Source organism: Sporosarcina sp. SAFN-010, assembly GCF_059415065.1.
In genome coordinates this window covers 57,672-115,342 of record NZ_JBPFDS010000007.1, presented here as the reverse complement: position 1 = coordinate 115,342, position 57,671 = coordinate 57,672, and the positions used below count along the sequence as shown (strand labels likewise).

Sequence of the window (57,671 nt, the reverse complement as noted above, 5' to 3'; positions counted from 1 at the left end):
TAAAATATTCAACTAAATTCTCATCAGGTCCTTTAACCTTGAAGAACGGAATGTTTTTTGTTCTATCTTCATAAAAGTCCTCCCAAAATTGTTTAGGTTCTCGAAGTTCTTCATCTAACATTTCCAATAAGTCTTCATAATTTAAAATACTTTCCCCCACAAATACCCCTCCAATTTGACTAACCTATTCATTCCTTTAATTTGGCCCTATTGTTGAACGGCTATGTTCCATAATCGCTCCCTATTCTAGAACAATTTAGACCACAGATAATTGGATAGGTTTCCTTTATAAGCTAACCAAAAGTGAATTAAATTTTCTTTATAACCTCGTCTACATTATCCCATTCATAAATTAGTTCCTGTAATATCTTCCCACCAATTTTTATTTGAGCTGTTTTAACTAACCTTGCTCCATAATATTCATAGAAAAATCGAGTTTTATTTTCCTCAAGAACTTCAACTAAGACTTTTTCATAACCCATTTGTTTAAAATGATTAAATAATTCCTTTAACAACTTCTTTCCAATTCCATTTCCTTGATACTTTTCAAGTAAATAAATCGAGGTCAAGTCACCGGACTTTTCTGTTAGATTATCTTCTCTCTTCCAAGCATCTGCAAAGCCTATAATTTCACCTTCACTATTCTCGGCAATAAAAACATAATCATCTTCTCTTTCAATATTCTTTTTCCATAATTGTGTGCGTTGCTCATAAGACAAATTATTTAAAAAATCATCCGGGATAATGCCTTTATAAGTCGTTCTCCAACTATCTACATGAACTTTTGCAATACCTTGTGCATCATCTAAATTTGCTGTTCTTATTTGCATTTAAACACCCCGTTACTAGTTTTTTTTACTCCGTTAAATCACTGTCACTCATTCAATCAAATGGCCCGTTTGAGGCACTAACCTTCTTCCGTTAAAGCCCCCGATCGTAGTATGTTACCTATCTCTTTTTATTGCTAAAATTAAAAAAATATTCCTATTAATGCCGATAAAATTGCAGGGTAATTCCTTCCGTTAACGCTTAGTATGACATTTATCTTTGTATAATGGCACATTTTTTCTTCCTACAACTAGTTTTACTTCCCCTGAAAAAAAATAAGAGTGACCTAAGTCACTCTTAATTATTCTTGAGACAAATATATTAAATTATCTAAATCCAATCCTGAAATATCATGGTTTGAATTTATTGCCATTAACATTTTTTTATAGTCTTCTATTTCTAAATCTAATGGAAAGTCCTCAAACAATTGTTCATCAATAGTGTAATTTATCTTAACTGCACAAAAGTCTTTTCTATCTACCAAGTCCAATGCAAATTCTCGGAAGATTTCTTTATCATCATCATTTAAGGTTTCGTCTGATAAAATATCAACTTTGATTACATTGCGATAGATTTCAATATCTTCTGCATCCATTTGTTTATATGGATACAATTCAAGCTCTTCTTTCCCTATAGGTCTTCTTAGATCTTCAATAATTAAATACCCCATAGATGTACTATCTTTATATAAAAGATAGATTTCCAAATCTCTTAATCTTACTTTCCTCTGATATGAAATCATAATATACCTCCAAATTCACCCAAATATAAATGTTTTCCATTTCGCCATAGAAAGTGCATAAAAAGATATCCCGATAACTCCTGCTATTACAATTATCGGAGCAGGATTAAATACCAACTGCGTCCATGACATCTTTTTAGCACTTGCCTTTGCTTTATCTAATTCCTTCTGCTTTGCTATACCTTTTTTAAATTCGGCAGAAGCCTTAACCTTTTTTTGTACAGATTGAGGAACTCCGGATTTATCCAATGTAGTTTTATGACTCACTTTTCCATCTACAGTTTCTGCACCCTTCACAACTTTTTTACCTACTTTCCCTTCTACATGTACATGATACTTACCTTCGGAACCACCATCAGATAAAGGAGCGTCTACTCTATATTTCCATTGCTTATCGAGTGTTACCCATTGACCAAACCCAGCTGCAGATGCAGATTTTGTTGATGTGATTACGTAGGTAGTTACTAATAAAGAAAAAATCATAGTAACTTTAAATAAAAATGATAAACTATGCTTAATAGAAAAATTCAATATTAAAGCCCCCAGTCAATAACGTGAATTTTGTGATATTTATATAATATACCGCAAAAATACAATTATTTCAAATTCAACCTTCACCATCACGTTTTTTTACCAATCAATTGTTGATCCAAATCTTTTTCCTATGCCGTAGATCCGTTTGTTTTTCTATTTTGTTGAAAGCCCAATAATCCTATTATTAAAAGAATTAAAGCTAGAACCAAACTAATTTTTCATCTTTATCATTCCATTTTAGAATCAGATGAATCTCCTAAGATTTCGTTTCGAGAATATATATTCAATTACATCGTTAACTGAATTAATTGGCCCGTTTGGTGCACTGTCCTTATCACGCAAACGCACCCTATTGCAGAAGAAGGCTTTATTTTTCAAACCTTACTAACGTCTTTTCAGGCAACTCAATTTTCTCAATGTCAAAATTACTGATTGGAAGGGATATTTCACCTTCTCGCTTTTCACCTTCGTCACCCACCCAACAACTATACAGTTCGAAATACTCTCCTTTTTCAAGAAAACTATCCATAATTTCACATAGCACAATTAGCTTCTCTTTCGATTCAGCATACATTTTTTTGTCCATGTATTCTGTAATCTCGATTCCCCAGTCACTTGATACTTCATATACAAAAGGCGTCGAAAATTGATTTTCTCTAACTGCTTGTCGGTTTGACTCGTCTGAGAAGCAATTGCCAATAATAATCAAACTGTCGGATTCTTCATCACTTAGGGGGATTTCTACATTACATCCTATATAACTTGCTAAACTCATATTCACTTTCTCCTTTTGCCCTAACTATTATTTATACTTTCATCAATTTGGCCCGTTTGTGGCATAAAGACTTTATTACAAATTTGCCGAGATTATATAGCAAGATTTGCATTTACATTTCTAAAAAGTATATTTATTAACATTGATTATCCTGAAGGTATGAAGCGGTAAAGGTATTGTCAATCACTGGTACACTTTATGTCACCTGGTGGTAAAAAACATGTCACGTGTGGTACATTTCATTGGCCGTAATCCCCCTCCATCATTTACTTCGAAAAAAATTATTCAGTCCATATATCCATTATCTCATCTTCTAAAGGAAACTCATACCTTCAACAGTCATATCTAAGTTCCTCAGATAACGAATCACAAAATATACCTTTTTGATAAATTCGTACCAACGCTAGTACGTTTCATTGGCTACAATTTAATTGAAATCAAAGTTCATACGCCCATTCTTCCTTCAAAATCAGGTAAAGAATAAGGAGCGTATTTTCCAATTCTAAATTACTTTTCCCTGAGACTTCTAAGCCGAATTTCGGAAGTAAGAGATTTGCTACTTTTTCCGTAAGCTCAGAGCGTTCGTTTTCGGACAATTGAGTGAGTCGATTGCTGTACGTCTCAATAAGTTTCCAATCTTTTTGTCCAATTGACCTTAAAGCCCAATCTTCAATAACAAGATCCTCTTTTGCAAGTTGCTTCATAGCAATTTCTTTTTCAATAGGAGTTTGTTTGTTTTGTTTTTTTGTTTGTCGTTCATGTACAACAATCGTTCCTGCAACTAAATCTCCAATTCTTTTATGTTTCGAATGAAAGAAAATGAGCACAATTCCCAAAAAATATCCAGCAGGTAAAGAATCAATAACTCTAAGAAAATTGCGGATAAAGCTTGATAGTAGTGTTAAGCTATGCCCATTTTCTTGGATTGCTCGAATGCCGAGCAATCTTTTACCAATAGTTTTTCCTCCTGAAAAGTACTCCATAATTACAAAATACCCTGTGTTGACGATAAAAAGACCGAGAATTGCAAGACCCAATATAAGCGAGTCCATTCCCGCAAAGGCAAAAAAATCTATATCTCTCGTGTAAAAAATGGCCAAAACAATGAGAACTGAAATATTAACAACCGTTAAAATAAGTTGATCAATAATAAATGCCGCGCTTCTGCTACCGAGTCCTGCGAGCTGAAACTGAAGAGATACGAATTCTGGTGTTTTGATACCAATTCGTTCGTCATTCATAGTATTTCACCACTTTCAATATGTAGTTTCATCCATAAATTTCTAAGTATCTGCTATACTGTATATTCGGAACACACGTAAAATTGCACTCATACCACAAGAAGAAGGTGTAAAAATGAACATCAATCAATTTGTGAAATCGCATCGTGAAGATTGGAGTAAACTGGAAAAATTAGCGTCTGAATTGCATAAAGGTAAATCTAATTTAACAGGTGAAAGAATTGATCAGTTTTATGAATTCTATCAAAAGTCTGCTCAAAATCTTTCCTACGCTCAAACGTACTTTCCAAATGAAGAAGTAACGGTTTACTTAAATGAACTTGTATCAAAATCACATAATGTGTTATATAAAGATCAAATATCGAGTATAAAACAAGTTGGTAACTTTTTAAGCACAACATTTATTCGTTTGTTTTTAGAACAATGGAAGTTTATTTTTGTCGCATTTCTTTTGTTTACACTTGGTGCTTTAGGTAGCTTCTTTGCTGTTCTCAACGACCCTCAATCGATGTATGCTATACTGCCTGCAGAAGTGGCTCAAGGAGTAAATCCCGATCAGCTTGGTAGCGATGAAATGGAAGTAAATTCTTCCGTAATGTCTTCCACTATTATGACAAACAATATTCAAGTAGGGATACTCGCTTTTGCCGGAGGTATCACATTCGGGTTATTAACTGTATATGTCCTCATTTATAATGGTATTTTGGTTGGAGCCTTGGCTGCTTTATTCTTTCACTACGATAAATCGTATGAGTTTTGGGCATTTATCGTACCACATGGAATGATTGAGCTTACAGCCATATTTATAGCAGGTGGAGCAGGTCTATTAATGGGTTATAAGCTCTTTGTCCCCGGCAAGTTCTCAAGAGGCTACCAATTGAAAACTCAGGCAAAGCGATCTGTTCAGTTACTAATTGGTACGATTCCATTATTCATCATTGCCGGATTAATTGAAGGCTTCATCACTCCAGCATCAATACCATTAGGAGCAAAATATGCAGTTGCATTCATTACTGTGATTGGTTTACTTGTGTACGTGTTGATTGGAAAAGTTTTTCTAGACAGAAGAGAATCTAAATTAAGTTCCGATTCATAATATCAATATAATGGGAAACAGCTGCTACTGCTAAGTTTTCTTCACGGGCCTCAATCATTTGAAGGCCTTTTTTTTCCCATTTCAATTTCCTTTTTTTCTTAAGAAGCAGTTGTTGTTGAGCAATACTTTTTACCATTGCGGTTTGTACATCCACTGGTTCTTCATTGATGCGATTATAAAGGGCAGTGTCCTCAATGCCAATCATCAAAAACATATGGCGTCTTCTAAGTCTTTGCAAATAGGCTAGCGCACTTTCCTCATGAAGAAATGAGCGAACATCACTAAAGAGTAATAGTAGACTTCTTTTCTTTTGCATGGTTTCTAAATAAGTGAGAACAGCAGCATAATTCGACTCGGCAGCACCCACTTCAAGAGAGTAAATTGCGTGGAGAATTGTTTGCAAATGAGCTATTCCTTTTGCGGGTGGTACAAATACTTGTACTTCTTTTGAAAAGGCTAGAACAGAAACGTAATCTCCTTTTTGTAAAGCTGCCGCCGCAACAGTTAAAGAGGCTTCCAATACTTTTTCAAGACGATTTCCGTTCGTTAATTCCGCACCCATCATTCTTCCACAATCGATTAAAATGGTTACATATTTTCCATGTTCAGGCTCATATTCATTGGTCATCACTTCTTGTAGTTTCGCAGATTGTCGCCAGTTAATCATTCTTGGGTCATCGCCGACTCCGTAGTTTCGAATCTGTGCAAATTCTCCTATTCCGCGTTGTTGTTTACGAATTTTTGAACCCTCATATAACAGAAACCGTTGAGCATTGCCCAAATAGCTTTTCGTTTCAGTTAAGTCTGGAATAACTTTAACGAAATCCACCAACGAAACTGTTTTTTGCTTTGCCCAAAGACCTAACTTGCTTGTATAACGGCAGTGGAGTTGCTCAATTTCATAGTTTCCGCGAACAGAAGCGTTTGTTTCATAACGTACTTGTACTGCAGTCTCTTTTGCTATTTCTCCTTTAATTGGAAATGAGCTTTTAAAAGATTGTGGAATTCCATCTACAAGAAGAAAATTGAAGGCATGCTCTGAAGTATTTTCCACTTCAATATCGACTGTATAGGAAAGGTTTCTTTCCAGTTCTTTCACAATTGTACGTTTGAAATGAATTTGGTTTTTCTTTGGCGAATACAACAAGTCCAACAAACTTCCAAATAGAATAAGAAGATTCATGACAATGAGAAAGCCCCAATCCATTTCCAAGAGACTTCCGAGCGTGATTAAAGCAACAGATAGTACGAGAAAAATAATGAGTAATCGTTTCGTTGGTACGATTCCACTACCTTGGAATAGGAATCGCCCCCACAAGTTCTTCGATGATTTGGTCAACAGCCGTTCCCTCCAATTCTACATGTGGAGATAATTGAATTCTATGTCTCAAAGATGGTTTGGCAACAATTTTAACGTCGTCAGGTGTTACGTAATCACGACCTTCTAAGTAAGCCCATGCTTGCGCAGCTTTACCAATTGAAATACCTGCACGAGTACTTGCTCCAAAACGAATGGATTCTGTTTCTCTCGTTTTTCGTACAATCTGCATAACATAATCAATCACACCATCACCGAGTGTTACTTGTTCAATTTCACGCTGGATTGTTAAAAACACTTCCATGTCGAGAATTGAAGAAATTGATTTTCCTTCAAAACTTTTTTCAATTATTTGTTTTAATATGTCTTTTTCCTCATCGAACGAAGGAAAGTCAATCAGAAGTTTAAACAAGAACCGATCTTGTTGTGCTTCTGGTAATGGGTAAGTACCTTCAAATTCAATTGGGTTTTGTGTGGCTACTACGAAAAAAACATCGGGTAACGGATACGTTTTCCCTTGGATGGTAACTTGTTTTTCTTCCATTGCTTCTAGAAGTGCTGCTTGTGTTTTTGCGGGTGTTCGGTTAATTTCATCAGCTAAAAGGACATTCGTGAAAATCGGTCCTTTTAACGTTTCAAAAGAACCTTCTTTCATGTTGTAAATCATGCTTCCTGTAATGTCACTTGGTAATAAGTCTGGGGTGAATTGTATTCGTCTAAAATCACCACCGAGTAAACTTGCCAATGTTTTAACCATTTGCGTTTTTCCAGTTCCCGGCACCCCTTCTAGTAATACATGCCCACCTGACAAAACAGCAGATAATAGAAGTCTAAGTGTAGTACTTTGGCCCAAGACTCGTTCTTCATACTTTTCCAATAAGGTTAATAAATGCATTCTCATCTCATCTCTACCTCTTTCCGAATGGTCTCTAGCTTTTTCGACCAATATAAATAGTCATGTTTGCTTACTTTTTCTTTACTTAGCATTGGAGTTACCCCCATGAGCATCTCCCGTATTTCATCTTTGTGCAGATGAGGGCATTTTTGCTTGAAGTGATCCGTCAGGTTTTCCCATTCCATTGTATACGGAATCCCCCAACGCTCTTGTAACAACGTTTTTACATAATCAGCTTGAATGACCAATGAGTCATGATAACGACGCCCCTTGAGGTACCAAGCAGCTAATGCTCGAAGGCCTTCATCACTGAAACGAACTGTTTCTTCTCTAGGAATAAAAATCGGTCCGAATCGTTTTCCAATAGCCCATAACCATAGGAGGGTAAACAATATTCCTTGTACCAGTAAAAGTAAAAACCAACGAGGATAGATTGTGAAAAAAGTCGATGCACTATCGCTACTATGTATATATTCGTCAAACAAAATCGTTTTAGAATCCACTTCATTTACAAGTGTTAGAATAAGGGCTAGGTGGTCATCTGTTAAAAGTTCACTATTCATCATCCAGCTTGGCGAATTTGCAACAATTAAATTTCCCTTACCGAAAGAACGCTGCAGTGCAATAGTTCCCAAGTCGTCTGAAAGTAAAACTTCATCATCCGTTTGTTCAAGAAGTCGAAAGGATTCAAGGAGTTCAGCTGAATAGGCATGGTCTACTTTATCGACTATAAGACCTTCGTTTGTATCGACAGGCTCGGTTTCCAGTTCGAACATTCCTTTTGGGTTTTGTTTAAATAAAAGAATGGTATTTCCAGAATTCATGAATTCTTTGTATGCACCAAGTTCTTCAGTAGTTGGAATGAAGTAAGGCTCCAACATAATAAGTAACTGGTTTTCAGATGTTGTAGATAAATCACTTGGAGATTCTGTCCATCTTTTGACGCTTTCATTACTCTTCTCTAAGTACGTATAGAATGCTTTTACTCCTGTGGGAGAAGGGGAGTCAGAAGCGAAAATTGGAAACTCTTTTAGTTGGTCTTGCACTAGAAGGTATCGAGAGAAGAGCAGGACAATTAAAAAAAGTGACAGTCCGATCCAAGTTTTTGGGGTCAATCTTTTTTTCTGCAAACTAATTTCCCCTCCTTTCTCATAAACAATTTTTATTCAACGGATTCGCCTAAAGCCTCCATTACCTTTATCCGAAATTGTTGATATTCATCTATTTGAACTTCTCGTTCTCCATACGTAACTTCATCAAAGAATCGAGCGATATGATAGAATTGATTGGCAGATTGCCGATTTACTTTTTTGAGCTCTTCATAATACTCCCAGTTGGTCTTCCAAATACGTGCTTCCACCCATTGTTTTCCATGAAAATAAAGAAGGATTGCTAAAAACATATGGCGAGTTGCTGGGGTGAGCCTATTCAGCTCTTCTTGTTTATTAGCTTCAGATAAATGCATCTGAAAAGACCAATCGATCTCCTTCATAGATTGTAGAGGTTTTTTAGAGTGATGTATTTGTCTGCGCTTTCGTTTACGAACAAAATAAACCAAGGCAATGGCAATGAGAATAAGCATGACGGTAATAACAATCGCCAAAATGGGTCCAGCAAGCATGCTCGTCTTCTCCATAGACGGAAAAAGACGCTCCAAAAATTCAACAAACCAAGCTTTAATCTTCTCCCATAAAGCCGTGAAGAAATTCGTTTCCTGGTCTGTATAAACTGTATACTCTTTCTTACTTAAAATGTTTTCCAGTTCGTCTTTTACGTTCTGTACATTAGCCATAGAAGATCATCCTTATAGAGTTCATGATTGAACCACTGCATACTCATCAATCAGTTCTTTTAAATCCTCTGCATCATGTCTTACTTTTAAATCGAAGTACATCACTGCAAAACCAACAGCAAATATTAATGTTGTGACAATATTTACGAGCGATAGAATCATAGAAAGCAAAACACTATTGCCTAAGAACAACCCAAATGTAAGTTCAAAAGCACTGCTGACAATTGAGATGAGTAGAAAGAAGATTATGTACAGTCCTACTAACTTCCACCCCTGCGTGCGGGTCAGTCTCCAACTTCTTGTAAATCCTGGAGTCCCTTCTCCAAGTACTGCAGATCCAAAATAAAAGCTCCAACGGGTAAGTAAATATCCAATCGCGATAGTAAAAGCTAAGAATAGTAGTACTCCTACAATAATACCAACTACAGGAAGCGTTGCTATACCAAGTACGAAAACTAATGCGATAAACATGATAGGCAATAGAATTAATCCCGTAACCATGAGTGTAAATAAAAGCGTACTCCCAATAATTGCACCGTATCTAGCAAAGGCTTTCTTAACGACCGAGCCAATTGTATATGCTTCATTTTTTCGTATATGATCGACAACCAATAAAGTTGCTGCAGTAGCAACAGGAAATATGAACAAGCTAACCATGCCTAGTAGTATCACGCCTATGTCGGCACCTAGACTGGTTGTTTCCTCCATTTCTAAAGTCGCGGCAATATTTTCATACCAAGTCCCGCCTACAGAAACCTCTCTGAAAAAATTGACGCCAGACACGAGTTTTATCAATGCTTCAATCAGATAGACGGGTCCCATAAATAGCAGAGAAATAAAGAAAAAGATTTTAAAATTATTTTTACTTAAGCTAAAGGTCAAATCAAGTATTTCCCCAAATCTCTTTGGTCTGTTGAGTCGCTCATTCATACCATTCATCTCCTAATTAATAATCATATAAGTCATTCTAACACTATTCAAATAATTGGTGTACACCTGAAAGAAAAAAGCGAAGTCCACTTCCCATCTAAAGGCTAGGAAGTCGGCTTCGCTTTGTATTTTTTCAGCTTCTTTTTAAAGTTATAATGATAGATAAACTTATAGGTATGTTAGTCAGCTTTTTCAAATGGCTACCAAACAATGTAAGGTGACTGTGTAAGAATTTTTCATATTTGTTTAAACATTAATGAATGTTTCGCGCACAGGCACCTACTTTTATAGGCATCATCCTGATTAGCGGGCAGGACATATACGTATTTAGATGCATGGCATTCTATTGTTTTTCACACAGGCATCATTACAAGAAGAAAAGTTAAAGCAGCATCCGCAAATGAGATTCAAAGTTTACACCGGCAACTGTTGGAATATGCTCTTCTGAGGTCGACTGGATTGCGGCAGATAAAAACTTTTCTGCGAGCTGCATGGTCTCTACCAGATTTTGACCGCGCATCATACCGCCCATCAGGACTGAGGCAATTAAATCACCCGTTCCGGAATAACTCTTACCGTTATATTCTTGAAGACTGTGATACGAGCTGGAGTCATCCATATACATGTTGCCGACAAATTTTGTTTCTGAAAGGGCCGGCGGATTCAAACCGGTAATGATAATCTTGGCTTTTGTTTCTGACTGCAGCTGCCGGCCAGCCTCCTCAATGGCGGCAACATAATCCTCACTCGTCTGGTACATTTGCAGTTTGTCATACGACAGACCTGTTAGTAAACAGCATTCTGTCACGTTTGGTGTAATGACATCTGCACGCTTCACCAGCTCCTTCATATAGCCAATTAACTCCCTAGTAAACACATCATATAGCTGTCCCCTGTCGCCCATGACCGGGTCCACGAGAAGCATTGTCTCTTCCTTGTAGAACGTACGTAAAAAAGAAAAGATATTTTCAATTTGCTCTTTTCCTGTCACGAAACCTGTATGTATACCATCAAATTCAACGCCCATCTTGCTCCACTCGTCTGTAAAATGAGTCATCCTCGACGTTAAGTCTTCACAAAAATAGCTCGGGTATTCTGTCTGAGACGTCAAAATAGCAGTTGGCAGAGGGACTGCCTGCACCCCCATGACAGATAATACTGGAATGGCTGCTGTGAGCGAGCATTTTCCAAATGAAGACATATCTTGGATGATCGCAACTTTTTTCAATAGAACTCCCCCTCTCACTCTTCAGTACTTGCACTTCTTCCATCGTACCATAAGTAAGGGTAAGCAAGAATATATAGAATCTCCATTTCTTCCTCTCATAACTGACCTCTAACAATTTAATAAAACTGGCACTGTTTCAATGGTCAGCCATTCAGTAAACTAAAAAGTATCAACATTCTATAAAGCAAGGAGATGAATGTCCGTATGCAAACGGTACAACACCAAACATCGACTCAGTTACGTACAAAAACAATGGATCTAGTGTTGACAGCCATTCTGTCGACCATCGTATTAGTGTCCACTGTCTTCATTAACATCAAGCTTCCGATTGGACAAGGGGGCCTCATCCATTTAGGCACAGGCGCACTGTTCATCGCCGCGATTCTTTTCGGCCCGAAAAAGGGAGCGCTGGCCGGAGCGATCGGCATGGGTTTGTTCGATATCTTCGGCGGCTGGATCATCTGGGCGCCCACGACTATCATCGCGAGGGCTCTGCAAGGCTATATCGTGGGGAAAATTGCATGGTCGAATGGCCACCGGGGAGATAATAGTAAACTCAACATCCTGGCAGGCGTCGCCTCCACACCGGTCATGCTCGCAGTGTACTACATCGGGCAAGCCATCATGTATAACAACTGGGCGGCACCACTGGCATCTGTACCAGGGGACCTCATTCAAAGCGCAGTCGGTCTGCTAATTGCCATCCCTCTGTGTATCACTTTGAAGAAAACACCATTCTTTCGGAATAGATTTTAATGCAACAAGCATCGAAGTGAACCACATTATAATTACCGGGATGCCGTTCGTTCTTGTCATCTTCTTTCGTAATGGATTAAGCGTACATTAACTCTTGTCTCATTTTCAGCCATCCCGTCTAATTATTGTAGTTTTTTATCATATAAAAGTAATAAAAAAGGAGTAGATAAATGTACTTACTCCTTCCTGCTGACTTTCACTACTTCACTAACTTATCCTCTTTTCTTGCTCATGCAATCGCCGTTGAAGCACGAGAGCCGAACTAGCGAAGATAGTCATTGCTGTTGCAGCAATGACTATCTTCAATCTATTACCTATGGGCACGTTGAGTAACAAGTATTAGGTGTCTGTGCAAGAAAAATTCATGATTGTTCGCGCACAGGCACCTACTTTTAGAGGATGTCCTACGTAGATATCGGTCGGGGGTTCGAATCCCTCCTGGGACGTAATGTAAAGTGAAAACACTTCTGTGCACTGTATAACTCAAAAAAATATCGAATCGTTTCTGATGTTAAGGCGTGCACTTTTTCATGTTTTTATGTCAATTAAATCGAATTCATGCATCCACCTAGTAACGCTATGACATACAAACTTTAAGGAGATTAGTGTTAGGCGCCTGCGGAAGAAATTTTCATGTTTGTTTAAACATTCATGATTGTTCCGTGCACCTAATTCTCTCTATTTATTGGTATTAAAAAAACGTCCGATGAGGACGTTTTAGTAACTGTGAAAGGTGTCATCCCTAAAATACTTATGAACTGACCACTTGTCAGTAATATTTCTTGGATGTCTTGGTTTAATACCTTTTTCATCTTGGAAACAATAAACCTTGTCAGAATATCTTCTTATTATTAATTCTACTTCTTTGACTCTATTTTTGTTTTCCCCTCTTACCCATCCTACAAAAATACTGTCAGCATTTTCACATGCCTCTAAAATGAATTTATCATTTTCCTTTTTAAAATCTTCTTTATGCCCTACTAGATTTTTGGGGGAAGTTGCCATAAGCGGGAATAAGTTAACAACGGTCATACTACCGAAGTCCTTATCAATTAAATAATTCATAGTATTAGTGATTGTCATATCACTCTTCAACAAATTCGCTTTACTTGGATTTAACATAATAAGAGTCGCATTTTTTTTGCTCTCATCCCAAACTCTTTTTAAAAGAAACCTGTATCTTTCATCATCTGATAAAACTGCGGATTGTGTAATAGATTTGTGAATCTCCTTCATACTTTTCACCTCAATTCCCAATTCAACAAAAGAGGAAGAATTCCTTTAATTTTCATTTCGACGCATTATGGTCTGAATGCGCAAGAAAACCCCGCCAAAATGGCGAGGTTCAATCTAAGCGTCTTCATTTTTAATCAAATATCAATTTGTAGCGTTTGTCCAAACACCAGCATTATAGATAGCAGTTGTCGCAGAATAAAGTGGATTTCTATCTGCATCGAATTTATTTTCTTTGCTGAATACACCCCTGTCACCATCTTGTGAAGTGATTGAAAGTGTGACGACAACCTCATGATTAGTATCATCCCATACAGCGGAAAAGTTTGTTACATCAGTTGAAGATGACGATAGGAAATGACTCACAATATAAGTGTTCGGTGCCTGTGCAAGAAACTTTCATGTTTGTATAAACATTCATAATTGTTCTGCGCACATGTCATACATGCTGTCACCCACCTCAACTTTTGTGATATCTCACCCCACGACCCCTTTTATCTGTTTTTGGGTAAACAAAAAGAACACCCGTTTGGACGTTCTTTAGATAATCAACCAAAATAATTCAATAGTGTTTCTAGCTTCCTTACGTCTTTGTATCTATTTTGATATTCTATTTGAACTTTTTCTTTTCTTTCGTTTAGGTTATCGCGTGTCCCTTCTTTGGTTTCAATATACTTTAAAAGAGTAGATATTACTTCACGCTCTAACAACAATTTTCGTGCTTCTTCTTTAGCTACTATCAATTTTGCATTAACCATTCTTACGATAGAATTCTTCAAGTGATCTTTACCTTCACTACTAAGAATCTCAAGTTCAGTACCTTCCTGAAAAAAGTCTTCTTCATCATATACTGATGATAGGAAATACTCTACCGAATTAGTAATCAGTTCATCTAAACTTATTTCCTGCACATTTATCACCTCCCCATATGTCACAACTTTCGACAAAAAGAGAGGAAAATCCTGCCTACCTAATATTAGGTGCCTGTGCAACAAACTTTCATGTTTGTTTAAAAATTCATGATTATTCTGCGCACAGGCACCTACTTTTACTTCATTTAGTTTTCATCCTAAATAAATACTTGGAAATTAAATTGGGGCTTGTCAACACTAAATCGGACAATTTATATAAGGTCCCTAATCGGTACTCAATAGGCGTTAGATAATCTAGCGTTCCGTGGGTCCGAACCCTATTAGTGTTAGGTGACTGTGCAAGAAGCTTTCATGATTGCTTCGCGCACAGACACCTACTTTTTGTCTTCTGATTTGTTGCTTTGTTGCTTTGGTCTCTTCTCGAATTTCTTTGAACGTTTTTGCCATTCCGTCCCCTCCGAAGTTCTTTTCCTTATGACATCCAAATTGGGATTAAAACCTTATCAGGTAGTAAAGTATTTTCAAAGCTACTCCCAAAAAAAAATCGACCTAACTAATAATCAAAATCTGTACCTTTGTATTATTCCATCACTGTATTTAGTTGTTTAAGTTTCTTCAGAATCGTCTATTTCTGGATTTTCGTCTATTTGTTCCATATCTTCAATTATCGTTTCCGTAGCATCAGGAAGCAATTTCATTTTAGTATCTATAAAGTTTCTAATTTCCTTCTCATCAGGATAAGCATCCTTAACTTCTAGGGGAGCATTTAGTGCAGTATGAACTTCCGCTCCTTCATGAATTAATTCAGCTAAAGCTTGAATTGAATGAGTTAAACCATTTTCATACTCTTGTTGATTAGCGGTTATTTCAAATTCTTCAGTGATAACTTTTGCATGCAACCTGGCTTGAGTCTTTATAGTATCTTCTAAGGCCTTTAAAACTAGCTCCTTAGCCGATTGTTCTATATTCGTATTATCAATTTTGCTTTTTGTAATTCTCCACTGCATATATTCTTCTCTTACATAACTAAGTGTATGTTTGACAATAGAACCGAATAATACAACTGCATCAGTATTTTGTAGTACTACTTCTATCCAATTCGAACCTGAATCAAAGTTCTGAAGTTTCACAGTACTCTTATATTTCCCTACTAAACTCTGACTTAGAATATTATTAATCTTCTTAATTGAATCTGACACTTTTACTAAGTCAATTGAGTTTGGTAGTTTTATACTTACAGAATTCTGGCTTTGTTCTGGTATTGCATCACGAATAGCAAAAATAACGGCCTTGACCTTCATAATAATGTTATTCACAATGCTTTCAAAATGTCTAAAAGTTGAATCTTCAACAATAATTTTATCATTTTTATTATTGAATACACTAGGTATGTTTTCTAATTTCTTTATTTCTTCTTCTAAGAAATTGAACTCAGCCAAATTCATCACGCTTACATAAATTTTGTGAACATCTGTAATTTCATTGGTACCCTTTTGAGCATCCCTTTTGTATTTTATTTCTAAATTAAAAATATTCTCTTCCAAAATCTTTTTTATTTCTCTAAGTCTCACAGATATCTCCCTCCTTCAAATGTCACTATTCGACATAAAAGAAGAAAGTCCTTTGAAATTCCCAAAAGAAAACCATCCACAATAAAGTGAGTGATCCGTTCAGTGGAATCTACACGCAATGGCGTAGGTGTCTCTTATGGAAGTTAGTGTTTGGTGCCAGTGCAAGAAACTTTCATGTTTGTTTAAACATTCATGATTGTTCAGCACACAGCACCTACTTTTGATCGTTCTGGTCATGTGTTTCAACTTGTGAATTCAGGAAACATGCATACGTGGTATCATGAGGTAAGAAGCAGTTCATAAGGAGCGAAAAATGTGAGGTTGAATCAATATATTAGTTCCTCTGGATTCTGTTCCAGAAGACAAGCTGAGCGATTTATTACTGCTGAGAAAGTTTTAGTGAATGGCGAGATTGCACGTCATGTATGTTTTATTGAGGAGAACGATGTAGTCGAAGTAAACAGTCACAGAATTAAACACACATCCGAGAAAATCTATTTGAAGTTTAACAAACCAAGCGGGATTATTTGTACAGCCTCACCTACTATTGAAAATAATATTATTGACTATATAGCCTATCCAGAACGTATTTTCCCGGTCGGACGTCTAGACAAAGAAACCGAAGGCCTTATTCTATTAACAAACGACGGAAGCGTTGTAAATAAGTTAATGAAAGAAGAAAACAATGAGGAAAAAGAGTATCTAGTAACCGTTGACAAAAGGATTACAGAGTCTTTTCTAGTCGGTTTATCAAACGGTGTGGATATTTACAATCCTAGAAGAAAAGGCATTTCCAGAACCAATGCTTGCTCTGTACTTCAGCTTGATGATTATACGTTTCGGATAACACTCTCCCAAGGATTAAATCGACAAATCCGTAGAATGTGCAGACATTTTCAGTATACTGTCAGACACTTAAAGAGAGTTCGAATTAAGCATATTCAGCTCGGATCACTAGAGATCGGCCAATGGAGCAGCTTGACTGAAGAAGAAATAGTAGATTTACTTAGGTAGCCATTGCATTTCACCTCACTACAGCTATCATGTTGTCTACTTTGACATGATAGACAGCTCATAGTCAGTGCAGATACATATTTCTGATCATTTACTGTGACCTATGTGTTCCTCTCACGTAAATACTTTAGTGAAGGAACAACCATAGGGATGGTCTAATGCCACTTTCATCTGTTTCCATGCAGTGTAGTGTTATATGCCTGTGCAAGAAACTTTCATGTCTGTTTAAACATTGATAATTTTTCCGCGCACCTACTTTTAAATTGGTAGCTTATTTTACAGGTTCGTTTCTATTTTGACGACACGCGGTCGGATGGCACAATGTTTTTTACTCAGACACGCTTCCTTAAAATTGAGAATACATAACAGTTGAGAAAGAAGGAGCTAAGAATGTACTGGAATTATAGAATATTGAAGTTAACCAATTCGTTTGACGAGCCATACTTCGAAATACACGAAGTCCATTATGACGAGAATAATACTCCTTACGCATGGGCGGAAAGCCATAATCTATTAGTTGATGATACAGTGGAGGAATTGAAAGAGTCTTATGAATACATGAGCTCAGCCTTTAAAATGCCTGTATTGAAAGTAGTCGAAGATAAATTAGTTGAACTTATAGAAGATGAATCAGAATAATCGCCGCCTGTGTATCACCAACTCGAACACCAATTTGAATACTTCTGGAGTTGTGTCCTGCACAGCTCTCTTTAGAACACAAAAAAACACCGAATCTGTTATCCATCAACAGATTCGGTGTTTTCACTTTCTATTACGTCCCAGGAGGGATTCGAACCCCCGACCGATGCCTTAGAAGGGCATTGCTCTATCCAGCTGAGCTACTGAGACAACTGCGTCAAATTCATAAATGATTTGAACGACAGGTTTTATTATATGCAAAAAATGAATAGAAGTCAACAGGTTTTTAATTTGTTGTGAAAATAACTTTTTCTACCGCTTCTCCAGTGTCTGGACTGCGGAAAGTCACCTTGAGCGAATCCTCTTGTTCGATAACTGCATACGTTGCCACTCGTCCACCTCTAGGAAGTAACGTACTCCCTGGATTCACGTAGAGCACACCATCTTGCAATTCCGCTCCATATAGGTGCGAGTGCCCAAACAGGACGATGTTGGCGTTTACTTGCTCTGCAGCGTATTTCAGCTGCATGAGCGATTGTTTCACGCCATGTTGGTGACCGTGGACCATCAAGACTTTTTGAGTGTCCACTTCAGCAACCACTGATTCAGGAAACGCGGCGTTCCAGTCACAGTTGCCTTGAACGATTTCCATGCCTTGTAAGATGTCCGCATCTACCGCCAATTCACTATCCCCACAGTGGAAAAATGCATCTGCACCGGTTTCCCGGTTGCGGATTGCTTGAATCGTTTCCTGATCACTGTGTGAATCGCTCATTACGATCAGTTTCATGCGTTCATCCCCGCCTCGCCAATCAGATTCGGAAGTTCTTTTTCGAATTTGCGCATCGCTACGCCACGGTGTGAAATCGCTGCTTTTTCAGCTGGCGTCAACTCCGCCATCGCTTTTCCTTCTGAAGGTACGAAGAAAATCGGATCGTACCCGAAGCCATTCTCCCCATGACGTTCAAAAAGAATTGAACCATCACAACTTCCAGAAAACGTTTTTGTTTCGATTCCAGGTCCTGCAATAGCTAACACGCAACGGAAGCGTGCGTCTCTAGAGCCTTCAGGAACGTCTTTAAGGCCGTTTAACGCTTTATCGATATTGGCCTCATCGTCTTTCGGTTCCCCTGCATAACGGGCCGAGTAGACCCCTGGTTCGCCGTTTAATGCATCAATCTCAAGACCACTGTCATCTGAAATGACCCATTTACCTAGAATCTTCGCAGTTTCCTCTGCTTTCAGAATTGCATTCTCTTCGAAAGTCGTTCCTGTTTCCTCGACATCGATCGGCTCGTCCAAATCTTTCAGAGAAATCACTTCGATACCATGAGGTTTGAACAACTGTTCAAAGTCTCTCACTTTCCCTTTATTGTTCGTTGCGACTAAAATTTGTTTCATTGTGCAGCCTCCTCTTTAGATTCGATCATGTCACAAATCGGTCCGAGTGCTAGTTTTTGTAGGTCGATCAATTGTTGGATTCCGTTTTCAGCAAGGTCTAGTAATCCATTCATCTCTTTGCGTGTAAATGTAGACTCTTCTCCTGTACCTTGTAACTCAACAAACTCACCATTGCTCGTCATGACAACGTTCATGTCTACTGCTGCAGAGGAATCTTCGATGTAATCCAAATCGAGGATAAGTTCGTCTTGTTCTGATTTCCCGACACTCGTTGCAGCTAAGTATTGATTAATTGGGAATTTAGGTAATTTCTTTTGCTCCACAATGCCTGCAGTCGCTAGCGCCATCGCAACAAACGCGCCTGTAATAGACGCTGTACGTGTTCCACCGTCAGCTTGGATGACGTCACAGTCAATCCAAATCGTACGCTCTCCAAGTGCCTCTAGGTCAATTACGGCACGTAGCGCTCTTCCGATCAAACGCTGGATTTCCATTGTACGGCCACCGATTTTCCCCTTCGTTGCTTCACGTTGTGTCCGTTGCCCCGTTGCTCTTGGCAGCATTGAATATTCTGCAGTAACCCAACCTTTTCCGCTTCCACGCAAAAATGGGGGTACCCTGTCTTCAACAGATGCGTTACAAATCACCTTTGTATTCCCAACTGTGATCAGAACCGATCCCTCGGGATGAAGTAAATAATCTTTTTCAATCTGCACATTTCTTAGTGCGTTAACTGCTCGTCCATCATGTCTCATTCATATATTCCCTCTTTCTTTTCATCCATCCATCTTATCATATCTATTCAAACCCACGCAAAAACCCGGCAACCAGCACGCCGGGTTAGTGAATTTGATAGCTACTACACGTTAAAGAACTAGCTTCTCCACAACTGGATCCGCTATATGTAACCAATCTTTTACGATTAACGCAAAATGAGCTGGGTTTCCCGTCGTATAGAACGTAGAAATTCGTTTCGTCGACGCTTCCCGGTGAAGCTGTAACTCATCCAAAATATGAATTGCCGTATCCGCTGTTGCAGACCCCGAAGTAATGAGCTCTGTTTCTGCAGGTAAGTGCTTTCGTATGAAATGCGACAACAAAGGAAAATGCGTACAACCTAAAATCACGGCATCGAACGTCTCGGAAGATAGTGGCGCAAGCGTCTTCTCGACGACTTGATCTGCCTCTGCCAACTTATATACGCCCCGTTCCACAATTGGAACAAATTCAGGACACGCAAGCCCATGAACGCATGCATCCGGTGACAATGCTAAAATCGCATGGTCATATGCCTGGCTTTTCACAGTCCCACTTGTCCCGAGAACGACAATCTGTTTTGACACGGATTTTTTAACCGCTGTACGTGCCCCTGGTTCAATAACACCGATAATTGGAAAGTTGAACATAGGTTGTACGTGTTCCAACGCAAATGCGGTCGCCGTGTTACAAGCGATGACTACCATTTTAACGCCGAACTCGTTGAGGGCACTGATTAATTCTTGAGTGAACTTGACGACTTCTTGTGGAGACCGGTTGCCATACGGGCAGCGGGCGTCATCTCCTATGTATAGAAATTGTTCGTTCGGCATCCGATTCAGGAGCTCGTCCATCACTGTAAGGCCGCCCACTCCTGAGTCGATAATGCCGATTGGTAAATCTGAGAATTCTTTCATGTTATTCTGTGCTCATTTCCACGTGTAGTTTTGATAGTAGTTCAGTAAACGTTGACAATTCTTCTGGGTTAAAATCTTTCACGACATCTTGTAAGTAGTCACGTCGCTTATCGATTACTTCTTCGATTACGCGCTCGCCTTCTGCTAATAAATGAATCCGTACGACACGACGATCTTTTTCGTCACGTACTCGTTTCACCAATTCATTCTTTTCCATTCGATCGACTAAATCAGTTGTCGTACTGAATGCTAAAAACATTTTGTTCGACAGATCCCCAATGGTCATATCTCCATGCTCAAACAACCATTGTAGTGCGATGAATTGAGGAGGTGTAATGGTATAATTACTTAGTATCTGACGCCCTTGTTGTTTAATAATCGCTGCAATGTAACGCAAATCTTTCTCCATTTGGTGAATTTCTTCAAGATTCGCTGTGACTTTTTTTGTCAATGATACCAGCTCCAAATCATGAGTTTGCTTATTATTTTCCTCTTTAATCTTCAAAAATGCAATACATAACTAATCGCCGGAATAGTCAATGCACCACTTAGAAGGCTTGACTCCACGAGATTGTCACATTTTAAAGATTCGACAATGCCAGATGCACTCATCCATCACCTACTTATTATACTTCTTTGACAACTGTTCTTGCATAGGAATCATGTGGTAATATTTCCCCACTGCTTTTTTCAAACTCTTGGCGATTCCTAATGAACTGAAACGTACTGAAAGTATCACGATAGAACGTTCTTTTTATAATCTGATTGGTGCTCAAATCGGACCCATTTTCCCTTTCCAATACCAATCCCATTTTCTTATAGCCGACAGTTTGTCCACTTCTAAGTAGTTGAGCACATTCGAGAGTACACGCGACAACGGATGGCGTCACGAGAGCATGAATTGCTTCATTCTTCACCTTTTTTCGGAGAAAGTATTCAGCCACGCCTACTACGGCAGTGGATATCGCCAAGTCAATGAAATATGCCTTCGTCCGTTTTTTAGTAATCGATTTCATCACCTATTCCTCCTTTTAAATGCGTTCGTTAAAATCTTGATATAGATTTAGTTTAGCACAACCTATTGGATCCTACCGCCTCACAAATTACAATGTAAATGAATGACAAAGAAAAAAAGGTTGCAAAAATCTCCGCAACCTTTTTAATAGCGTACAGATACTAATTCAAACTGAGCTCGCCGAGTCTAAGCAATTCTATCATCGCTTGTGCTCGACCAGAAACGCCAAGCTTTTGAATTGTATTTGAAATGTGATTGCGGACAGTTTTTTCACTAATCCCAAGCTTTCCCGCAATTTCTTTCGTTGTATGATCGGCTATGAGCAATGTGAAAATTTCACGTTCCCTACCAGTGAGAACAGATCGGTTGTTTAACTCCTCCATCAAGACGCGCCCCTCCTATTCGGTTTCCCTTTACAGTATTCCAAGTAGGGAGAGGCTGTGCCGGCTTAATTCCTAGTTCTTTCGTAGAACAAATCCTTTTCCTCTTCTGTCCAAGCGACACCCGAGCCCGTCTTCTTCGAGATTTGCACCATCGCACCCCGTCCAGTGAACACGACGTCACCCTTCGCATTCTTCGCCATATAATGAATATCGACGGAACTCTTCCCAATCGACTCCGCTTTCACATACACATCAATTGATTCATCAAAAAACACTTGCTTCATATAATCACACTGTAGGTCCGCCACAACCGGAATGCGTTCCCCCTGCGGATCCAGCCAATCATTCATCAATCCCAAACTTTTTAAATAGTCAATCCGCGCCTGCTCAAAATAAGCAAACGTCACCGTATTATTCAGATGCCCAAACATATCCGTCTCCGAAAACCGAACCCGCATCGGCGCCGAAAACCGAAACCCCTCTTCCCACTCGTCAAAATTCTTTATATAACTCTGCTTCATTCTATTCTCCCCCAGTCTATAAAGTGAATGACCATTCATTCTCCCATTATATCAAACAACTCAGACGATAAGTAGTGATTCCCTCTAATGGTTAACTCTTTATGATTTATGTTGTCTACAATCCTTCTATCAATTCAGAGAGATAAAACTGTCACTTGAAGTAGTTTTTATGATGAAAGTATAAGTCGTCGCCTACTCCAATCCGTTGATTTAAACGGAAGACGGCGACTCCTGCGGAATTAGCGAAGATCGAAGACCCTGGACTGAGCGTAGCGATGGAAGCGGCTGAGATCAAGCCCGCGGAAAGCGTCCGTCTGCAGTGTAAATCAACACCGCCCAAGAATTCATTCCAACAAAAAAGCCCAGAAAATCAGCTCTCGCTGACTTTCCGGACACTCTTCAAGTAGACATCAGTCTACCATATGGTCACTTCCGAAGAAGTTCTTAAACATTTGTACAGTTGTCGCACGGTTCATCGCCGCAATAGAAGTTGTCAAAGGAATCCCCTTCGGACAAGCCACTACACAGTTCTGTGAGTTACCGCACTCACCAAGACCGCCATCTGTCATCAACGCTGACAAACGCTCATCCTTGTTCTGTGCACCCGTTGGATGTGTATTGAACAAACGGACTTGTGAGATCGCAAATGGTCCCATGAAGTTTGTTTGATCGTTAACATTCGGGCATGCCTCTAGACATACTCCACACGTCATACACTTCGAAAGCTCATATGCCCACTGGCGCTTACGCTCAGGCATACGTGGTCCTTCTCCAAGATCATACGTACCATCAATAGGAATCCATGCTTTGATTTTCTTAAGAGAATCGAACATGCCTTCACGATCGACAACCAAGTCACGAACGACTGGGAATGTACGCATCGGCTCTAATTTAATCGGCTGTGTTAACTGATCCACCAACGCTGTACACGACTGGCGTGGACGTCCGTTGATGACCATTGAACATGCTCCACAAACTTCTTCTAGACAGTTCATGTCCCAGTTGATTGGCGTCGTTTTTTCACCTTTTGCGTTCACTGGGTTACGTCGGATTTCCATCAAAGCAGAAATGACGTTCATGTTGGCTTTATATGGGACTTCGAAAGATTCCATATACGGCGCAGATTCAGGTGTATCTTGCCGTTGGATTTCGAATAATACGGTTTTAGCGGGAGCTGCCTGTTCTTGAACAGCTGTTTGGTGTTCACTCATTTCCGTCAGTCTCCTTTCGATGCGAAATTATCGTCTTACTCGAGTCGCGTCTAGTTTATTTAGATGAAGAATAATCACGTTTACGAGGTGGAATCAGTGAAACATCCACGTCTTCATACGTTAAGATCGGTGCAGATTCACCGTCAAACGTCGCAATTGTCGTCTTCAAGAAGTTCTCATCATCACGTTCTGGGAAATCAGGCTTGTAGTGAGCCCCACGGCTTTCGTTACGGTTCAGTGCACCAAGAGTGATGACACGAGCCAAGTAAAGCATGTTTTTCAACTGACGAGTGAATGTCGCACCTTGGTTCGACCATTGCTGTGTATCTGTCATGTTGATGTTTTCCCAACGCTCAAGCAATTCTTGAATCTTTTTGTCCGTAGCTTCCAAACGATCATTATAACGAACTACCGTTACATTCTCAGTCATCAGTTCCCCAAGTTCGCGGTGAATCACATATGCGTTCTCAGTTCCCTTCATGTTGAGGATCGCTTCCCACTTCACTTGCTCTTCTTTCACAGCGTCATCGAAGATCTTAGAAGGCATATCGTCTGCAGAGTGCTTCAGACCCTTCATATACTTAACGGCTTCTGGTCCAGCAAGCATTCCGCCATAGATGGCAGATAGCAGTGAGTTGGCACCTAGACGGTTACCACCGTGTTGTGAGTAATCACATTCACCCGCAGCAAATAGGCCTGGGATAGATGTGTGCTGTTCGTAATCGACCCAAAGTCCGCCCATTGAATAGTGGACAGCCGGGAAGATTTTCATAGGAACTTTACGTGGGTCATCCCCAGTAAATTTCTCGTAGATCTCAATGATTCCGCCAAGCTTGATATCAAGCTCTTTAGGATCCTTGTGAGACAAATCGAGGTATACCATGTTCTCTCCGTTGATACCAAGGCGCTGGTTTACACACACGTCAAAGATTTCACGCGTCGCAACGTCACGTGGCACGAGGTTTCCGTATGCCGGATATTTCTCCTCTAGGAAGTACCAAGGCTTACCGTCTTTATATGTCCAAATTCGGCCACCTTCACCACGTGCAGATTCACTCATGAGACGAAGTTTGTCGTCTCCAGGAATTGCAGTCGGGTGAATCTGGATGAATTCTCCGTTTGCATATTTTGCCCCTTGTTGATAAACGATGGAAGCTGCTGAACCTGTGTTGATGACAGAGTTCGTCGACTTACCAAAGATGATTCCAGGTCCGCCAGTTGCCATTATAACAGCGTCACCAGGGAATGCTTTGATTTCCATAGTTTTAAGGTTCTGCGCTTTGATACCACGGCAAACGCCTTCGTCATCCATGATGATGCCGAGGAATTCCCAGTGTTCGAATTTCTGAACTAGACCCGCAACTTCTTGCGCACGAACTTGCTCGTCCAATGCGTAAAGAAGCTGTTGTCCAGTAGTTGCACCTGCATACGCAGTACGGTGATGCATTGTTCCGCCAAAACGACGGAAGTCCAATAGACCTTCCGGAGTACGGTTGAACATAACGCCCATACGGTCAAGCAAGTGGATGATTCCTGGTGCTGCTTCAGCCATCGCTTTTACAGGGGGCTGGTTCGCAAGGAAATCGCCTCCGTAAATCGTATCATCAAAGTGAATCATAGGGGAATCCCCTTCACCCTTTGTGTTTACAGCGCCATTAATACCGCCTTGAGCACAAACGGAGTGAGAACGTTTTACAGGAACGAGGGAAAACAAGTCTACTCCGACGCCTTCTTCTGATGCCTTGATGGTCGCCATTAGGCCGGCAAGACCGCCACCGACGACAATCACTCTACCTTTTGACATTATTGTTTCACTCCTCAAAGTTTACATAATAACGTAGTATTTCTTAAGCGAATGCAAATAGTGCGCGCATTCCAATCACAGAAAGAATTATAAAAATACCTAGTGTTACATAAGTAACAATCTTCTGTGAGCGTGGTGATTGTGCCAATCCCCAAGTTACTAGGAATGACCAAACGCCGTTCGCCAAGTGGAATGTAGCCGCAAGAATACCTAGCGCGTAGAACACGATCATGAATGGAGATTGGAAGATCTCTGCCATCATATCGTAGTTAACTTCCGCACCAAATAATTTCTGGATACGTGTTTCATAAATGTGCCATGCAATGAAGATGACAAGGAATACTCCCGTTACACGCTGCAACATGAACATCCAGTTACGGAAAGTTCCATAACGTTGCACGTTGTTCTTCGAAGTAAATGCAAGATACACTCCGTAAAACGCGTGGAACATGAGCGGTATGTAGATGACGAACCATTCAAGGAAATAAATGAACGGCAGGTTTTCAATAAAGTGCGCCGCTGTGTTAAATGATTCAGCACCTTTTGTTGCAAAATGGTTGATGATTAAGTGTTGCGTCACAAACAAACCAATTGGAATAATTCCAAGCAATGAATGCAGTCGGCGCCAGTAAAACTCTGATTCTCTCACCAAGTGATTTACCCTCCCTTATTTCGGAGCCGGATGTCTTTTTCTACCTGATAAAACGACAAGCGAATGTTTGACGGTCCGTCTCTTCATGTTACAATATAATAACATGTACATTGTACTCCTCCATATTGGGAAGGTCAAGGTGACGAACTTGTATGATTGACCTTTTAGTTGCAAATCTAATGACATACCATGAGAGGTAATTTGATAGATACGAAAGGGATGCTCGCGATTTGGCACACGAATCAACTGGAGAGCCGACACGATTCGGCTACGAACTACTGAGAGACCATGTAATTCCTGGCATTCTCGGGAAACATGAAGATGATATTCTTTATTGGGCGGGAAAAGAGATTGCCCGTAAGTTCCCTGTCTTTTCCGTCGATGAAATCCATGACTTCTTTAAAGAAGCTGGTTGGGGCGAATTGAGTTTAGTGAGTTCAGGCAAGGAAGAAGCTGACTATCAGTTGTCTGAACGGATTACTTCTCCAGCTACGAAGGATTCGTATCACTTGGAGTCCGGTTTCATAGCTGAGCAATACCAGATCGCGAACGGTTGCTTGACGGAATGTTACGGCTCACGAGATGAGAAAACTGGACAAATCATCTTGCAAGTACGTTGGGATGAAACCTTTAAGATAGAAAAATAATTACTCGACTGGAGGATGAGCGGTTTCTCATCCTCCAGTTTTTTGTGTGGAATTTCATCTTTGTTTATGCTTGGTTTCAATAATTGCTTAATTTTGATTGGTTCAGTGCATGATTTGTGCGAGGTAGAGCTTGGATGTAGTGAGAATCACGTCGCGTGATAAGGGCTTGCGGATAGTTATGATCACTTTTTTGTGCTTTATGAGCATTTTCTCAGGTTTATGATCACATTGCTGGGTTTATGAGCACATTTCGCAGGTTATGATCACAATCCCAGTTTTATGAGCACATTCTAAGATTTAAGATCACTTCCCCTGTTTTATGAGCACATCACTAGCTGTAAGTGGTAGCTGGAGGTTGCACGTGGGATTAATCGGAGTAAAGTGACTCAAATCATCTCTGATTGATCACTAAATGCTTCGCACAGCGAAGCACACATAACATCAATTGATTTTAATTGGTTAAGTGCACATTTTGCGCGAGTTAGAGCTTGAATTACAGTGAATCGTGCCGCGTGATAAGTCCTTGCGGATAGTTATGATCACTTTTTGTGCTTTATGAGCATTTTCTCAGGTTTATGATCACATTGCTGGGTTTATGAGCATATTTCGTGGTTTATGATCACAATTCCAGTTTTATGAGCACATTCTACGATTTATGATCACTTCCCCCTGTTTTATGAGCACTCCTCCTTCGCGACGCCTTTTAGTAGAAATAAACCTGTCCACTTCATGAAAAAGAACGGGCCCAAGTGGAACCGTTCTTTTACTTTTACTCTTTCGCTTGTTCAGCGCTCTTGTTCTTTTCTGCAAAATATTCAACTACAGATTCCGCAACAACTTTAGGGAGCCCTGCTTCGACAAGCTGTTCTTTCGTTGCAGCTTTAATTTTCTTCACAGAACCAAAGTGTTTCAGTAATTTCTGCTTACGCTTGGGACCAACTCCCGGCAATCCATCGAGCGCTGATACAAGAGAACCTGTGTCGCGACGTTGCCTGTGAAACGTTATTGCGAAGCGGTGGACTTCATCTTGGATTCGTTGAAGTAAATAGAAAGCTTCACTGGAACGCTTTAATGGGATAAGCTCAGGTGGTGATCCATATAGTAATTGCGCAGTTTGGTGTTTATCATCTTTTGCAAGCCCGGCTATCGGTATGGATAGTCCTAACTCATCTTCAATGATTTCCCGCGCAATGCCCATCTGCCCTTTCCCACCATCGATAACGATTAAATCTGGTAATGGCAAATTGTCTTTTAGGACACGCGTATATCGTCGGCGTATGACTTCGCGCATAGCGCCGTAATCGTCATGCGCTGCCGCGGTTTTTGTCTTGTATTTCCGATAGTCTTTGCGATTCGGCTTTCCATCGACGAAGGAAACCATCGCGGAAACCGGCTCCACTCCGTGAGTATGTGAGTTATCAAACGCTTCGATGCGTAGCGGAATTGAGATGTTCATTGCATCGCTTAATTCTTCACAAGCTCCAATCGTCCGCTCTTCTTGTCGGTCGATTAACTGGAACTTTTGTTTTAATGAAATGGATGCATTCTTATTTGCAAGCTGCACCAAATCTTTTTTCTTTCCGCGTTGAGGAATGTATACATGTACGTCCAGCAATTGTTCGACGATCTCCCGGTCAATTCCTGGTGGCAACAGCACTTCACTCGGTTTAATATGCGATAGTTTGCCATAAAACTGTCCAATGAACGTCAACAATTCCTCTTCTGGATCTCGATAAACCGGGAAAAGAGAGACGTCCCGTTCAATAAGCTTTCCTTGTCGCACAAAAAATACTTGAACGCACATCCAGCCTTTTTCAACGGCATAGCCAAAAATATCTCGATCCTTGAAATCATGCATCGTCATCGTCTGTTTTTCCATGACGGTTTCAATGTTAGAGATTTGGTCACGATATTCAGTTGCTCGTTCAAACTCGAGATTTTCAGCAGCATCACTCATCTTTTGAGTGAGCTCTTTTTTCATGGACTTATAGCCACCATTTAAGAAGCGAGCAATATCATCTGTCATTTCTTTATAAGTGTCTTTAGGAACATCGTACACACAAGGTGCAAGACATTGCCCTAAATGGTAATACAAACAAACACGATCCGGAAGCGTATGGCACTTACGGTATGGATATAACCGATCCAATAATTTCTTCGTTTCCGTCGCTGCCGTAACGTTCGGATACGGTCCGAAATATCGTCCTTTATCCTTTTTCACAATGCGTGTGACAATTAGTTTAGGATGTCTTTCAGCAGTCAACTTCAAGTACGGATACGTTTTATCATCTTTCAGCATGATGTTGTATTTTGGATCGTATTGTTTGATCAAATTCAATTCGAGGATCAGCGCTTCAATATCAGAAGACGTGATAATTGTTTCGAAGTCTTCGATTTCAGTCACAAGCCGCTGTGTTTTCGCATCATGGGAGCCTGTGAAATAACTGCGGACGCGGTTTTTTAGAACTTTCGCTTTGCCCACATAAATCACAGTCCCTTGACGGTCTTTCATCATATAACAGCCAGGCATATCAGGAAGGATTGCTAGCTTATTTTGGATCAATTCATTCATCTAAAATCACCTGCCAAAAAAACCGGGTTCCTCTAGAAAAGGGACCCGGTTTGAGATAGTAAACTTATGCGTGTTGCTCAACCAATTTAGCGAGTTCTTCTTTCGGACGGAAGCCAACCACTTTATCAACAGTCTCGCCGTTTTTCATAACGAGTAATGTTGGGATTGACATGATGCCGAACTTGCTTGCTGTTTCTTGGTTATCGTCCACGTTTACTTTAACGATTTTTGCTTTCCCTTCGATTTCGCCATCCAACTCTTCTAAAACTGGAGCGATCATCTTACAAGGTCCACACCATGGTGCCCAAAAATCAACAAGTACTACACCATCATTAGTTATCTCTGTGAAATCTGCATCTGTTGCATTCAAAATAGCCATTGGGTAAGTCCTCCTTTATAGGTAACAACTATGAAGTCATTATATCATGCAGCTATTCAACAGGCGAAATATCTGCCTACTACCTTCCTAGCGCAATTTCATCCTCACATACTTAAGAGCAGAAGTGAAGGAACCACTTCTGCTCTTTCAAATCGAACCGTTATTTCATCAACTGATTAAACAGCTGGTGAACCTTTTAGTTTCTTAACTTCTTCAATCATCATTGGCACAACTTCAAATAGGTCGCCTACGATACCGTAGTCTGCTACTTTAAAGATGTTCGCTTCTGGATCTTTGTTGATAGCAACGATTACTTTTGAATTCGACATTCCAGCCATGTGCTGGATTGCGCCTGAGATTCCTACCGCAATGTACAAATCAGGTGTAACTACTTTACCTGTTTGTCCGATTTGCAAGGAGTAATCACAGTAATCCGCGTCACATGCACCACGTGATGCTCCAACAGCTCCACCTAGTAGATGTGCAAGTTCTTCAAGCGGTTTAAATCCGTCTTCACTCTTCACACCGCGTCCACCAGCGATAATTACTTTCGCTTCTGATAAATCTACACCTTCAGTAGATTTACGAACAACGTTTGCAATAACAGAACGAAGATTTGTAATATCGACTGTCAATGATGAAACGTCACCTGAACGGCTTTCATCTTTCGCAAGTGGTTCTATGTTATTTGGACGGATCGTGATGAATAGAAGTCCACCCTTGCTTTGAACTTTTTCAAATGCTTTACCTGAATAGATTGGGCGGATGAACTCAGCTGCATCGCCTTCTCCTTCAATTTTAGTTACATCCGAGATAAGTCCAGAGCTTAGTTTACTTGCAAGCTTTGGAGAAAGGTCTTTCCCCATCGCAGTATGCCCCAACACAATTGCGTCTGGCTTCTCTTGCTCATAGACTGCCATGAACGCTTGGCTGTAAGCATCTGACGTATATTGCTTCAAGTGAGGATGTTCAACTGTGACAACGCGATCTGCGCCGTATTGAACCATTTCTTGAGCTAGATTTTCAACAGAGTCACCAAGGAGAACAGCTGTAACTGTTCCGCCTTCTGAAATTGTTTTTGCTGCAGCAATCGTTTCAAATGAGACGTTACGCAGTTCGCCTTCACGAGCTTCGCCAAGTACTAATACATTTTTAGACATATAGAGTCCCTCCTAGAACGGTTTAAATTGCCGGTATTATATGACTTTCGCTTCTTTGTTCAATAAATTTACCAATTCACTTACCTGATCAGAGATATCGCCTTCAAGTACTCGCCCTGCTGCCTTTTCAGGTGGCATGAAGATGTCGATTGTCTTTGTCTTTGCCTCGACATCATCTTCATCAAGATCGAGATCATCCAATTCCAATTCCTCAAGAGGCTTTTTCTTCGCCTTCATAATCCCTGGAAGTGATGGGTAACGAGGCTCGTTCAACCCTTGTTGAGCTGTTACGAGAAGTGGCAATGAAGTTTCGATAGTTTCAGAGTCCCCTTCAACGTCTCGGACAAGTGTTGCTGAAGTTCCGTCAATCTTTAAATCAGTAATTGTTGTGACATAGTTAATGCCGAGAAGTTCTGCGACACGTGGTCCAACTTGACCTGATCCTCCGTCAATCGCAACGTTTCCTGCAATGATCAAATCAGCATCTTTGTCTTTTAAGTATTCAGAGATGATTTTAGCTGCTGAGAATTCATCCATCTCCTCCAGGTCATCTTCCGTGTTGATCAATACCGCTTTGTCAGCGCCCATCGCAAGTGCTGTACGGAGCTGCTTTTCAGCGTCTTCTCCACCAAGTGAAAGGACAGTTACTTCGCCACCATGCTCATCGCGGACCTGAATCGCTTCTTCAACAGCATACTCATCGTATGGATTAATGATGAATTCCGCACCGTCTTCTTGAATGGCACCATTTTTTACAACAATTTTTTCCTCTGTGTCAAATGTACGTTTTACTAAAGCATAAATGTTCATACTGCAGACCTCCTTGACGTATTATCGTCCATTAAATTTAGGTTCACGTTTTTCTATAAATGCTTGAATGCCTTCTTTGGCATCTTCTGATACAAATACTTCGCCAAACGAATTCGCTTCTGCCTCGACGCCCTTATTATAAGAATCGTCTTTGGTGAATTGAAGCATTGCCAATGCTGCCTTCATAGCTACCGGGCTCTTCTTAGCAATTTTGTGTGCGATCGCCATCGTTTCAGATAGCAACACGTCTTCAGCAAAGACGCGGTTCGCGAGTCCCCATTTCACAGCTTCAAGTCCCGTAATCGGATCGCTCGTCAGCAACATTTCAGCTGCTTTGGCTTTCCCTACGTACCCTGGAAGTCTCTGTGTTCCAGCGAAGCCAGGAATCAGGCCAAGCTGTAACTCTGGTAGACCGAGTTTTGCGTTTTCAGTTACAAAACGCATGTGACAAGCCATTGCAAGCTCAAGTCCTCCACCTAACGCTGCGCCATGAATGGCTGCGATCACTGGTTTGTGATAGGTTTCCAACTTCTCGAAGATGCGTTGACCGTCTGCTGACAGTTTTGAGAATTCTGCTCCTGAAGTGACCGTTGTGAATTCTTTAATGTCTGCTCCAGCTGAGAAGAATTTGCCTTCTCCGTGAAGGACGATGACTCGTACTTCATCGATGTCTTTCAGTTGTTCTAGTAAGTCACCAACTTCTAGAATGAGCGCTCTTGAGAGTGCGTTTGCAGGGGGGCGGTTGATTGTTGCGACGGCGACCCCTTGGTCAATTGATACTTTCAAAAAATCCATGTCATCCCATCCTTTTTCAGTACGGTTTGCTATGATGATTTGTAAAATGGAAGCGCCTTCAATGATAGCATACTAGTTTATTAAAAATAAAGATTTTCCACTTTGTTGCGACAATTTGGTTTAAAAAATTAGGATTCCACAGTGTTGATTTGCGCTTCAGGCGTACGCTTTCCGAGGGGCTCGATTTCAGCCTCCTCAGTCGCTTTGCTCCTTGCGGGGTCTTCAATCTTCGCTTATCCCTTCGGAGTCGACGCCTTACGCTTCAATCAACGAGTCTTTTCTTCGATAGTGATAACATTTAGAATAAAAGATGGCAACAAGTTACCCTTTCATCCCAGAGAGTAGTAGTTTGTGTACTCTTGGGGCTAGTTCGAGTAGGTCGTATTTTTGGTCGTTCATGACCCAGGATGTTGTGGTTTCGTCGATTGTGCCGAAAACCATTTGTCTAGCGAGTCGGATGTCGAGGTCTGGAGAGAACTCCCCACTTTCGATTCCTTCGCGTAACAATGCATCTAATAAGGTTAAGTATTCTTTTAGTACTTCATTGATACGAAAACGGAGTTCTTTGCTGGATTGCCGTAGTTCCAGTTGCGTGACGATGGCTAAGTTGCGATCGTCATGCAGCACTTTAAAGTGGTTCTCGATCATTTTAAACAACTTGTCGGAAGCGGATAAATCCATTTCTAGAATTTCTTTTACGTAGTCTGCAAAAACAGCCATCTTCTCTTGAAATACCGAAATGAGGATGTCTTCTTTGTTTTTGAAGTACAAGTAAATGGTTCCATCTGCGACGCCTGCTTCTTTTGCGATCTTTGACACTTGTGCTTGGTGGTACCCATTCTGCGCAATAATTGACACAGCAGCATCCACTATTTTTTTATATTTCGGTTTTTCACGCTTCAATTTTTCTCACCACCATAAAAAAGAAAATATGAATGATGGTTCATTCATATTTTCATATTAATAGTTATTTAGTTTTTAGTCAAGCCTTATTAGTTAGGATGTAAGCTGTTGCTGCTCTGCTTTCTTTTTCTCTTCATCCACTAAAGCTCTTCGTAGAATCTTCCCTACAGCGGTCTTCGGAAGCTCATCTCGGAACTCATAAATCCGCGGAACTTTGAATGACGCCATATTTGCTCTGCAATACGTATCTAATTCTTCTTCTGTCAGTGAATACCCTTCTTTTAAGACAATATAGGCTTTCACGGTTTCCCCTCGATAAGGATCCGGTACTCCTGCGACCACACATTCTTGAATCGCTTCGTTTTCATATAATACTTCCTCGATCTCGCGTGGAGAAATATTAAAACCGCTTGCGATAATCATGTCTTTTTTTCGGTCAACTACGTAGAAGAAGCCATCTTCATCCATATAACCAAGATCCCCTGTTAGAAACCATCCTTCACGGAACGACTCTTTTGTTTCTTCCGGGCGATTCCAATAGCCAGTCATCACTTGAGGTCCCTTAATGGCAATCTCTCCTACATCACCTGGTTTCATAGGTATAGAAGAATCTGGTGGTAGTATAGCGACGTCGGTATTTGGCCATGGAACACCTATGGAACCACGTTTCCGCTGACCTTCCCAAACAAAGTTAGCAATCGCAACTGGAGACGTTTCGGTGAGTCCATATCCTTCTACCAGTTTCCCACCGGTCACTTTTTCAAATTTCTCTTGCACTTCTACTGGAAGTGCAGCTGATCCACTCAAACAGGCTTTAATCGACGATAAATCGTACTTTTCAACATCTGGATGGTTAAGCAAGCCAATATAGATTGTCGGTGCGCCTGGGAATAACGTAGGCTTCTGTTTGTCAATTTCTTTTAGTGCTGTCTTGAAATCGAATTTCGGGATCAATACCATTTTGTTTCCACACATGACTGAGAATATGAGCACAGTTGTCATCCCATAGACATGGAAGAACGGTAAAATTCCCATTGCGACTTCATCGCCATCTTTGGATTTGTACAGCCATGCGTTGCACATTTCAGCGTTTGCGATCAGGTTCTTGTGTGTAAGCATGACTCCTTTTGGAGGTCCTGTTGTTCCCCCCGTGTATTGTAGCAAGGCGATATCTTTTTCAAATTCAAATTCCAGTTGAATCGATTCCGCTTGTGTCGACTTCATGATTTCAGTGTATAGATGATGGATTCCTCGGTGTTCCACTTTCACTACAATACCGTTTTCTTTCTTTTGTATAAAAGGATAAAGGACGTTTTTCGGGAATGGTAAGTAGTCTTTAATGCTAGTTACAATAATGTTTTCCAGCTGTGTTTCTTTTAGAATTGAGGATACTCGAGGAAAGAGTAAATCCAGTGTAATAATTGCCTTGGCACCTGAATCGGACATCAAATACGAGATTTCACGCTCTTTGTATAGTGGATTCGTTTGAACGACTATACCTCCTGCAAACAAGATCCCATAATAGGCAATGGCATTTTGCGGGCAATTCGGTAACATAATGGCCACTCGATCGCCTTTTTCAATTCCAAGTTTCCGTAAATAGTTTGCAAACTTCAAAGAGGATTCGTAAAACTCTCCGAACGTAATGTCTTTACCTAAAAAGTGAATTGCATTCTTTTTAGGATACTTGGTCGCAGTGCGTGTCAAAAATTCTTGAAGAGGGATTGGAACAAAGTCGATAACCGCAGGAATTTCAGGTGGGTACTGTGAAAGCCATGGTTTGTTCGTCATGAAACAGCCTCCTTTTCTCTAGTATATTCATAGAATATTCATTCTTTACTAAGTATAACGAAAAATGAAGGCGTTTACAATGTTAACAATGGAAGGAATTGCAAACCCCGCAACTATGAGAGTTACGGGGTTTGCTTGACCATCCACCAAATACCGAAGGCGATAAATAACACGCATAATGCGAGTAATATTTTCGATAGTTTTTCCATTTGCGAAATCGTCTCCTACTGAACATACTCTTATGAAATACTTGCACCGATGACAAAGGATAATCCAACCGAAATAATCATCGAAATAAACCCTACAGAACGGTTATCTTTTTCAATTTCTTCATCTACTTTGAACATCGGTGTTAAAAATTCGAACAGCAAGTAGGCAAAAATGAGCAATGTGAATCCAAATAATCCCCATCCTATCATTTGTGGAAGCGTATTGTGCTGTTCGATAGAATATCTAAAAATGTTGGCAACACCGAATATTTTACCCCCTGTTGCAAAAGCAACAGCTAAGTTCCCATTTTTAATTTCATTCCAACACCTGTACTTTGTCACAATCTCAAAAATGACCATCGAAACTATGAGACAAAGGACAACGGTACTAAAATAACCGGCTGTTTCTACTAACGGATGACTCCAAAACCCAGTCTTTGACATTATTCGTTGGCCCCTTTACGGTGATGTCTTAACGAGTACGAATGAGCCTCGAATAGGTTTCACTTTTCCTATAAAAATTATTTCAACTCTACAACCGTTACACCAAGTCCACCTTCACCTGCATCACCAAAACGGAAATTTTTCACGCGAGAATGCTTTTTCAGATAGGTCTGGATGCCTTGACGGAGTGCACCCGTTCCTTTTCCGTGGATAATGGACACTTGGTGGTAATTGGACAACAACGCATCATCCAAATACTTCTCTGTCCTTCTGATTGCATCTTCATAACGTTCTCCACGAAGATCGAGCTCCAATTTAACATGCTGATCACGCCCACGGATTGCGGTGGAAGCTACAATTTTCTTCTCTTTTTCAGGTTTTACAAATTCCAGACCTGATTGCTCCAATTTCATTTTCAAAATACCGATTTGAACAACCCATTCAGTATCAGATACTTTGTCAATGAGTGTACCTTTTTGTCCGTAGCTTAAGACTTTGACTTCATCGCCTACTTGCAACGGACGTGGAGCCGCTTTCGCCTTCAGTGCTTTCTTTTTCTCTTCTTTTGGTGAAGCATTTTCAAGACGCTTTCGTGCTTCAATGAGTTCGTGTTCTTTCACTGATGCACCGGCAGTCATCCGAAGCGCACGTAGATCTGAAATGATTGCTTCAGATTCGAGCCTTGCCTCTTCAACAATTCTTTTAGCTTTCTCTTTCGCTTTTTCAGTTAAGCGAGTTTGCATTTCTTCGTTTTCAGCAAGTTTTTCGGCTAGTTCTTTTTTCAACGATTCGGTTTCTACAAGTAAGTCATGAGTGCGTTCTGCGTCTTTTTCGGATTGAACACGACTAGATTCCAAGGATGCAATCATGGAGTCAACTTCACCACGATCCGTTCCAGTGAACGTTTTGGCTCGCTCGATCAGATGGTCTCCGAGACCAAGTCGTTTTGAAATTTCAAATGCATTACTCCGTCCTGGAACGCCTATTAATAAGCGGTACGTTGGACTCAGTGTATCGACATTGAATTCTACGCTCGCATTCGCAACACCATTTCTGTTGTAACTGTAAGCTTTCAGTTCTGGATAGTGTGTGGTCGCCATCACTCGCGCACCTGTTCCATGGACTTCATCCAAAATGGAAATTGCGAGTGCTGCCCCTTCTTGTGGATCGGTTCCTGAACCGAGTTCATCGAAAATAATGAGCGAATCATGATCGAATTTCTTTAAGATATCAACGATATTGACCATGTGAGATGAAAACGTACTGAGACTTTGTTCGATGGATTGTTCATCACCAATATCGGCAAAAACGGATCCGAAAACAGCGATTTCCGAGCCGTCCAATACAGGAATCGGTAATCCAGCTTGTGCCATCAATGTACACAGTCCGACAGTTTTTAAAGTTACAGTTTTACCACCAGTATTCGGTCCAGTGATGACAATCGTTGTAATGTCTTTTCCGAATTCAATCGTATTGGCCACTGCCTCTTCGATTGGTAAAAGTGGATGACGGGCTTTTGCGAGGCGCATATAGCCGTCTTGGTTCACTGTTGGTTTTGTACATTTATTTGCCATTCCGTATTTTGCTTTTGCTAAAATGACATCCACTTTCACAAGCTGATCGACTAGTACGAACAATTCATGTGCGTTTTCTTGAACAAGTGCAGAAAGCTCTCGAAGAATCTTTTCAATTTCTTCTTTTTCTTTGGATTTCAACGTGCGGATTTCGTTATTTGCTTGCACGACTGCATCAGGTTCGATGTATACCGTTTGACCTGAAGAAGACGAATCGTGAATGACGCCGCCGTAATGACTGCGGTACTCGGACTTTACAGGAATCACAAATCGTTCGTTCCTAATAGTGACAATGCTATCTGACAACATTTTCGCTGCGTTTTTCCCGCGAATAATGCTTTCCAATTTCTCACGGACTCTACCTTCTTGAATACGCAGGCTTTGACGGACTGAACGTAATGCACTGGATGCACTATCGAGTACGCGTCCGTTTTCGTCTACTGCACTATTGATTTCATGTTCTAGACCGGTGACGATTGGCATTGCTTCTTTAATTGCTATGAAATTTGGAATTTCCACTTCTTCATCTTGTAGAACAGCTTCGATGAATTGACGGAAAATGCGGCTCGCTCGGATGGTTGACGCAGTTTCCATCAATTCTTGCGCACTTAAGACGCCTCCGATTTGCGCACGACGCGCATGCGGCCGGATATCCGTAATCCCACCCATCGGGACATTACCTCGTACACGTAAAATAGCTAGACCTTCGTCCGTTTCTTCTAAAAGGCGTTCTACCGTTTCGAAGTCCGTATCCGGTTTCAATTTTTCCATTTCAGCTCGTCCTGCAGGGAACGTACACTGCTGTGCCGCTTGGGCAAGGACTTTGTCAAACTCTAAAGTTTTTAATACACGTGAATCCATTGCGGATCCCTTCCTTTCACTTATCGACGATTCTCTGTTTGAACTGATCCAATGACCAGGTATTGACGACTGTATCTTTTTTCAACCATGCTTTTTGTGCATACTCTACACCGATAGCCATGAGCTCCAATTGCTCCTTTGCATGGGCATCTGTATTGATCGATATCTTAACGCCAGCCTCTTGTGCCATTTCTAAGTATTCTTTGTCTAAATCAAGGCGATGAGGACTCGCGTTCAATTCTAGAATCTTACCATATTTCGCTGCCCATTCGATGAGTTGAGGCACATCCGGATTGTAGCCATCCCGTTTTCCAATGAGACGACCTGTAGGATGGGCAATTAAATCAACGTGTGGGTTTTTCATTGCCGAATGTAATCGTTCCATGATCTGTTCTTGGGATTGACTGAAACTTGAATGGATGGAAGCAATCACAAAATCGAGTTGGGAGAGTACTTCATCGTCAAAATCGAGTGTACCATCTGGCAAAATATCCATTTCTGTCCCACTGAAAATTTCGATATCTGGATACTCTTCATTGATTTCCCGGATTTCTTTCAATTGGTCAAGTAACCGTTCCGGTGTTAACCCATTCGCTACTTTCAAATAATGGGAGTGGTCTGTGATTACCATATGACTGTACCCGCGTTCTCTGCATGCGTCTGCCATTTCACGAATCGAATAGCCCCCGTCAGATGCGGTCGTATGCATATGGAAGTCGCCTCGGATGTCACTCAATGTGACCAAACCATCTAATTCGTCGATGCGATCCAGTTCCCGACCGTCTTGACGCAAGTTTGGTTGGATGAAGGGTAGATCAAAGTGAGCAAAAAAGTCTTCCTCCGATTCGAACGTTAAGACCGTTCCATCCTCTTGCTCGACACCATATTCACTAATTTTTTCACCACGTGATTTTGCGAGTTGCCGCATTTTTACGTTATGGTCTTTTGAACCTGTAAAATGATGCAGTGCACTTGCATATTGTGTGTCTGTCACGAACCGGAAATCGACGTCGATGATTTCTTCCAATTCCAATGTTACGGAGAGCTTTGAGTCCCCTGCTGCAATCGTTTCTATAGTAGGAAGTAGTTTCAGCAACTTTTCACGGACAACTGAAGGTGTATCTGTCACGATGATGAAATCCATGTCACTACTTTGTTCTTTCGTTCTGCGGTAACTTCCCGCCACTGAATATTTGCTAATTTCTTCGATTTCATCCAAAACCGGCTCAACTTGTCCAACGAATTTAACCATCTGCCAAAGTGGGAATGATGTTTTACGCTCAGAGAGCTGTTCAATTTCATGAAGTAGCTTTTCTTCAGTTTTCTTACCGAAACCTGGAAGAGCGCTCACCTCATTTTTCTCACAAGCTTGTTTTAACGATTCGATTGAATCGATTCCGAGTGCTTCATGGAGTTTCGCAATTCGCTTGCCCCCAAGTCCAGGGATTTCTAGCAGTGGAATCATTCCTGCAGGAACGGTTTCTTGAAGCTCGTTCAATAGGTCGGACTCCCCTTTGTCCAATAGATCCTGAATGACCGCACCTGTTCCCTTGCCAATTCCTTTCAAGGTCAAGATGTCATCCATTTCAGCGAGGCTTCTTGGGTCGACTTCAAGGACGGTCGCTGCTTTACGGAAAGCGCCAACTTTGAAATGATTCTCCCCGAGTAATTCCATATAGAGCGCAATTTTTTCCAACGTTTGTATAATCACTTTTTTGTTCATCAACAAAACCTCCTTGTTCTATTCGTTCCCTGACTGAACAAAAGCTTCCCGCCGCTCGGGAGGGAAGCTGTTCAGACTTATTTTGTGTAAACGTACCACCATTCCTTCACTGTGCTTGAAATAACCGGTGTATGCTCGAACATGGTTTTCGACAGTAAAGAAGAATCTAATAGTTTTTGGACAAAGTCGATTGGCAGCAAAGCAAGGAAACTGATGAGTAATAGAATGATAATATAGAACTCAACAAATCCTAATGCCGCGCCAAAGAAACGCGAGATGAATCCAAGTACCGGCAAGTGTTTTAGGAAGTCGAACATCGACACAAAGAGTTGCAATAGGAATTTAACAACAAAGAAAATCAGGATAAATGCTAACAACCTATAAAACGTCTGATCTAAATCCAATTGTCCAAATGACCAGCTTAACTTGGACTCTGCGGTAACTCCCGGATATGGAATCCATAAAACGAATTTATCCGCAAGTTGTTTGTAATACGCGTATGCAACGATAAACGAAACGATAAAACCTGTCATATGTAAGACTTGTACAAGCAATCCTCTTCTAAAGCCTGTAATAAGTCCTCCAACCAATAGAAATAATATAAGTATATCTAACATTAGCAGCCGTCAGCCCTTCAACTTTTTCAATTCTTCTTCAAGTAATTCTTTTTCAGTTTGTAACTTCAAATAGTCATGTACACTGTTGACAGCTGTTAGCACAGCAACTTTTGTCGTATCCAAATACGGATTATGCGCACGGAGTTCACGCATTCGGTCGTCCACGAGTGTTGCCACTTGTCGAACGTGAGCAGACGAGTCGGTCCCGATGATGGTATACGTTTGACCGTATATATCGATGGTAATCCGTGTTTTTTGTTCTTTTTCCACTGCCATAACCTCCTGCCCAAAACTATGAACTTAATCATACCACGAAAAAGGTTTATTTGTGAACAAAGGCATTGCCAGCGAACTATTTTTGTGCTTTCTTCTGTACACGGTATACTATACAAAACGTTTTAGATTGTACGGTTTGAAAGGATGATTTGAATGGCGAATTCTGTAATAATCTTGTCTGATAAAAAATTGACTGAGTTAAAAGCGTATTATGCGAGTGATCGTGTGACACGCAATGCTCCAGGTGTGGTGTTTGCTGCGAAAACGGCGAAAGCATCGATTACCGCGTATCGTTCGGGTAAAGTCCTGTTTCAAGGTGGTGGTGCTGAAGAGGAAGCTGCGAAATGGGAAGCTAATTTGGATGCTAGTTCGGACTCGGGGGCTCCGAAGAAAAAAGTTGTTGTTAAAGGAGCTGTCCTTCCCGATCGACTTGAGACACTTTCGGTAATCGGGTCAGATGAAACCGGGACGGGAGATTTCTTTGGTCCTGTGACGGTTTGTGCGTGTTACGTGCGCGCGGATCAGATTGCTCTTGTTGCTGAACTTGGGGTGAAGGACTCCAAGTTGCTAACGGATCCCTACATGAGATCGATTGCTCCGGATTTGAAGTCTGTGTTGACATACAGTGTGCTCACACTACAAAACGAGAAATACAATACTGTGCAAGCAAAAGGCTGGTCCCAAGGGAAAATCAAAGCATTGCTACACAATCAGGCAATCCGTCATGTGTTGCGTAAATTGGAAGATGAACACCCTGAATATATTTTGATAGATCAGTTCGCGGAGCGCGGTGTGTATTACAACCATTTGAAGAATGAACGTGAGATTGTGAGGGAGAATGTGTTGTTTGCAACGAAGGCGGAAGGATTGCATGTTGCCGTTGCAGCGGCGTCGATCATCGCGCGTGTGGCGTTTTTGGATGAAATGGATCGGTTGAGTGGATTAGCTGGACGAACACTTCCAAAAGGCGCTGGTAAAAAGGTGGATGAAACCGCAGCCTCAATTTTACTCGCGAAAGGTGAACCGTTTTTGCGTTCGTTGACGAAGTGGCACTTTGCGAATGCGAAGAAGGCAGCGGTGTTGGCTGCTAAGAAGCGTGGGTGAGATGTGATTTTGGGATGGAGCGGGTTGTTTGGGCGAACGAGCGGGTTGCTCGGGGGGAAACGAGCGGGTTCTTCGCCGGAACGGGCGGGTTGCTCGGGGAAATGATCGGGTTCTTCGTCGGAACGGGCGGGTTGCTCGGGAGAACGATCGGGTTCTTCGCCGGAAAGAGCGGGTTGCTCGGGGAAACGAGCGAGTTCAGGCTCGTAATGGATGGTTTTCCGAGGCAACCTTTACTCCCCCACTATCCATTACTAAATGCGTAGCGGAGCGAAGCCCACCAATTAATCTTGGTTTTGAATTAGAGGGAAATTGATTGGTCGCGAGCTTGGATACGAATTGAGGAAAGTTGCCTGCCGCGGACAAGGTACAGAAAACATTCGGGGCGTGTGACTAAACCACCTGGTTCAGTGGACAGACGAAAACGCTTCGCATGGCGAAGCGCACAAATCATCACTTGTATTTTACCCTACATATGTAAGCTATATTAACGATGTGTAACGACTGCCTCGTCCCTCCCCCTGCTTTTGAATCTCTGAGCGAGCTAGCATTCTTTTTGCAGTGTGACGATTAGTGATCCCCGTGAACTCACAAAACTTTCGATTGGTTAGCGGTCCGGACATTAGCATAAACCAATCTATTACCGCATTTTGGTGACTTCCGATTTCTCGTACACCGCAGACTGGACAATCCCACCTCAAGTCAGACCATCTCATAATAGCTGGAATTTCACATCTTGAACAAAATACCCCTCCCCTAATATCACGCTCGGCTATTTTATATCGCACAGTTATTGGATATGGATTGTATTCCTTATGTCCACGCGCTAGTGCTTTTGCAATCCTTGCAATATCCCGTTCCTCTAAACTTTGGTTCTGTGGGGTCAATGAACGAAAATAAGTAGGTGCCTCATAGGCAGTAATCACTTCCATAGATGGCTTTTCTTCAATAAACATTTCATTGTTATATGCAAAAACAATGAGCCCCTTCACCTTTACATGTACATTCCGGCAAGCTAACCACTTTTCAAGAAACTGAATTTTACGTTCCACTTCTGCAATTGGGCTTCGGAATAGCAACCGTGTTCCGTCAGGCAGTTGCTTTATAAATTGTATCGGCTTGGCTTTGATGAAAATTTTATCGGCGATGTTTTTTATTTCTGAAATGATGATAGAGTCTGGTGTGATGAAAAGTGAGTCGATTTGAAAATGGATACCTTCGTGTTGTAGGGAAAGATCGTGGAGTATGGCATGTGGATAGTCAGTTCGGACTTCGTTCATGTAGCGATCGTATTCTTGCTCGCCTCCGTAACCGGCACGGGTTTTATACAGCTCACTCTGGATGTACTCGTATTTCTCGTGTGCTGGCGAAAGACGTTTCTCTAAAGCTAGTAGCCCACTTAATAATCGTGGCTTGGTTCGATGTTTATAGATCAATGGCGTCACCCCTTCTTTCATTAGTGTAGCCGTTCTTCAATAGAAGTGGAAGGCTTTGGTCGAAAATAGCATTATCACGTTTTTGACACAATTCACTTTGAGATTTTAGTGAGTTGCGAGATACATGTGCTTAGATTTTAGATAGTTGGGGTGAGCGGAGAAAAAATTTTAATCTAGTTTTTAGGTTTGGAGATGGTTAGAGATTAATTGGTCGCGAGTCCGATGAAGGTTTGCTCTAATTATAGTCCCGCGATAATTAGGCTATTGGAACGAGCGAGTTGCTGTCCGAAACGAGCGGGTTGCCATTCGAAACGGGCGGGTCGACATCCTAAACGATCAGGTTCCCACTCAGAACGGGCGGGTCGACATCCTAAACGGGCGGGTTTCCACTCGGAACGGGCGGGTCGACATCCGGAACGAGCGGGTTCCCTCTCGGAACGGGCGGGTCACTGTCCGAAACGAGCGGGTACGTGGTTAAATCTCATACAGACAAAAAAGAGAAGGAGAACTGGCAATTCGCCAGTTCTCCCTCTCTATTCATCTAGAATTATCCTCGTAACACTGCGCCTGATTTCTCTTTTAGTGCAGCGAGTACTTTATCGTGACGAGTGACAACTTCCTCGTCTGTCAGCGTACGTTCTGCATCGAAATACGTTAATGAGAACGCGAGTGACTTCAAGCCTTCATCCACTTTGTCGCCTTCGTACAAGTCAAATACAGTTACATCTTTCAACAACTTGCCGCCAGCTTCTTGGATAATGTCCATCAAGCTACCTGCCGCCTCGTCTTTCGAAACAACTAGAGCGATATCACGTGACATCGAAGGATAGCGTGGAACTTGCTCATACACGAGTGCTTCAGCTGATTCAGCTAGTAGCAACGCTAGGTTCATTTCCGTCACATAGGTCTCCTTCAAATCGCGCTTTTTCTGTTCAGACGGGTGCAATTGACCGAGCACACCGACCACCACGCCATTCAACAAGATGTCCGCTGTTCTACCTGGATGCAAGCCATCATGCGTCGCTTTCGCATACGTTACTTTCTCAGTAAGACCGAGTGTATCCATCAGCCCTTCAACGATTCCCTTCATCACAAAGAAATCGACTTTCTTATTTTCTTGTTGCCATGCGTGATCCACCCATTTTCCAGTGATTACCGCCGCAACATGACCTACTTCTTTAGGAAGTCCGTCCTCTTGCGTTCCTAGGAACACAGAACCCGTCTCATATAGTGAAACCGTGTCAATGCGACGCGCTACGTTGTAAGTCGTTGCATCCAGCAAATGTGGAAGCAAGCTTTGACGCAATACGCTTCGATCTTCACTCATCGGCATAAGAAGCTCTGTTACCGGTGCTGTCTCCAGCGCAAAGCTTTGGGATTCTGCACGTGAAGTTAGTGAATACGTGATCGCCTGATAAAGACCAGCACTCTCCATATAACGACGAACGAGACGGCGTTTTTCCTGGAAGCTGTTCAATCCTCCTGGAACACTTTCACCAATCGGCAGTGTCATCGGGATTTCATCGTATCCGTAAAGACGTGCAATTTCTTCGATCAAATCCTCTTTAATACGCAAATCTTGTCTACGTGTTGGAGCATCGACGATTAATTGTCCATTCGCTGCTTCTACAGGGATTTGAAGACGTTCTAGAATCGAAACCATTTCGTCCATTGGAATCTTCATACCTAGACGCTGATTCACATAATCTGGTGACAATATAATGCGGACTGATTCTTTATCCAGCTCATCGAACTGAACAGCTCCAGCCAACACTTCTCCGCCAGCTAGTTCTGCCATTAATTGTGCCGCACGTTCTGCCGCTTCAGCTACACGGTTCGGGTCTACCCCTTTTTCAAAACGTGTACTCGCATCACTGCGCAGGCCTACATCTTTCGAAGTTTTTCGAACTGATGCAGATGCAAAATAAGCCGATTCAATGACAACTGTTGTCGTACCGTCGTGAACTTCGGAATTCGCTCCACCCATGACTCCTGCAAGTGCTACTGGTTCTTTACCATTCGTAATGACGAGCTGATCCGCATGTAATGTACGTTCGACATCATCTAATGTCGTCATCTTTTCACCTTCTACAGCGCGACGAACGACGATTTCCTTTGTCTCAAGACGATCGTAGTCAAACGCGTGCAAAGGCTGACCGTACTCAAGCAATACGAAATTAGTAATATCAACGACGTTGTTATGAGGACGAACACCGGCAGCCATCAAGTAATTTTGAAGCCATAGTGGCGACTCAGCGACTTTGACGTTTTTCACAACTTTAGCGATGTACATTGGGTTGTCTTCCTTAGCTTCTACTTTAAGCGTCAAGACATCTTCTGCTTTTTCGTTTGAAGCTGTGTACTCAATTGTCGGAAGCTTGACATCTTGTGATAAAATCGCACCGACTTCATACGCAACACCTAGCATGCTGAGTGCATCCGCGCGATTCGGTGTCAAATCGAATTCCAAGATGACGTCATCCAATCCGAGTAACGAAAGCGCATCTGTACCTGGTTTAGCATCAGCTGGCAGTACATAAATACCTTCTGCATAGGCTTTTGCGACAGTCTTTCCTTCTACACCTAGCTCTTGAAGAGAACAAATCATGCCGTTTGACACTTCACCGCGAAGTTTCGCTTTTTTAATCTTCATGCCACCTGGCAATTTCGCGCCAGGAAGTGCCGCAATAATGTTTTGTCCTGCGGCTACGTTCGGTGCACCACAAATAATTTGAACCGTTTCTTCGCCCACGTTTACTTGGCAAATGTTCAGTTTGTCTGCTTCCGGATGCTTTTCACATGATTCAACGTGTCCGACAACGATGTTCGTTAAACCTTCAGAACGGTCGATAATCGTATCGACTTCAATGCCCGCACGTGTAATCTTTTCAGCAAGATCCGCAGGTGCGATGCCTTTTGTATCTACATAGTTTTCTAGCCATTTCGTTGATACGTACATGGGGTCTCCTCCTTACACTTCTGTGCGGTTAAATTGTGATATAAATCTCATATCGTTCGTAAAGAAATGACGAATGTCTTCGACGCCATACTTCAGCATTGCAATTCGCTCTGGTCCCATACCGAACGCAAATCCAGTGAATACTGTAGGGTCATATCCAGCCATTTCAAGAACATTCGGATGCACCATACCAGCTCCGAGAATTTCAATCCAGCCAGTTTTCTTACAGACGTTACAGCCTGATCCGCCACATTTGAAGCATGAGATGTCCATTTCTACAGAAGGCTCTGTGAATGGGAAGAAGCTTGGACGAAGACGGATTTCCCGTTCTTCACCGAACATCTTCTTCGCAAATAATGCGAGGGTCCCTTTCAAATCACTCATTCGGATGTCTTCGCCAACGACGAGACCTTCGATTTGTGTGAATTGATGAGAATGTGTCGCGTCATCGCTATCTCGACGATACACTTTACCTGGGCAGATAATCTTGATCGATTCGCCTTTTTTAGCAGCCATTGTCCGCGCTTGGACAGGTGACGTGTGGGTACGCAACAAAACATCTTCCGTGATGTAAAATGAATCTTGCATGTCTCGTGCTGGGTGACCTTTTGGTAGGTTCAAGGCTTCAAAGTTGTAGTAGTCTTGTTCCACTTCAGGTCCTTCCGCCACTTCATAGCCCATGCTGATAAAAAAGTCTTCGATTTCTTCAACGACACGTGTCAGCGGGTGGTGATTGCCAAGTTTAACGGGTCTTCCTGGAAGTGTAATATCGATTGTTTCTTTTTCAAGTTTTTCATTAACGGCTTGCAGCTCGAGTAACTCCATTTTTTCTTCTAACGTTGTAGTAACGGTTTCACGCACGACATTCACAAGTGCGCCCATTTTAGGACGTTCCTCAGCCGGTAGTTTCCCCATTCCTTTCAAGAGGTCCGTAATCGGCCCCTTTTTCCCTAGATAAGCTACGCGAACGTCATTCAGTTCTTTCACTGACGCCGCGGCTTCAATTTTCTGCAGTGCTTCTTGTTTTAACTGTTCCAGCTGCTGCTCCATTGTCATTCTCCTTTCAAAATAGCTTTGTTAAGTAGATTTTTGAAGTAACCTTCTTTGGACATATAGCCGTTGAATGGAGTGCAGGGCGGCAACTCCTGAGGGATCAGCGTAGATTGAAGACCCCGCAGAAGCAAAGCGCCGAGGAGACTGAGATCAAGCCCCTCGGAAAGTGTCCGCCTGAAACGCAATTCAACACTGTCACATAACAAACCTTAACAAAACAAAAAAACTCGTCCCCTAAAAAAGGGACGAGGACGAATTCGCGGTACCACCCTGATTATCATGCCAGTCGTGCACATGATCTCTCAACTTCGGAATAACGGTCCGTAGCCGGCTCATCTTTACAGCATTATGCTGGTCCTGAAGGCAGCTCGCGGGGTGAACGGTAACAGTTTCGACCATCCATACTTCCAGTCAAGGTATGGATTCCCTAGCGTCAAATGTTCTGTTTCCTCTTCCCGGTCAACACTTTTGTTGTCTGTTGCTCTTGTATACTACATCAGTATAGCGGAATCCGCTTCATACTTCAATACTTGAACGACTTAGCGACGTGCGTATGTGTACAACAAGACGCCCGCTGCGACTGCAACGTTCAACGACTCTGCTTCACCATACAACGGAATCTTGACGATTGTATCCGCTTGCTCCAGGTATTCATCCGAAACTCCTGCTCCTTCATTCCCCATTAGAAGTGCAAAAGCAGGCAATGCGTCCACTGTGAAATGATCTTTTGCTTGAGACAATCCTGTTCCGATCACTTGCAGACCGCCTTGTTTTGCACGTTCAATCCATTCGCTCAAATCCCCTTTTACGATTGGAATATGGAAATGGGAACCTTGCCCAGAACGGACTGTTTTCGGGTTAAAAGGATCGGCACACCCCTTACCAAGAATCACAGCGTCCATTCCAGCAGCATCTGCAGTACGAATCATCGTTCCGATATTGCCCGGATCTTGGACTGCGTCAATAAATAGAAGACGTTTCCATTCTGAATACAGGTCTTCTGAAGGAATCGGCTGTTTGCAGTGTGCAAAAATCCCTTGTGGATGTTCTGTTTCTGAGATTTCAGCAGCTACTGCTTTCGTCATTTCAATGATTTGAATCGAAGACTCTTCCAACTCAAATGGAATTTCAACATCTTCCCGGAACATAATGTGAAGCACCGAACCTTCAATTTTTAACGCCTCTTCAACTAGATGGTGTCCTTCGACGATGAATTCTTCAGAGCGTTCGCGTTCTTTTTTTGTTGTAATAAGCTTTTTCCAATGTTTCACAAGTGCATTTTGCGTAGATTCAATACGTTTCATAGTGTAGGATGACTTCCTTTTTTTCTTTTCAGTGTATCAAAGACAAGCCCTTTTGGCGATACTAAACTCAAGTACGTTGAAAGGAGGTCAGATGAATGGATTTTCAAATTAGAGACGCAATTACGGCAAATATGACGGATAACAAAGCGCAAGATATCCGCGGAGTTGTGGATGATGCGATTGCGCGAGGAGAAGAGCATCTGCTTCCTGGCTTAGGTGTGTTCTTTGAAAAGCTTTGGCAACGCGCCGATGATCAGGAAAAGATGAAGATTACGGGTGAACTCGAGCACGCATTTGCTGCACAGTGACTCCAACACAAAAAGGGATCGCTATACACCTATTAGGTGCAATGCGATTCCTTTTTTATATCCTATTACAGCAACGCAGCAAGCAAAGCTTTCTGTGCATGCATGCGGTTTCCTGCTTGTTGGAAAACAACAGATTGTGTGCCGTCAATAACCGATGCTGAAACTTCTTGACCGCGATGTGCTGGAAGACAGTGCATAAACGTATAATCAGATTTCGCGTGTCCAGCAAGTTCGTCATTAATTTCAAAGCCATCGAAATCTGCAAGTCGCTTTTCTGATTGTTCATCGTCTCCCATACTCACCCACACGTCTGTATACAAAATGTCTGCGTCTTTTGCGGCTTCAACGGGATCTGTCAATTGTGTCATCGTCACGCCCGATTGTTTGGCTGCTTTTTCGATAGATTTTGATATGTCAGCATCCATTTCATAACCGACTGGTGTAGCGATTGCTGTGTGGATGCCCATTTTAGCAGCAGCCATGAGTAGTGAATGCGCGACATTATTGCCGTCCCCGATATAAACAAGTTTTAATCCCGCAAGCTTACCTTTCACTTCTTGGATTGTTAGTAGGTCCGCAAGTGCTTGGCAAGGGTGTAATTTATCTGTAAGGCCATTAATGACAGGGATTGAGGCGTTGTCTGCGAATTCTTTCACCATTTCATGCGAGTTTGCGCGAATCATTACTCCATCCAGATATTCAGAGAACACTTTCGCTGTATCTGCAATCGACTCGCCACGTCCGATTTGTAGTTCCGTTGGGTTCATCATCAACGCATGCCCACCTAGTTGGAACATGCCCACATCGAACGAAATACGAGTTCGCGTCGAATTCTTTTCAAACACCATTCCTAGAGTTTTTCCTTCTAGAGGTTTAGTTGCGCCTCCCGCTAAAAAATCCTTCTTCATTTTCGCCGCTTGATCTAACAGATAGGCAATTTCTTCAGTTGAAAAATCCTCAATTGCTAAAAAGTCTTTTCCCTTCAATTGCTTCTCCATGTATTTCAGTTCGAATGCGCTTGTCATTAAATCATCCTCCATGAATAAAATTGGTTATTTACAGTATAATTATGAATAATTATAAAGTCAAATGTATTTTTATACTTTATTGAAAATTAAAAGAGGTAGACCAGGTTCTGATCTACCTCTTCCCTTTTTATTCAGAAATAATCTTATCGACTGTTTCTCGATCAAGCTTTTTAATGACTTCCACGATAAGTTTCACAGCGTTTTCATAGTCGTCGCGGTGTAGCATTGCCGCATGACTGTGGATGTAGCGAGTCGCTACAGTGATGGCTATTGAAGGAACCCCATTACCGCTCAAATGGATCGAGCCAGCATCTGTTCCGCCACCTGACATGGAATCGAATTGATACGGAATGCTGTTTTCTTCAGCAGTGTCGACGATAAAGTCACGTAAGCCCTTATGCGCGATCATAGACGCGTCATAGAGAATGATTTGAGGACCATCTCCCATTTTTGCTGACGCTTCTTTTGCTGTAACTCCAGGTGTGTCCCCAGCGATACCGACGTCAACTGCGATCCCGATATCCGGATTGATTTTATTTGCTGCAGTGCGAGCGCCACGAAGACCGACTTCTTCTTGGACCGCTCCAACACTATACAGTGTATTAGGATGACCTTGTTTGTTCAGTTCTTTCATAACGTCGATTGCAATTGCACAACCTATGCGGTTATCCCAAGCTTTTGCAAGTAAATATTTTTCGTTGTTCATGACTGTGAATTCGAAGTAAGGAACGACCATGTCCCCAGGTGAAACGCCCCACTCCATTGCCTCTTCACGTGATGAAGCACCGATATCGATGAACATATCTTTAATGTCCACTGGTTTTTTGCGAACTTCAGCAGGTAGAATATGTGGCGGTTTAGAACCGATGATTCCTGTAATGGAATCCCCTTTACGCGTTACAATCGTCACGCGTTGAGCGAGCATGACTTGTGACCACCAGCCACCGATTGTTTGGAAGCTCAAGAACCCTTTGTCGTCAATTCTTGAAATCATGAATCCGACTTCGTCGAGGTGACCCGCAACCATGATTTTAGGACCGTCTGCATCGCCAGTATGTTTAGCAATTAGTGAACCCAGACCATCCTGGTCAATCTCATCTGCAAATGGTTCGATATAGCGTTTCATCACGTCACGTGGTTCACGTTCGTTCCCACCTGTCCCTTTTGCATCGGTTAATTCTTTGAGCATGTGTAGCGTTTCATCCATTTTAGCCAAATCCTTCGCCCCCCTAAGTAATTACGTTCCTAGTATAGTACAAATTATCTTGTTTTCAAAGTATGCAGGGTATTCTTATAACAATTCTTTACGAAGTTGAGCGGGATCTTTAGGCGATAATAGGCCTGGTGGAATGTCGAACACTGTTTTCGCACCATGTTGTCCAAGTTGATTTAATCTGTATGCAGCTCGTGCATATGCTGTAAGAACACTTGAAGTAAACTCAGGATTACTATCCAATGTCAACGAATATTCCATCACCTGGTTTGTGCCTTTTCCGGTCTTACCACTACGGATGACAAATCCTCCATGTGGCATCGTACTATGATTTTGTTGCATTTCTTCTTCTGAGATGAAGGAAACAGTTGTATCATAGTCTGAGAAATAATCTGGCATGGTAACAATGGTATCTTCCACAGTCGCTGCGTCCGCGCCTGCTTCTAATACGACGTAGCATTCCCGGACATGCTTTTCTCTTGTTGACAATTCTGGTTGTTTCCCCGCTCGAACTTTTGAAATCGCTTCTTCAGAAGGGATTGTATATTGAACGGCATTTTTAACGCCGTTAATGCGACGAACCGCATCAGAATGACCTTGGCTAAGCCCTTTCCCCCAAAAAGTATATGTGGCACCGTCAGCAAGGACAGTTTCTCCATATAATCGATTCAATGAAAACAGGCCGGGATCCCATCCCACAGACAAAATTGCTGTTGTGCCCGAGGGTTTCGCTGCTGCATCGATAGCATCGAAGTATTCAGGGATTTTAGCGTGAGTATCGAAGCTATCAATCGTTGTAAATAACTTCGCAAGTGCAGGACCTTGTTCAGGTAAATCCGCACGGGACCCTCCGCAAAGAATCATGACGTCTACATCGTTCACATGCTTTTCAACATCTGCCAACTGGTACACAGATACGTTGTCACCGACTGGTTGAACACTACTTGGATCTCTTCTTGTGAAAATACCAACCAACTCCATATCGGGTTGTTGGGCAATCGCAAACTCCACCCCTTTACCTAGGTTTCCATAACCTGCGATTCCAATTCTTATCTTCGATTCCATGTCTTATTCCCCCATTTCGTTTGACTATTCGTTATTTTACAGTTTTTTTCACCAGATTGCTATTTTTTCTTAACAAGAATTGTTTTCTACAATTTTGTCACACATCGTGCTGTTTGTTCCATACTCCCTAACCTTGGTCATTGATTTAAACCCTTAACATGATAAAATAAGCATGGTTTATGAAATCTCGAAACGAGGCGTATGTATGCGATTCTTTGTTTATTTAATCGTTTTCTTTTCATTTTTTGATTTGTTCTCCCAGCTACCGATTATGAGTCCATTTGCTCTTTCTTTAGGTGCTTCCACGTTCGTAGCGGGGCTAGTTGTCGGTACCTATTCACTTGCTAATGTTTTCGGAAATGTCATTTCAGGCTTTGTTACTGATAAGAGAGGTCCGTTCATCATTTTGCTAATCGGACTTTTAACGAACGCTTTAGCGTTGACGCTATATTCCACAGTCCATGTTGCTTGGATACTTGTTGGTGTCCGTTTCATTCACGGATTTACGAATGGTTTGATCATTCCTGCTGCGTTTACTTTTCTAGCCAACCGAGCTCAACCTGAAAAACGCGGAAAAAGTGTCGCGATTTCAGGTGCGTTTGTCGGAATGGCTGCGATTGCTGGTCCTGCTTATAGCGGAATTGTCGCTTCGATCATCGGGAACCCATTAAAAGGAACTCCTGCCATCATGCTCGCAAACGGCGCTATCATGGCAATCCTAGCAATTTTAGCATTTCTGCTATTACGTTCGGTGAAAAGAGTCAAGAAATCAGAAGAAAAATCAAAAGAGAAACACGTCGGGGCAATGTTCCGCCACCCAGGCATTCAACGTGCCTTTGCCGGCGCATTCTTCCTTATGTTTTCACAAGGTGTCCTAGCGCTTATTCTTCCGTTAAAGGTCGAAGCACTAGGTTTTGATACAAAAACCACAGGCACACTTCTTAGCACGTTCGGTATTGTGGCAATTTTAGTATTTTTACTGCCGATCAATCGTATTTTCGATCGGGTGAAACCAATGATTACACTCGCATTCGGAATTTCCTTAATGGGTGTTAGTATGTTGCTTCTAAGTCAGGCAGACGAGCTGATTAGTCTATATGGAACAATGGCGTTATATGGGGTCGGATTTGCATTTCTATTCCCATCCATCAACTCATTGCTCATCGACTCCTCTGAAGCCGCTTATCGTGGAAAAGCATACGGTTATTTCTATGCGTTTTTCTCAATGGGCGTTGTCGCAGGATCGTATACGATTGGTGCATTGAATTTGAATTTCCGAGGAGCATTCGCTTTTACAGGTGTGGTCTTGCTACTCGTTGCAGCCTATACCATTTATGGCTTGTTCAAACAACGGACAGCACCGGTTCACTAAAACGGTTAATCCAAAGAGATTATATTAAAGAGCCTTGTATTTCGTGGACGCATTGCTTCTCCACTGTTTTTAGTACTCCATTCATCTTGTTCTCGATCTTAGGAACTCCTGTTCATTCCTAATACCTTTCAAATAGCAGACATGATATGATAAGCAGACAGACTTGTCTGATACAATTAGAATGGAGTGGTTCCTATCGGGATTAATGTATATGTAACATTTAACGGAAATTGCCGCCAAGCAGTGGAATTCTATGCAGACGTTTTTAATACGGAAAAACCGGAGTTTATGACATTTGGTGACTCACCTCAAAATCCCGAATATCCTTTACCTGAAGATGCTAAAGATCTCATTATGCATACACGTCTTACAATAAAAAATGACGTGATCATGTTCTCAGACACATTTCCAGGATCACCAGTTGTAGTTGGTAATAACATCAGCTTAGCATTCGTAAGTGATGATACGGATGAACTTACTTCCTCGTTTAAAAAGCTCAAACAGGATGGTTACGTGTCCATGGAGTTACAGGAGACCTTTTTCAGTAAATGCTACGGTAAAGTAAAAGATCAATTCGGTATCGAATGGCAAGTAAGTCACGAAGAATAACGGAGAACAAAACAAAAAAACATGCTTATCTAGCATGTTTTTTGTTTTGTATATTTGTTTGCGTAAGTAAATTGTCAAATCTCCTGGAGTTGAAAAGATTGAATCTCTTCGATGAACGCCTCTCCATAAATCTCGAGCTTCGTTTGTCCAACGCCCACAACATCTAAAAACTCAGCAGACGTTGCCGGTTTCTTCATCGCCATATCCTTCAAAGTCTTGTCCGAGAATACAACAAATGGTGGAACTCCCGCTTCTTGAGCAAGCTGACGTCTCAGTTGTCGAAGCTGTTCAAACAATGGATCGTTTTCTGTAAGTACTTTTGAGACAAATGAACCTTTGCGCATAATCTTATCATTGCCAAGCAAGACTTCTTTTCCACGCTCTGCCACCCGAATCGTAGGGAACTGTCCGTTTTCGACTTGTAAACAGTTCGCTGAAATCAGAAACTCGATAAAATCGGAAACTTCCTTCGCATTCTTTTCTTTCAGTAACCCATATGTGGTCAGTTCATGAAACTTAAAGTCCAGCAATTTTTTGTTCCTCGACCCTGTCAAAACTTGAGCAATCATCGTCTTACCAAAACGTTGTCCCATTCGAATGACACATGACAGCACTTTTTGGGCTTCCAGCGTAACGTCCATCTGCTCACGTGTATCTGTGCAATTAGCACATCTTCCACATTTCGGAGCATCTTTTTCACCGAAGTATGTCACAATGTATTGCTGCAAACAATTTTCCGTATGACAATAGTCAATCATCCCTTGCAACTTTTCGAGTTCTGCTGGAATTCTAGAAGGATCAGGTGATTGGTCGATTAGAAAGCGTTGCGTCTGAATATCTTGTGATGCGAAAAGGAGCACACATTCACTATCGAGTCCGTCGCGCCCTGCGCGTCCTGCTTCTTGATAATAGCTTTCCATATTCTTCGGCATTTGATAATGAATGACGTATCGAATATTCGACTTATCAATTCCCATTCCAAACGCATTTGTTGCGACCATCACCGTCGCTTCATCATTTAAAAAACGTTCTTGTTCGTGATGACGTTCGGTATCTGACATGCCTCCATGATACTTCGCCACTTCAAATCCAGAGCGGTTCAGCAGCTCATAAATACTCTCGACTGCTTTTCGGGTTGCCGCGTAAACAATTCCAGCCTCGCCTTTATTTTTACTTGCAAACTCTTTGATGAACTTCTCACGATTTTGCCCTTTTACAACCGTAAACACCAGGTTTGACCGCTCGAACCCTGTCATCACCGTCTGTTCTTGCGGAATTCCAAGTTGCACTCGGATGTCTTCCCGAACGTTCGGCGTTGCTGTCGCGGTTAAAGCAAGCAAGACCGGTTTTTCATCAAAACAGTTCAATACGCGAGTAATATTCCTATAGCTCGGTCTGAAATCATGACCCCATTGCGAAATACAGTGCGCTTCATCAATTGCAATCATCGGCACGCTCATGCGACTTAGTTCTCTCATAAATGATTCGGACTCTAATCGCTCGGGCGCAATATAGAGGAGCCGATACTGTCCTGCAATCGCGTTTTCAAGAATACCGAAATATTCCTCAGATGATAGTGTACTGTTTATGTATGCAGCAGGAATCCCAAGCTGCCACAGTGCGTCTACCTGATCTTTCATAAGGGAAATGAGTGGGGATATGACGAGGACCGTTCCATCTAATAACATTGCCGGAACTTGGTAGCACAATGATTTACCGCCACCCGTTGGCATGACACACAGAGCGTCCTGTCCACCCATAACATGCTGGATGACTTGCTCTTGTCCTGTGCGGAATGATGTATACCCGAATTTTTCAGCGAGCACGGCAAGTGCTTGTTGCATCATTTAGTGTCCTCCTTTCATCGGAATTCGTCTCTTTGCGCGAAGACATGCAAGAAAATTCTATACGTTTCAAGCGTCTTTTGAAGGTGATTCTGTAAATAACAGACGTTCTTCTTCACGACTATGGATTTCGTTCACAACCAATAACGCATAAAACTTTTGTAGGACGCTCGGACTAATCCCTTCCGTCTCTCTAAGCACTTCTATGTCCGCAACGATGATTCTTATCAAATCATGATCACGTGTTAGCTGTGTAACTGATTTTTCCATCGTAGGATTTTCGGTAACGATTTCTTGATAAAACCCATCCTCTTCTGCATCCGCATGACTGATTACTCGAGTCTTCCAGTAATCCACTAAATCATTGGCCGCTCGTTCTGCATTTTTCTGATCCCCTTCTTGAAGGAAGTCAATCAGCATCTCCGTTTTTCCGATTGCACCAGATAGTCCACCTTCGTGAATAGCTCGGTGAGAATGTAGTTGTTTTAAAGCTGGTCCTGCCATTTCAATCATTCCTTTCCGTTGATTGTCTACTCTAAGAATAGCAGATTGGTAAGGAGAATGGAACGAACATGGGGACACTTCTAAATGTGAACTCCAAGACAAAATAAAACCGTCTCGCATAGTTGCAAAGACGGTTCAATGTATGTATGGCGGAGGCGAGAAGATTTGAACTCCCGCGGCGCTTGCACGCCCTAGCTGATTTCGAGTCAGCCCCCTTCAGCCTCTTGGGTACGCCTCCATTTTTAACGAAATAAAATTATAACACGGACCAAATCATTCTTCAATTTAATAACCTCTTCACTCAACTATGTGAATAGCAGCTAAGTGAAGAGGTCGGCTATTATACTTTAGAAATTTTAAAGTTGCTGACCATCGCCCAAGAAAGAACGAGCATTGCAATGACAAGATACGGTGCTGCCACATATGGAACTGCGAAATATAATGCAGTTAAAATAACACCTGCTGCTGTAATTGGAACGCCACGGAATACTCCGTCGAACTCTTCAACATTGTACCGGGCCAATCGAACCGCCCCACAAGCAATATAGATAATCGTCGCTGCGAGCCCTACCCAAAGCATTCCAGATAAAGCTGTATGGTAGATAAGGACCGCTGGTGCGATGCCAAACGATATAATATCACTTAACGAATCTAATTCTTTACCAAAAGCAGATTCTGTATGGAAGTGACGAGCAGTCATACCGTCAAAACGATCGAATAAAGCTGCTAAAAAAATAAATACCAAACTCATGTGTGACAAGTCTTGCGAAATTAGTATAATAGCAATAACTCCGAAACTTAAATTGACTAAAGTAATTGCATTCGCCAGTTGGGCCTTCACTTTAGTATAATCAATATATCTAAATGAAAACATATCAAACCTCCTTATAATAAATACTAGTTAAAGATGGTGATTGTATTGAAAAAGAAACTTCTTAAATCATTAGTGGAATTGACTGGAAATCCAATTTCTTCTGGGATTCTTCGTCA

At 41.6% G+C, this 57,671-nt stretch carries 60 protein-coding genes and 2 tRNA genes (2 of these 62 cut by a window edge); 10 read left to right on the top strand and 52 right to left on the bottom strand.

Going from position 1 to position 57,671, the window contains the following annotated elements:
- From ACR65F_RS09920 to ACR65F_RS09890, 7 genes are all read right to left on the bottom strand, one after another.
- On the bottom strand, nucleotides 1–160 hold the 5' portion of the coding sequence (locus ACR65F_RS09920) for a class I SAM-dependent methyltransferase (protein ID WP_440504301.1). The gene continues 542 nt to the left of window position 1, outside the view; 160 of the gene's 702 nt are visible here — the first part of the coding sequence; the start codon lies at nucleotides 158–160; the stop codon falls past the left edge of the window.
- A 148-nt stretch (nucleotides 161–308) separates the two neighbouring features.
- Nucleotides 309–830, bottom strand: a complete 522-nt coding sequence (locus ACR65F_RS09915; protein WP_440504300.1) for a GNAT family N-acetyltransferase — start codon at nucleotides 828–830, stop codon at nucleotides 309–311.
- A 299-nt stretch (nucleotides 831–1,129) separates the two neighbouring features.
- On the bottom strand, nucleotides 1,130–1,570 hold the full coding sequence (locus tag ACR65F_RS09910) for a hypothetical protein (protein WP_440504299.1): 441 nt from the start codon (nucleotides 1,568–1,570) through the stop codon (nucleotides 1,130–1,132).
- Between the two features lie 15 nt (nucleotides 1,571–1,585).
- Nucleotides 1,586–2,101 carry a hypothetical protein gene (locus ACR65F_RS09905; protein ID WP_440504298.1) on the bottom strand — a complete coding sequence of 172 codons (516 nt, stop codon included), beginning with the start codon at nucleotides 2,099–2,101 and terminating at the stop codon, nucleotides 1,586–1,588.
- Between the two features lie 131 nt (nucleotides 2,102–2,232).
- The gene (gene mprA / locus ACR65F_RS09900; RefSeq protein ID WP_440504357.1) at nucleotides 2,233–2,319 is read right to left on the bottom strand and encodes an MprA protease, GlyGly-CTERM protein-sorting domain-containing form; all 87 of its coding nucleotides are present in this window, start codon (nucleotides 2,317–2,319) and stop codon (nucleotides 2,233–2,235) included.
- Nucleotides 2,320–2,471: 152 nt separating this feature from the next.
- Nucleotides 2,472–2,879 (bottom strand): hypothetical protein, encoded by a 408-nt coding sequence (locus tag ACR65F_RS09895; RefSeq protein WP_440504297.1) that lies wholly within the window; start codon nucleotides 2,877–2,879, stop codon nucleotides 2,472–2,474.
- Nucleotides 2,880–3,316: 437 nt separating this feature from the next.
- On the bottom strand, nucleotides 3,317–4,120 hold the full coding sequence (locus ACR65F_RS09890; protein WP_440504296.1) for an RDD family protein: 804 nt from the start codon (nucleotides 4,118–4,120) through the stop codon (nucleotides 3,317–3,319).
- Nucleotides 4,121–4,235: 115 nt separating this feature from the next.
- On the opposite strand from ACR65F_RS09890, the gene ACR65F_RS09885 reads away from it, so the two are divergent.
- Nucleotides 4,236–5,216: a stage II sporulation protein M gene (locus tag ACR65F_RS09885; protein WP_440504295.1), complete on the top strand. Its 981-nt coding sequence runs from the start codon at nucleotides 4,236–4,238 to the stop codon at nucleotides 5,214–5,216.
- On the opposite strand, the gene ACR65F_RS09880 is transcribed toward ACR65F_RS09885, so the two are convergent.
- From ACR65F_RS09880 to ACR65F_RS09855, 6 genes are all read right to left on the bottom strand, one after another.
- Nucleotides 5,194–6,555 (bottom strand): DUF58 domain-containing protein, encoded by a 1,362-nt coding sequence (locus tag ACR65F_RS09880; protein ID WP_440504294.1) that lies wholly within the window; start codon nucleotides 6,553–6,555, stop codon nucleotides 5,194–5,196. The genes ACR65F_RS09885 and ACR65F_RS09880 overlap by 23 nt on opposite strands.
- A complete protein-coding gene (locus ACR65F_RS09875) occupies nucleotides 6,506–7,435 on the bottom strand; it encodes an AAA family ATPase (protein WP_440504293.1) in 930 nt (309 codons plus the stop codon). The genes ACR65F_RS09880 and ACR65F_RS09875 overlap by 50 nt, the downstream gene beginning before the upstream one ends.
- The gene (locus ACR65F_RS09870) at nucleotides 7,432–8,559 is read right to left on the bottom strand and encodes a DUF4350 domain-containing protein (RefSeq protein WP_440504292.1); all 1,128 of its coding nucleotides are present in this window, start codon (nucleotides 8,557–8,559) and stop codon (nucleotides 7,432–7,434) included. The genes ACR65F_RS09875 and ACR65F_RS09870 overlap by 4 nt, the downstream gene beginning before the upstream one ends.
- 32 nt (nucleotides 8,560–8,591) lie before the next feature.
- Nucleotides 8,592–9,221 carry a DUF4129 domain-containing protein gene (locus ACR65F_RS09865; protein WP_440504291.1) on the bottom strand — a complete coding sequence of 210 codons (630 nt, stop codon included), beginning with the start codon at nucleotides 9,219–9,221 and terminating at the stop codon, nucleotides 8,592–8,594.
- A 21-nt stretch (nucleotides 9,222–9,242) separates the two neighbouring features.
- On the bottom strand, nucleotides 9,243–10,151 hold the full coding sequence (locus ACR65F_RS09860) for a hypothetical protein (protein WP_440504290.1): 909 nt from the start codon (nucleotides 10,149–10,151) through the stop codon (nucleotides 9,243–9,245).
- Nucleotides 10,152–10,533: 382 nt separating this feature from the next.
- A complete protein-coding gene (locus tag ACR65F_RS09855; protein ID WP_440504289.1) occupies nucleotides 10,534–11,379 on the bottom strand; it encodes a pyridoxamine kinase in 846 nt (281 codons plus the stop codon).
- 204 nt (nucleotides 11,380–11,583) lie between these two features.
- On the opposite strand from ACR65F_RS09855, the gene ACR65F_RS09850 reads away from it, so the two are divergent.
- A complete protein-coding gene (locus ACR65F_RS09850) occupies nucleotides 11,584–12,135 on the top strand; it encodes an ECF transporter S component (RefSeq protein ID WP_039042964.1) in 552 nt (183 codons plus the stop codon).
- 717 nt (nucleotides 12,136–12,852) lie between these two features.
- Here ACR65F_RS09850 and ACR65F_RS09845 read toward each other — a convergent pair.
- The 4 genes from ACR65F_RS09845 to ACR65F_RS09830 all read right to left on the bottom strand — a co-directional run bounded on the left by ACR65F_RS09845 (nucleotide 12,853) and on the right by ACR65F_RS09830 (nucleotide 15,811).
- Entirely contained in the window at nucleotides 12,853–13,371 is a 519-nt protein-coding gene (locus tag ACR65F_RS09845) for a DUF1643 domain-containing protein (RefSeq protein WP_440504288.1), read from the bottom strand.
- Nucleotides 13,372–13,916: 545 nt separating this feature from the next.
- Nucleotides 13,917–14,279 (bottom strand): hypothetical protein, encoded by a 363-nt coding sequence (locus ACR65F_RS09840; protein ID WP_440504287.1) that lies wholly within the window; start codon nucleotides 14,277–14,279, stop codon nucleotides 13,917–13,919.
- Between the two features lie 255 nt (nucleotides 14,280–14,534).
- Complete coding sequence (locus tag ACR65F_RS09835) at nucleotides 14,535–14,687, bottom strand: hypothetical protein (protein WP_440504286.1); 153 nt, start codon at nucleotides 14,685–14,687, stop codon at nucleotides 14,535–14,537.
- A gap of 158 nt (nucleotides 14,688–14,845) precedes the next feature.
- Nucleotides 14,846–15,811 (bottom strand): hypothetical protein, encoded by a 966-nt coding sequence (locus ACR65F_RS09830; protein ID WP_440504285.1) that lies wholly within the window; start codon nucleotides 15,809–15,811, stop codon nucleotides 14,846–14,848.
- A 315-nt stretch (nucleotides 15,812–16,126) separates the two neighbouring features.
- On the opposite strand from ACR65F_RS09830, the gene ACR65F_RS09825 reads away from it, so the two are divergent.
- Both ACR65F_RS09825 and ACR65F_RS09820 read left to right on the top strand, forming a co-directional pair.
- Nucleotides 16,127–16,825, top strand: coding sequence for a pseudouridine synthase (locus tag ACR65F_RS09825; RefSeq protein ID WP_440504284.1), 699 nt, complete (start codon nucleotides 16,127–16,129; stop codon nucleotides 16,823–16,825).
- 390 nt (nucleotides 16,826–17,215) lie between these two features.
- Nucleotides 17,216–17,464 (top strand): hypothetical protein, encoded by a 249-nt coding sequence (locus ACR65F_RS09820; RefSeq protein ID WP_440504283.1) that lies wholly within the window; start codon nucleotides 17,216–17,218, stop codon nucleotides 17,462–17,464.
- Nucleotides 17,465–17,600: 136 nt separating this feature from the next.
- Here the strand turns inward: ACR65F_RS09820 and ACR65F_RS09815 are convergent.
- From ACR65F_RS09815 to ACR65F_RS09760, 12 genes are all read right to left on the bottom strand, one after another.
- A tRNA-Arg gene (locus ACR65F_RS09815) sits at nucleotides 17,601–17,674 on the bottom strand.
- 76 nt (nucleotides 17,675–17,750) lie between these two features.
- Nucleotides 17,751–18,254, bottom strand: a complete 504-nt coding sequence (locus ACR65F_RS09810) for a metallophosphoesterase (protein ID WP_440504282.1) — start codon at nucleotides 18,252–18,254, stop codon at nucleotides 17,751–17,753.
- Nucleotides 18,251–18,865, bottom strand: coding sequence for an XTP/dITP diphosphatase (locus ACR65F_RS09805; RefSeq protein WP_440504281.1), 615 nt, complete (start codon nucleotides 18,863–18,865; stop codon nucleotides 18,251–18,253). The genes ACR65F_RS09810 and ACR65F_RS09805 overlap by 4 nt, the downstream gene beginning before the upstream one ends.
- Nucleotides 18,862–19,620 carry a ribonuclease PH gene (rph, locus tag ACR65F_RS09800; protein WP_039042972.1) on the bottom strand — a complete coding sequence of 253 codons (759 nt, stop codon included), beginning with the start codon at nucleotides 19,618–19,620 and terminating at the stop codon, nucleotides 18,862–18,864. Before rph ends, ACR65F_RS09805 begins: the two co-directional genes overlap by 4 nt.
- 111 nt (nucleotides 19,621–19,731) lie before the next feature.
- Nucleotides 19,732–20,538 carry a glutamate racemase gene (murI, locus tag ACR65F_RS09795; protein WP_440504280.1) on the bottom strand — a complete coding sequence of 269 codons (807 nt, stop codon included), beginning with the start codon at nucleotides 20,536–20,538 and terminating at the stop codon, nucleotides 19,732–19,734.
- 1 nt (nucleotide 20,539) lies between these two features.
- Nucleotides 20,540–20,947, bottom strand: a complete 408-nt coding sequence (locus ACR65F_RS09790) for a MarR family winged helix-turn-helix transcriptional regulator (protein WP_125103293.1) — start codon at nucleotides 20,945–20,947, stop codon at nucleotides 20,540–20,542.
- A 217-nt stretch (nucleotides 20,948–21,164) separates the two neighbouring features.
- Entirely contained in the window at nucleotides 21,165–21,554 is a 390-nt protein-coding gene (locus ACR65F_RS09785) for an RDD family protein (protein WP_440504279.1), read from the bottom strand.
- A gap of 160 nt (nucleotides 21,555–21,714) precedes the next feature.
- Nucleotides 21,715–21,936, bottom strand: a complete 222-nt coding sequence (locus tag ACR65F_RS09780) for a helix-turn-helix domain-containing protein (protein ID WP_025783277.1) — start codon at nucleotides 21,934–21,936, stop codon at nucleotides 21,715–21,717.
- Between the two features lie 65 nt (nucleotides 21,937–22,001).
- Complete coding sequence (locus tag ACR65F_RS09775) at nucleotides 22,002–22,457, bottom strand: acyl-CoA thioesterase (RefSeq protein ID WP_440504278.1); 456 nt, start codon at nucleotides 22,455–22,457, stop codon at nucleotides 22,002–22,004.
- A 410-nt stretch (nucleotides 22,458–22,867) separates the two neighbouring features.
- Nucleotides 22,868–23,668 (bottom strand): succinate dehydrogenase iron-sulfur subunit, encoded by an 801-nt coding sequence (gene sdhB, locus ACR65F_RS09770; RefSeq protein ID WP_125103200.1) that lies wholly within the window; start codon nucleotides 23,666–23,668, stop codon nucleotides 22,868–22,870.
- A 55-nt stretch (nucleotides 23,669–23,723) separates the two neighbouring features.
- Complete coding sequence (gene sdhA, locus ACR65F_RS09765; protein WP_440504277.1) at nucleotides 23,724–25,472, bottom strand: succinate dehydrogenase flavoprotein subunit; 1,749 nt, start codon at nucleotides 25,470–25,472, stop codon at nucleotides 23,724–23,726.
- A 43-nt stretch (nucleotides 25,473–25,515) separates the two neighbouring features.
- Nucleotides 25,516–26,124 (bottom strand): succinate dehydrogenase cytochrome b558 subunit, encoded by a 609-nt coding sequence (locus tag ACR65F_RS09760; protein ID WP_039042979.1) that lies wholly within the window; start codon nucleotides 26,122–26,124, stop codon nucleotides 25,516–25,518.
- A 230-nt stretch (nucleotides 26,125–26,354) separates the two neighbouring features.
- Here ACR65F_RS09760 and ACR65F_RS09755 point away from each other — a divergent pair, with 230 nt between their 5' ends.
- Complete coding sequence (locus ACR65F_RS09755) at nucleotides 26,355–26,771, top strand: YslB family protein (RefSeq protein WP_039042980.1); 417 nt, start codon at nucleotides 26,355–26,357, stop codon at nucleotides 26,769–26,771.
- Nucleotides 26,772–27,540: 769 nt separating this feature from the next.
- On the opposite strand, the gene uvrC is transcribed toward ACR65F_RS09755, so the two are convergent.
- The 12 genes from uvrC to zapA all read right to left on the bottom strand — a co-directional run bounded on the left by uvrC (nucleotide 27,541) and on the right by zapA (nucleotide 40,885).
- Nucleotides 27,541–29,343 carry an excinuclease ABC subunit UvrC gene (gene uvrC / locus ACR65F_RS09750; RefSeq protein ID WP_039044432.1) on the bottom strand — a complete coding sequence of 601 codons (1,803 nt, stop codon included), beginning with the start codon at nucleotides 29,341–29,343 and terminating at the stop codon, nucleotides 27,541–27,543.
- A 64-nt stretch (nucleotides 29,344–29,407) separates the two neighbouring features.
- A complete protein-coding gene (trxA, locus tag ACR65F_RS09745; protein WP_025783270.1) occupies nucleotides 29,408–29,722 on the bottom strand; it encodes a thioredoxin in 315 nt (104 codons plus the stop codon).
- 176 nt (nucleotides 29,723–29,898) lie between these two features.
- A complete protein-coding gene (locus ACR65F_RS09740; RefSeq protein WP_039044431.1) occupies nucleotides 29,899–30,882 on the bottom strand; it encodes an electron transfer flavoprotein subunit alpha/FixB family protein in 984 nt (327 codons plus the stop codon).
- 36 nt (nucleotides 30,883–30,918) lie between these two features.
- Nucleotides 30,919–31,692 carry an electron transfer flavoprotein subunit beta/FixA family protein gene (locus ACR65F_RS09735; protein ID WP_039044430.1) on the bottom strand — a complete coding sequence of 258 codons (774 nt, stop codon included), beginning with the start codon at nucleotides 31,690–31,692 and terminating at the stop codon, nucleotides 30,919–30,921.
- A 21-nt stretch (nucleotides 31,693–31,713) separates the two neighbouring features.
- On the bottom strand, nucleotides 31,714–32,487 hold the full coding sequence (locus ACR65F_RS09730; protein WP_039044429.1) for an enoyl-CoA hydratase: 774 nt from the start codon (nucleotides 32,485–32,487) through the stop codon (nucleotides 31,714–31,716).
- 321 nt (nucleotides 32,488–32,808) lie between these two features.
- On the bottom strand, nucleotides 32,809–33,390 hold the full coding sequence (gene fadR, locus ACR65F_RS09725) for a fatty acid metabolism transcriptional regulator FadR (protein WP_025783266.1): 582 nt from the start codon (nucleotides 33,388–33,390) through the stop codon (nucleotides 32,809–32,811).
- 93 nt (nucleotides 33,391–33,483) lie between these two features.
- Nucleotides 33,484–35,181: a long-chain-fatty-acid--CoA ligase gene (locus ACR65F_RS09720; protein ID WP_440504276.1), complete on the bottom strand. Its 1,698-nt coding sequence runs from the start codon at nucleotides 35,179–35,181 to the stop codon at nucleotides 33,484–33,486.
- 239 nt (nucleotides 35,182–35,420) lie between these two features.
- On the bottom strand, nucleotides 35,421–35,834 hold the full coding sequence (locus ACR65F_RS09715) for a DUF350 domain-containing protein (RefSeq protein WP_039044427.1): 414 nt from the start codon (nucleotides 35,832–35,834) through the stop codon (nucleotides 35,421–35,423).
- A 77-nt stretch (nucleotides 35,835–35,911) separates the two neighbouring features.
- Nucleotides 35,912–38,269 (bottom strand): endonuclease MutS2, encoded by a 2,358-nt coding sequence (locus tag ACR65F_RS09710; protein WP_440504275.1) that lies wholly within the window; start codon nucleotides 38,267–38,269, stop codon nucleotides 35,912–35,914.
- Nucleotides 38,270–38,285: 16 nt separating this feature from the next.
- The gene (polX, locus tag ACR65F_RS09705; protein ID WP_440504274.1) at nucleotides 38,286–39,992 is read right to left on the bottom strand and encodes a DNA polymerase/3'-5' exonuclease PolX; all 1,707 of its coding nucleotides are present in this window, start codon (nucleotides 39,990–39,992) and stop codon (nucleotides 38,286–38,288) included.
- A gap of 77 nt (nucleotides 39,993–40,069) precedes the next feature.
- A complete protein-coding gene (locus tag ACR65F_RS09700; protein ID WP_125103207.1) occupies nucleotides 40,070–40,609 on the bottom strand; it encodes a CvpA family protein in 540 nt (179 codons plus the stop codon).
- A gap of 9 nt (nucleotides 40,610–40,618) precedes the next feature.
- Nucleotides 40,619–40,885 (bottom strand): cell division protein ZapA, encoded by a 267-nt coding sequence (zapA, locus tag ACR65F_RS09695; protein WP_125103208.1) that lies wholly within the window; start codon nucleotides 40,883–40,885, stop codon nucleotides 40,619–40,621.
- A gap of 153 nt (nucleotides 40,886–41,038) precedes the next feature.
- On the opposite strand from zapA, the gene rnhC reads away from it, so the two are divergent.
- The gene (rnhC, locus tag ACR65F_RS09690) at nucleotides 41,039–41,989 is read left to right on the top strand and encodes a ribonuclease HIII (protein ID WP_039044423.1); all 951 of its coding nucleotides are present in this window, start codon (nucleotides 41,039–41,041) and stop codon (nucleotides 41,987–41,989) included.
- A 479-nt stretch (nucleotides 41,990–42,468) separates the two neighbouring features.
- Here rnhC and ACR65F_RS09685 read toward each other — a convergent pair whose 3' ends face one another.
- The 4 genes from ACR65F_RS09685 to ACR65F_RS09670 all read right to left on the bottom strand — a co-directional run bounded on the left by ACR65F_RS09685 (nucleotide 42,469) and on the right by ACR65F_RS09670 (nucleotide 48,738).
- Nucleotides 42,469–43,422, bottom strand: coding sequence for a nuclease-related domain-containing protein (locus ACR65F_RS09685; protein ID WP_440504273.1), 954 nt, complete (start codon nucleotides 43,420–43,422; stop codon nucleotides 42,469–42,471).
- 547 nt (nucleotides 43,423–43,969) lie between these two features.
- Entirely contained in the window at nucleotides 43,970–46,381 is a 2,412-nt protein-coding gene (gene pheT / locus ACR65F_RS09680) for a phenylalanine--tRNA ligase subunit beta (RefSeq protein ID WP_440504272.1), read from the bottom strand.
- A gap of 12 nt (nucleotides 46,382–46,393) precedes the next feature.
- Nucleotides 46,394–47,431, bottom strand: a complete 1,038-nt coding sequence (gene pheS / locus ACR65F_RS09675) for a phenylalanine--tRNA ligase subunit alpha (protein ID WP_039044419.1) — start codon at nucleotides 47,429–47,431, stop codon at nucleotides 46,394–46,396.
- A 542-nt stretch (nucleotides 47,432–47,973) separates the two neighbouring features.
- Entirely contained in the window at nucleotides 47,974–48,738 is a 765-nt protein-coding gene (locus ACR65F_RS09670; protein ID WP_039044418.1) for a TrmH family RNA methyltransferase, read from the bottom strand.
- A gap of 95 nt (nucleotides 48,739–48,833) precedes the next feature.
- Between ACR65F_RS09670 and sspI the strand changes: the two genes are divergently transcribed.
- Entirely contained in the window at nucleotides 48,834–49,046 is a 213-nt protein-coding gene (sspI, locus tag ACR65F_RS09665; RefSeq protein ID WP_039044417.1) for a small acid-soluble spore protein SspI, read from the top strand.
- Between the two features lie 65 nt (nucleotides 49,047–49,111).
- Here the strand turns inward: sspI and argF are convergent, their stop codons facing one another.
- The 3 genes from argF to ACR65F_RS09650 form a co-directional block, all read right to left on the bottom strand.
- A complete protein-coding gene (gene argF, locus ACR65F_RS09660) occupies nucleotides 49,112–50,071 on the bottom strand; it encodes an ornithine carbamoyltransferase (protein ID WP_440504271.1) in 960 nt (319 codons plus the stop codon).
- A gap of 130 nt (nucleotides 50,072–50,201) precedes the next feature.
- Entirely contained in the window at nucleotides 50,202–51,290 is a 1,089-nt protein-coding gene (locus ACR65F_RS09655; protein ID WP_039044415.1) for a M42 family metallopeptidase, read from the bottom strand.
- A 75-nt stretch (nucleotides 51,291–51,365) separates the two neighbouring features.
- Nucleotides 51,366–52,352 carry a diaminopimelate dehydrogenase gene (locus ACR65F_RS09650; protein WP_440504270.1) on the bottom strand — a complete coding sequence of 329 codons (987 nt, stop codon included), beginning with the start codon at nucleotides 52,350–52,352 and terminating at the stop codon, nucleotides 51,366–51,368.
- Between the two features lie 205 nt (nucleotides 52,353–52,557).
- Between ACR65F_RS09650 and ACR65F_RS09645 the strand changes: the two genes are divergently transcribed.
- Both ACR65F_RS09645 and ACR65F_RS09640 read left to right on the top strand, forming a co-directional pair.
- Nucleotides 52,558–53,724: an MFS transporter gene (locus ACR65F_RS09645; RefSeq protein ID WP_440504269.1), complete on the top strand. Its 1,167-nt coding sequence runs from the start codon at nucleotides 52,558–52,560 to the stop codon at nucleotides 53,722–53,724.
- 195 nt (nucleotides 53,725–53,919) lie between these two features.
- Nucleotides 53,920–54,333: a VOC family protein gene (locus tag ACR65F_RS09640; RefSeq protein ID WP_440504356.1), complete on the top strand. Its 414-nt coding sequence runs from the start codon at nucleotides 53,920–53,922 to the stop codon at nucleotides 54,331–54,333.
- 74 nt (nucleotides 54,334–54,407) lie between these two features.
- On the opposite strand, the gene recQ is transcribed toward ACR65F_RS09640, so the two are convergent.
- The 4 genes from recQ to pssA all read right to left on the bottom strand — a co-directional run bounded on the left by recQ (nucleotide 54,408) and on the right by pssA (nucleotide 57,555).
- Nucleotides 54,408–56,180, bottom strand: a complete 1,773-nt coding sequence (gene recQ / locus ACR65F_RS09635; RefSeq protein ID WP_039044412.1) for a DNA helicase RecQ — start codon at nucleotides 56,178–56,180, stop codon at nucleotides 54,408–54,410.
- Nucleotides 56,181–56,246: 66 nt separating this feature from the next.
- Entirely contained in the window at nucleotides 56,247–56,783 is a 537-nt protein-coding gene (locus ACR65F_RS09630) for a hemerythrin domain-containing protein (RefSeq protein ID WP_440504268.1), read from the bottom strand.
- A 45-nt stretch (nucleotides 56,784–56,828) separates the two neighbouring features.
- Nucleotides 56,829–56,919: transfer RNA gene (locus tag ACR65F_RS09625), tRNA-Ser, on the bottom strand.
- A 102-nt stretch (nucleotides 56,920–57,021) separates the two neighbouring features.
- The gene (pssA, locus tag ACR65F_RS09620; protein WP_039044410.1) at nucleotides 57,022–57,555 is read right to left on the bottom strand and encodes a CDP-diacylglycerol--serine O-phosphatidyltransferase; all 534 of its coding nucleotides are present in this window, start codon (nucleotides 57,553–57,555) and stop codon (nucleotides 57,022–57,024) included.
- A gap of 45 nt (nucleotides 57,556–57,600) precedes the next feature.
- Here pssA and asd point away from each other — a divergent pair, with 45 nt between their 5' ends.
- On the top strand, nucleotides 57,601–57,671 hold the start of the coding sequence (asd, locus tag ACR65F_RS09615; RefSeq protein ID WP_440504267.1) for an archaetidylserine decarboxylase. The gene runs 715 nt beyond the window's last position; only the first 71 of its 786 coding nucleotides appear in the window; it begins with the start codon at nucleotides 57,601–57,603; its stop codon lies off the right edge, out of view.

Bases quoted from the DNA above. Each gene is read 5' to 3' on its own strand.
- ACR65F_RS09715 (WP_039044427.1), bottom strand. From the start codon at position 35,834: ATGTCAAAGACTGGGTTTTGGAGTCATCCGTTAGTAGAAACAGCCGGT.
- pheS (WP_039044419.1), bottom strand. From the start codon at position 47,431: ATGGAGCAGCAGCTGGAACAGTTAAAACAAGAAGCACTGCAGAAAATT.
- ACR65F_RS09835 (WP_440504286.1), bottom strand. From the start codon at position 14,687: ATGGCAAAAACGTTCAAAGAAATTCGAGAAGAGACCAAAGCAACAAAG.
- ACR65F_RS09875 (WP_440504293.1), bottom strand. From the start codon at position 7,435: ATGAGAATGCATTTATTAACCTTATTGGAAAAGTATGAAGAACGAGTC.
- ACR65F_RS09850 (WP_039042964.1), top strand. From the start codon at position 11,584: ATGCAAACGGTACAACACCAAACATCGACTCAGTTACGTACAAAAACA.
- recQ (WP_039044412.1), bottom strand. From the start codon at position 56,180: ATGATGCAACAAGCACTTGCCGTGCTCGCTGAAAAATTCGGGTATACA.
- ACR65F_RS09730 (WP_039044429.1), bottom strand. From the start codon at position 32,487: ATGGATTTTTTGAAAGTATCAATTGACCAAGGGGTCGCCGTCGCAACA.
- ACR65F_RS09740 (WP_039044431.1), bottom strand. From the start codon at position 30,882: ATGTCTAAAAATGTATTAGTACTTGGCGAAGCTCGTGAAGGCGAACTG.
- ACR65F_RS09735 (WP_039044430.1), bottom strand. From the start codon at position 31,692: ATGAACATTTATGCTTTAGTAAAACGTACATTTGACACAGAGGAAAAA.
- sdhB (WP_125103200.1), bottom strand. From the start codon at position 23,668: ATGAGTGAACACCAAACAGCTGTTCAAGAACAGGCAGCTCCCGCTAAA.
- rph (WP_039042972.1), bottom strand. From the start codon at position 19,620: ATGAGACATGATGGACGAGCAGTTAACGCACTAAGAAATGTGCAGATT.
- ACR65F_RS09790 (WP_125103293.1), bottom strand. From the start codon at position 20,947: ATGGAGAAAGATTTGCGTTACATTGCAGCGATTATTAAACAACAAGGG.
- ACR65F_RS09670 (WP_039044418.1), bottom strand. From the start codon at position 48,738: ATGAAACGTATTGAATCTACGCAAAATGCACTTGTGAAACATTGGAAA.
- ACR65F_RS09645 (WP_440504269.1), top strand. From the start codon at position 52,558: ATGCGATTCTTTGTTTATTTAATCGTTTTCTTTTCATTTTTTGATTTG.
- ACR65F_RS09885 (WP_440504295.1), top strand. From the start codon at position 4,236: ATGAACATCAATCAATTTGTGAAATCGCATCGTGAAGATTGGAGTAAA.
- ACR65F_RS09910 (WP_440504299.1), bottom strand. From the start codon at position 1,570: ATGATTTCATATCAGAGGAAAGTAAGATTAAGAGATTTGGAAATCTAT.
- argF (WP_440504271.1), bottom strand. From the start codon at position 50,071: ATGACAAGCGCATTCGAACTGAAATACATGGAGAAGCAATTGAAGGGA.
- ACR65F_RS09720 (WP_440504276.1), bottom strand. From the start codon at position 35,181: ATGACGAACAAACCATGGCTTTCACAGTACCCACCTGAAATTCCTGCG.
- uvrC (WP_039044432.1), bottom strand. From the start codon at position 29,343: ATGAATGAATTGATCCAAAATAAGCTAGCAATCCTTCCTGATATGCCT.
- murI (WP_440504280.1), bottom strand. From the start codon at position 20,538: ATGAAAGAATTCTCAGATTTACCAATCGGCATTATCGACTCAGGAGTG.
- pheT (WP_440504272.1), bottom strand. From the start codon at position 46,381: ATGTACGTATCAACGAAATGGCTAGAAAACTATGTAGATACAAAAGGC.
- ACR65F_RS09915 (WP_440504300.1), bottom strand. From the start codon at position 830: ATGCAAATAAGAACAGCAAATTTAGATGATGCACAAGGTATTGCAAAA.
- sdhA (WP_440504277.1), bottom strand. From the start codon at position 25,472: ATGTCAAAAGGTAGAGTGATTGTCGTCGGTGGCGGTCTTGCCGGCCTA.
- trxA (WP_025783270.1), bottom strand. From the start codon at position 29,722: ATGGCTATTTTGAATGCAACAGATGCAGATTTCACAGAGATAACTAAT.
- ACR65F_RS09810 (WP_440504282.1), bottom strand. From the start codon at position 18,254: ATGAAACTGATCGTAATGAGCGATTCACACAGTGATCAGGAAACGATT.
- ACR65F_RS09650 (WP_440504270.1), bottom strand. From the start codon at position 52,352: ATGGAATCGAAGATAAGAATTGGAATCGCAGGTTATGGAAACCTAGGT.
- ACR65F_RS09860 (WP_440504290.1), bottom strand. From the start codon at position 10,151: ATGAATGAGCGACTCAACAGACCAAAGAGATTTGGGGAAATACTTGAT.
- ACR65F_RS09780 (WP_025783277.1), bottom strand. From the start codon at position 21,936: ATGGAGGAGTTAAACAACCGATCTGTTCTCACTGGTAGGGAACGTGAA.
- sspI (WP_039044417.1), top strand. From the start codon at position 48,834: ATGGATTTTCAAATTAGAGACGCAATTACGGCAAATATGACGGATAAC.
- polX (WP_440504274.1), bottom strand. From the start codon at position 39,992: ATGAACAAAAAAGTGATTATACAAACGTTGGAAAAAATTGCGCTCTAT.
- ACR65F_RS09700 (WP_125103207.1), bottom strand. From the start codon at position 40,609: ATGTTAGATATACTTATATTATTTCTATTGGTTGGAGGACTTATTACA.
- ACR65F_RS09845 (WP_440504288.1), bottom strand. From the start codon at position 13,371: ATGAAGGAGATTCACAAATCTATTACACAATCCGCAGTTTTATCAGAT.
- ACR65F_RS09775 (WP_440504278.1), bottom strand. From the start codon at position 22,457: ATGAAGCAGAGTTATATAAAGAATTTTGACGAGTGGGAAGAGGGGTTT.
- ACR65F_RS09785 (WP_440504279.1), bottom strand. From the start codon at position 21,554: ATGAAATCGATTACTAAAAAACGGACGAAGGCATATTTCATTGACTTG.
- ACR65F_RS09820 (WP_440504283.1), top strand. From the start codon at position 17,216: ATGTACTGGAATTATAGAATATTGAAGTTAACCAATTCGTTTGACGAG.
- ACR65F_RS09890 (WP_440504296.1), bottom strand. From the start codon at position 4,120: ATGAATGACGAACGAATTGGTATCAAAACACCAGAATTCGTATCTCTT.
- ACR65F_RS09865 (WP_440504291.1), bottom strand. From the start codon at position 9,221: ATGGCTAATGTACAGAACGTAAAAGACGAACTGGAAAACATTTTAAGT.
- ACR65F_RS09710 (WP_440504275.1), bottom strand. From the start codon at position 38,269: ATGGATTCACGTGTATTAAAAACTTTAGAGTTTGACAAAGTCCTTGCC.
- zapA (WP_125103208.1), bottom strand. From the start codon at position 40,885: ATGGCAGTGGAAAAAGAACAAAAAACACGGATTACCATCGATATATAC.
- pssA (WP_039044410.1), bottom strand. From the start codon at position 57,555: ATGTTTTCATTTAGATATATTGATTATACTAAAGTGAAGGCCCAACTG.
- rnhC (WP_039044423.1), top strand. From the start codon at position 41,039: ATGGCGAATTCTGTAATAATCTTGTCTGATAAAAAATTGACTGAGTTA.
- ACR65F_RS09805 (WP_440504281.1), bottom strand. From the start codon at position 18,865: ATGAAACAAATTTTAGTCGCAACGAACAATAAAGGGAAAGTGAGAGAC.
- ACR65F_RS09895 (WP_440504297.1), bottom strand. From the start codon at position 2,879: ATGAGTTTAGCAAGTTATATAGGATGTAATGTAGAAATCCCCCTAAGT.